This is a genomic window from Listeria rocourtiae FSL F6-920, assembly GCF_000525975.1.
In the GTDB taxonomy this organism is placed as follows: Bacteria; Bacillota; Bacilli; order Lactobacillales; family Listeriaceae; genus Listeria_A; species Listeria_A rocourtiae.
This window is the reverse complement of sequence record NZ_AODK01000005.1, coordinates 57,121-114,791: the sequence shown is the minus strand read 5'-3', so window position 1 is coordinate 114,791 and position 57,671 is coordinate 57,121. Positions and strand designations below refer to the sequence as shown.

The window sequence follows — 57,671 nt, the reverse complement described above, 5'->3', positions numbered from 1 at the left end:
TATAGTTTTATTGCTATAAAGGGATATCTTTTGAATCTGGATGTATACTAAATTATAGGAGCTGTGAGGTGAGGGTAAGTTGAAAAAATATGTCCGAATAAAAGGGACGAAAGACGGTATTAGCATTTTTTTAAGTGATACAGCAAGTATTGTCGAACTGGAAGAAGGGTTAACGCAACACCTTAAGGATCAGCAAAAAATAGTATCTCGGGATCAGAAGTTGGCTGTTCAAGTACATATAGGGAATCGCCTTTTTACAGAAGATGAGGAAAGAAGTATTATGGCTATTATTGAGGAAAATAGCGCCATGGAAGTTAGCGGATTTACTAGTAATGTGATGAGTAAGCAAGACGCGAAAAAATGGAAAGAGGAGGAACAGATTTTTTCACTCGCAACAGTCGTTCGTTCTGGTCAAATAATTAATGTTCCTGGCGATTTATTACTTGTTGGTGATGTTAATCCGGGTGGTTCTATCCGTGCGACAGGTAATATTTTCATTCTCGGAAATGTAAAGGGAATTATTCACGCCGGTTTTGATGGCAATTCTAAGGCAGTAGTGACTGGGAAATTTCAGTATCCATCGCAAATTAGAATTGCTGGTGAAATTCATGGTTTTGACAGTGAAGAGAACAAAGATCGAGTGGAAGAGAATATTCTTACCGCATATATTGATGATAAAGGTGAGCTGGCGATTGATAGCTTGCATATTTTAAGAAAAATTAGACCAGAAATCTCTAATTTTCAAGGAGGACAATAATCATGGGTGAGGCTATAGTTATAACTTCGGGCAAAGGCGGCGTTGGTAAGACGACTACGACAGCTAACCTTGGTACAGCGCTTGCATTACAGGGCAAGAAAGTGTGCTTAGTCGATATGGATATCGGACTTCGAAATCTAGATGTTGTTTTAGGGTTGGAAAACCGGATTATTTATGATCTTGTAGATGTAGTGGAAGGGCGTTGCAAATTACACCAAGCAGTCATTAAAGATAAGCGATTTGAGGATTTGCTATTTCTTTTACCAGCAGCACAAACCACAGATAAAAGTGCGGTAACTGGTCAACAAATGAAAGAGCTGATTGCTCAGATGAAGCCAGATTATGACTTTATTCTTATTGATTGTCCAGCGGGGATTGAACAAGGGTATAAGAATGCTGTTGCAGGTGCGGATCGAGCAATAGTAGTAACGACACCAGAGATATCAGCGGTGCGTGATGCAGATAGAATCATTGGTTTGTTAGAGCAAGAGGATATTGAAGCTCCTAAATTGATTATTAATCGTATCAGAACACAGATGATGCGAAATGGTGATGTGATGGATATTGATGAGATTACCACGCATTTATCTATTGAGTTAATTGGGATTATCATAGACGATGATGAGGTTATTCGCTCTTCTAACAGTGGTGAACCTGTGTCAATGCAGGCAAGTAATAAGGCGAGTATTGGATATCGGAATATTGCACGTAGATTATTGGGTGAGTCTATTCCATTGATGTCCATTGATGAGCAAAGACAAGGCTTTTTCAGTCGGTTAAAGACTTTATTTGGAAATAATTGATGAGGCATAAATAAAAGTTGGATTTATTAATGAAGGTGCTAACGTATCTCACTTAATAACCAGCTTTTTTTCTACAGGAGGAAGTTTTATGGATAAACGGAAAGCTGCGAATGTGAATTATATTATGGAAAAGTATAGTGGTAGTAATCCGCTGCCGGTTGAAAAACAAGAGAAACAGGCAAGTCTTGAAATTATTAGCCATGTATTAACCTATGCTGAATCGTTATCAGAGGATGAGATAAGGGCTGTTGTTGCAACGACCAATTACATGTTTCTAACACCGTTGGATAGGCAAAAATTCATAGAGATTTTGGCGATTTCCTATCGCGTTAAGAAAAATGAAATATTAGCTTGGGAGAAAGCAATTAGTACTTCGATGGAAGAACCTATGCTAAATAGTAAACCAATGACATTTGATGAGACAGAGGTTTTGGCATACACCCGATTAGCAATGGGGGGCTATGGGACTAAAATTGCTACCGAAATACAGGCTTTATTACAAAACCTTTTTGCAACATACCCAAATACATTCAAAAGAAATATCAATTATAAATCAATTGTTGGTGCTGCGGAATATGCAATTATTGTAAATAAATATGTAGAGCTAAAGAATTTTGATCAACAGACGCTAGCAGACAAATATGACGTATCTAGGACATCTATAGCAGTATGGTATCGGAACATAAAAAAAATATTGCGCCTGGGAGGCATGGCATTGAAAATTATTATAAACGCTGTGGGCAAAGAAAAAAGAATCGCCTTTTTGGAGGAGAAGTTGTTGGTAGGATTAGATATTATAAGACCATCTGCTGAGCCTCAAGTTTCGGATATCTATTTAGGCACGATTACGAAAATAAATAGGAAAATTAATGCTGCATTTGTGAATATTGGTATCAAGGAAAATGCTTTTATTCATCTTCAAGATATTCCAGATAGTTACCAAATACATGAGGGGCTAAAATTGATGGTTCAGGTGAAGCGAGAAGGAAATACAACAAAAGCCCCGCTATTGACTGGAGTGATTGAGATATCGTCTGGATCAGTCGTATACAGCTATGGACGAGCTTTTTTAGCCATTTCTAGAAAGATAGAAGAAAGTGATAAAGTCAGACTTCAACAACATATATCACCCTTGTTACTAGATAATGAGGGAGTAATTCTGCGTTCAGTTGCGGTTGATACGAAGATTGATCAAATTAAAGAGGATATTTTGAAAGCTAGGCGTGAAATGGAAGCAATCATAGCACAAGCTAAGGGAACAAGCCGTAAAATTCATGAAGTTACGGTCAGTATTCCTTCGATATTGCGAAACAAGCCGTTTGTGGATGCAGATACAGAAATTATTTGCGACGATGTAAGGCTTTATCAAGAATTAGGAGAAACTTTTACTAACGTAGCCTATTTTCGCGGAAAAGGAGGAATTTTCTCGGAGTATAATTTAGAGGTTGCTGTTAATCGATTGTTTCGTCCAACAGTTTTTTTAAAGAATGGTGCTTCTATTGTGATTGAAAAGACAGAAGCTATGTGGGTAGTCGACGTTAATTCTGCTAATTACAAATCGAAAAAAAGCATGAATGAGGTGGCATTTGAAATAAATTCATCTGTGATTGAAGAAATTGGTCGCCAAATGAAATTGCGAAATATGAGCGGTTTTATTTTAATTGATTTTATTGGGGGCATGAACCGAGAGCAGTTGGATAAGCTACGAGAACAAATGCTGGAAGTAGCAAAGAAGGATACGACGACTGTTCGGGTAGAAGGACTTTCAGAGAATGGTTTGATGCAGTTGACACGACGCAAACGGCAGAAATCGCTTCTTGAGGAGATGCAATGTGCTTGCCCAACATGTAATGGAAACGGATATGTTTCTTCTGCTCAGACACTTATTTATCAAATGGAACGGGAACTTAGGGGGGTTTTTGCAAGTGATCCATCTTATGTGGCTGTGACTGTAACAATGGATGTGATGGATGCCTTTTTGGATGAAATTAGGTTTGATGGTGATATCGATTGGATGATTACGGATGAAGTACGCCCGTTTTATCGAATTTCACAAGTCGAACATGAATGATAGTTATTGACATAGGCTTTCTTTATATGGTATTATTCTAATGTTATGTTTGTAGCGCACCATGCTACAACCGCTCAGAATAGGGCTAAGTATTGTTTTTGACAATCCCCTCATGATGGCGAGTCTAAGTATATGAGGAGGTGCAAGTATGTACGCAATTATTGAAACAGGTGGAAAACAAGTTAAAGTTGAAGCAGGCCAAGAGATCTATGTTGAGAAATTAGCAGGTGAAGTTGGTGATGTGGTGACATTTGACAAGGTTATTTTTGTTGGTGGTGACGCTGTTAAAGTTGGAGCTCCATTCGTGGACGGTGCAACAGTTACAGCAAAAGTTGAAAAACAAGGTCGCGCTAAGAAATTGACTGTTTTCAAATATAAGCCTAAAAAGAACTATCACAAAAAACAAGGTCATCGTCAACCTTATACGAAATTAACGATTGATGCAATCAACGCTTAATTTGTAAAGGGGATGATACGTATGATTCATGTAGATTTTATTCGGCATGAGGAACGAGTCGTTGCTTTTGAGATGGATGGACATGCTAATTTTGCCGAACAAGGTGCAGATTTGGTATGTGCAGGAGCTACATCGATTGCTTTTGGTATGGTAAATGCGATTAGTGAAAGAATGGGAGTCGAACCTGTGATGGAAGAAGATGATGGTTATCTTTACTATTCCGTTCCTGAGAACATAGAAGCTGATGATGCTGTTCAAATATTGCTGGAAGGCATGGAGCATCAATTGATATCTTTAGCGTATAGCTATCCTGATTATATTATGATTAACTCCAAAAAGTAGGAGGTGGAATTTTCATGTTAAAATTTGATATTCAACATTTTGCCCATAAAAAAGGCGGTGGTTCTACATCCAATGGACGTGACTCCGAGTCGAAACGCTTAGGTGCTAAACGCGCTGATGGCCAATTCGTGACTGGTGGGTCTATCCTTTACCGTCAACGTGGAACAAAGATTTATCCTGGAACTAACGTTGGACGCGGTGGCGATGATACTCTTTTCGCTAAAGCGGACGGCATTGTACGTTTTGAGCGTATGGGTCGCGACAAGAAAAAAAGTTAGTGTCTATCCAGTAGCACAAGAAGCATAAGAATTTTAAGAGCTCCCTTTTTTGAGGGAGTTTTTTATTTGTAGTTATTGGCATAAAGAGTTGACTTAGCTGTCAAAACGATATTTTTACTATCTTTTTTGAAAAACTATGTTTACGTGTCCAATTTCTTAGGGTATAGTCCATAGACAAGTGCAATAAAGCACAAACAATCTTACGGGGCGAATGTGTTGACAGCGTTTTCTTGATATGGTTTAATGGCTTTAAGTTAATATTTTGTCAGGAGAAGAGATGACAATCAAAACGTCTATAAGTCTGCTTTTATGCGGTGCTTAGTTTTGGTTGTCATTCTTTTTTTGAAATAAATGAAGACAGGTTTGCGGTCGATAAGTAACAAGGGGCGCGTTATGTTGTGGCGTCTAGACCAAAAAACCAAAAGGAGTGGGAATAAATGGACACGAGTATTGGGACACAGTTTTTAGGAGAGTTATTGGGTACAATGATCCTAGTTTTATTTGGTGGAGGCGTAGTTGCTGGCGTTTCACTGAAAGGATCAAAAGCTGAGGCTGGTGGTTGGGTTGTCATCACTTTAGCTTGGGGATTAGCGGTTACAATGGGTGTCTATGTGTCTGGTTACATGAGTTTGGCGCATTTGAATCCAGCGGTTACAGTTGCAATGGCTCTAGCAGGTAAATTTCCTTGGGCAGATGTCATTCCATACATATCTGCGCAATTTATTGGTGCATTTATTGGTGCGACGCTTGTTTGGCTTCATTATTATCCACATTGGGCAAAAACAGAGGATAAACCTACAAAATTAGGGGTGTTCTCCACGGCACCAGCGATACGTCATTATACATCAAATTTTTTCGGTGAGGCGTTAGGGACGTTCATTTTAATTTTTGGATTGCTTTCGATTGGTGCCAATAGTTTCTCTGATGGCTTGAATCCACTAGTTGTTGGTGGACTTATCGTGGTGATTGGGATGTCGCTTGGTGGGACAACGGGGTATGCGATTAATCCAGCCCGTGACCTCGGACCTCGGATTGCGCATTTTGTTTGGCCTATTGCTGGGAAAGGTGATTCTGATTGGAAATATTCTTGGGTTCCTGTGTTAGGGCCGGTTGTTGGCGGTGCGCTTGGTGGACTTGGTTATAATGCGATTGTTAATGAAGACTTCGGGATTTGGCTGTGGGTATTTGTAGCAGTTTTCCTTGTTATTTTACTTTTCACTATGCAACTTGATAAAAAGCAAAAAGCGTGACAAAATTAGAAAAAATGACATACTTATTTTGAAGGGGGAATTTTAGATGGAGAAGAAATATATTTTAGCATTAGATCAAGGTACTACGAGTTCAAGAGCGATGATAGTGGATGAAACGGGCGAAATTATCGGTGTGGAGCAGAAAGAATTTGAGCAGATATTTCCAAAGCCAGGTTGGGTGGAGCATAATGCGAATGAAATCTGGGCATCGATTTTAGCGGTTATCGCGGGTGTGTTACTGAAAACGAATATTTCATCGAAGGAAATCGCTGGTATCGGGATTACGAATCAGCGTGAAACAACGGTTGTCTGGGATAAGGAAACAGGAAATCCGGTTTATAATGCGATTGTTTGGCAGTCTCGTCAAACGGCCGATATTTGTAATCAACTAAAAGAGGACGGTTACAATGATATCGTTCGTGACAAAACAGGATTGTTGATTGATGCCTATTTTGCAGGGACGAAAGCTCGTTGGATTTTAGATCATGTGGATGGTGCGCAAGAACGTGCAGAGAATGGTGAGCTGTTATTCGGAACGATTGATACGTGGTTGGTTTGGAAATTAACTGGTGGTAATGCGCATGTGACGGATTATTCGAATGCTTCGCGGACTTTGCTGTATAATATTTATGATTTGCAGTGGGACGATGAGTTGCTTAAGATGTTGAATATTCCAAAAGCTATGCTCCCAGAAGTTCGTCAATCTTCGGAAGTTTATGGCACAACGGTACCATATCACTTCTTTGGCGAAGAGGTTCCGGTTGCTGGAATTGCTGGTGACCAACAAGCGGCATTATTTGGACAAGGTTGCTTTGAAAAAGGCGAGGCTAAAAATACGTATGGTACAGGTTGCTTCTTGTTAATGAACACGGGTGACAAGGCAGTTAAGTCGGATACGGGGTTGTTGACAACGCTGGCGTGGGGGCTTGATGGGAAAGTAGAATATGCATTAGAAGGCAGTATTTTCGTTGCGGGTTCGGCGATTCAATGGCTGCGTGATGGCATGCGGATGCTACGTCATTCAGGTGATTCGGAAAATTACGCATCTCGAATTGAGTCGTCTGACGGTGTTTATGTAGTGCCTGCATTCGTTGGTTTGGGTGCGCCATATTGGGATTCTGATGTTCGTGGTGCGGTATTTGGCTTGACCCGTGGAACAGAAAAAGAGCAATTCATTCGCGCGACATTAGAATCATTGGCGTACCAAACAAAAGATGTGCTAGATGCGATGGAAAAAGATTCTGGTATTGAGCTGAAAGTACTGCACGTGGATGGCGGAGCTTGTGCTAATGATTTCTTGATGCAATTCCAAGCAGATATTTTGGATGTACCAGTTGAGCGTCCAGAAAATCGTGAAACAACTGTACTCGGTGCCGCGTTCTTAGCAGGCCTCGCTGTGGGCGTTTGGAAAGACAAGACTGAGATTAAAAAACATTGGAAGCTAGATAAGGAATTTGAAGTGAAGATGAAAGAAGAAGAGCGCACTACATTATACGGCGGTTGGAAGAAAGCTGTAAAAGCAGCACAAGCGTTTAAATAAGAAAAGCTGTAAGTGTTAGATAGCGCTTTACATGATGTAACGCATGGATTACATGCTCACTTTGTTCTCATGCATATTGAGGTTCTAAATCAGCGAACTACGCTTCTTAAGAACCACAACAAAGCTGAAAAAGAGTTTAAACCAGTTAGTTCTAAGGTTTAGACTCTTTTTAGCATTTGAAAACCCCTCCAATGTAAAATTTTTTCGAAAAAGGATGACTATACAAGTAAAGTTAGTTATAATGAAGAGATGATATAAAATTGGACGGGAGAATGATTATGTTTATAGATCAGGTTAAGATATATGTAAGAGCCGGTGACGGAGGCGATGGAATGGTTGCATTTCGTCGGGAAAAGTTTGTTCCAAATGGCGGGCCAGCTGGTGGCGATGGTGGTAATGGTGGCGATGTTGTTTTTGAGGTAGACGAGGGTTTACGTACGTTGATTGACTTTCGTTATCAGCGCCGTTTTAAAGCGGAGCGTGGTGAGCATGGCATGAGCAAAAGTATGCATGGACGTGGCGCGGATGATTTAATTATTAAAGTCCCACAAGGAACAGTCGTATCCGATATTGATACTGGTGAGGTTATCGCCGATTTAGTTGCACACGGTCAACAAGCTGTTATTGCAAAAGCTGGGCGTGGCGGGCGTGGGAATAAACGTTTTGCGACTTCGGCTAACCCAGCGCCGGAGTTATCGGAAAATGGTGAACCAGGGCAAGAACGATCGATTCAGTTGGAATTGAAAGTGTTGGCAGATGTTGGTTTAGTTGGCTTCCCAAGTGTAGGTAAATCGACGTTGCTATCTGTCGTTTCTGCGGCTCGTCCGAAAATAGCGGCATATCATTTTACAACAATTGTGCCGAATTTAGGAATGGTGGATACTGGCGATGGTCGTAGTTTTGTTATGGCGGATTTACCAGGTTTAATTGAGGGGGCTAGCCAAGGTGTTGGACTCGGACACCAGTTCTTACGCCACATTGAGCGAACGCGTGTTATTGTTCATGTGATTGATATGTCAGCTTCTGAAGGTCGTGATCCATACGAAGATTATTTGGCGATTAATAGCGAATTAGAGCAATATAATTTGCGTTTGATGGAGCGCCCACAAATCATTGTTGCGAATAAGATGGATGTGGAAGGCGCTGACGAGCAGTTAGAAATTTTTAAAGGAAAATTGAAGGAAGAGGTTCCAATTTTCCCGATTTCTGCGGTGACAAAATCTGGTTTGAATCCGTTATTGCTTACAATTGCAGATAAACTGGAAACGACAGCCGAATTTCCACTTGATGAGTTGCTTGAGAAGGAAGAAGAGGAAACAGTGCTTTATAAATATCAAGCGGAGGCGCCTGATTTTGAAATTACACGTGATCCAGACGGGGTTTATGTGCTAAGTGGTGAGAAGCTAGAGCGGTTATTTGCCATGACTAATTTTGAGCGCGATGCTTCAATCCAACGATTCTCTCGTCAGCTACGTGCGATGGGTGTCGATGATGCGCTTCGTAAACGTGGTGCGAAAGACGGCGAAACGGTTCGTCTGTTTGACTTCGAATTTGAATTCATCGATTAATAAAGGGAGGCATTTTTATGAAGGTTGGTTATTTGGGGCCGGTTGCGACGTTTACGCATTCTGCTGCGGTTAGTGCTTTCCCGAATGGAGAGGCAATCGCTTATGCAACGATTCCGGACTGTATCATGGCGATTGAAAAAGGAAATGTGGATGTAGCAGTCGTTCCGATTGAAAATACGCTTGAGGGAACGGTTAATATTACGCTAGATTACCTATTCCATATTTCGAGCGTGCCAATTGTAGCGGAGATTGTCGTTCCGATTGCGCAACATCTCATGGTCCACCCAAATAATAAAGAAACTTGGCATTCTGTGCAAAAGGTGATGTCACATCCTCAGGCAATTGCGCAATGTCATACGTTTTTACAAACCGAGTTGTACGGAGTGGAGCGAGAGACGACTCCTTCTACGGCTTACGCGGCAGAATGGGTGAGCAAGCATCCGGATGAGCTTGTAGCGGCTATCGCGCCTTATATGGCTGCTAATCAATATGGACTTACAATCGTTCAGGAAAATGCGCAGGATATCGAGTTGAATCAAACGCGATTCGTTGTTTTAAGTCGAAATCCTGTGAGTATTGCCTTACCGGATCGTGAAGAAGAGAAAACTTCGGTCAGTGTTATTCTACCAAATAATATGCCGGGAGCGCTTCATAAAGTGTTAGCAACATTCGCTTGGCGTAACATTGATATGAGTAAAATTGAATCCCGACCATTAAAAACGTCACTTGGTGAGTATTTCTTCTTAATTGATTTGCTTTCTGATGGTGAGGCGAAATTAGTCCAAAATGCTTTGGAGGAAATTGCTTTACTTGGTGGAAAGACCCGGACATTGGGAACATATCATGTATATAGGCTACCTGTAAAAGTAAAATAAAAATTAGAATCACGTCGAACCGCACAAATGGGCTTGGTGTGATTTTTGTGTATATCGTTTTCATTGAAGTTTCATGCGAACTAGGCTAGATTTTTAAGCAAAATCTTTAAGTGAGTGTAATAGTTCATGGCGATTCAAAGTGGAAAAATATTCAGGGCGAAAAAATACACAAGATTCCAAACGAGCCAAAGTTTTTCAGAAGTTGGTAAAGGAAATTTTTGTGGCGACGAATGGTGGCACAGATGTAGATACGAATGCGTCGTTGTGGCTTGTAGTCTATAGGGCTAAGGCTGTTAATATGCCAAATGATAACATTAAACGAGCGATTGATAAAGCAGCTGGGAATAAAAGTGGCGGGCATTATGATGAGATTACGTACGAGAGTTACGGACCTGGTGGTATTGCGGTGTTGGTACATGTGTTAACGGATAACCGGAATCGTATCTGGGCGAATGTGCGTGTGGCATTTAATAAGAATGGTGGTAACTTTGGTGAGACGGGAAGTGTTGCCTATATGTTTGATTGCAAAGGGTATATTGTGATTGAGCGTGAAGGTTTGGAGGTAGACGAAGACACGTTTATGCTGGAGGCAATAGAGGCTGGTACGGATGGCGTGATTGTCAGTGACGAAGCTTGAGATTTATACGGAACCTGCGGCTTTTACGGGTGTCAAAGATGCGCTCAGTATCGTGGGCTATGAGTTTGTGACGGCTGAGTTGTCGATGATTCCTCAAGTAGTGAATTGAGTTGTCGGATGATAAAAAAGAGCAGGTTGAGCGAATGATTGATGCGTTAGAGGGATGATGTGCAGGAAGTTTACACAAATGCTGATTTACTTTGAGTGGCTTTACAGAGTCAGGATATTAGTGTAACCTTATTTTATAGTTATGACGTTTTAAATTTGTAAATAAGAAGGAGAACTTAATGAATAGAACAGCAGAATTTGTGTTAGGATTAGTTGGTGGGATTACTGGTGTGATTGCATCGATTACAGCAACTATATTTGGTTTTTTTTATAATCGGAGTTGCGGCTATTGTGCCAGAAGACACTTTTCAAGGGCTTTTCAGTGTTGGTATGATGGCAGCTGGTGTGCTCGTGTTTTTCATGTCTGTATTTGCGATTGTTGCAGCGTGTTTGATTAAAGCTAACCCTAAGCTTTGGGGTATTATGTTAATTATTGTTGGTGGCGTGGGCTTTATCCTCATTCAATTGCTGTGGATTGTTCCAGGCGTGTTACTGCTAATTTCAGGTATTATGTGCGTATCGCGTAAACCACCATATGAAGATTTTTAATTGGATGGAAGGCGGAACAAAACATATTTCTAACCAAAAATAAGCAAGATATCACGACTCCCTTTTTTTTCGGGTAAGACGTAAATCTTGCTTGGCACAAATCGAGCGAAAGCGTTTGTATTCAAGGGGATTTAAAAAGGGATTGCATGTTCGCTTTGCTCACAGGCATATTGGGGCTGTAACTCATTTTATTCGAACAGTCCCAACAAAGCGGAGCATACTGGTGTATGTGATGACTGAAAACAGGGAGAGGGTCTCATCCTCGACCATGTAAGAAGTTATGCGTAGCGCCAGCGTAGAAGAACCGTAGAAAAGAACAGCATTCTTGTTCACAAATCTGGAAGGACCGCCTATGAGCATTGCTCATAGGCATATTGGGGCTGTAACTCATCACCTATTCGAACAATCCCAACAATGCGAGCGCTTGAGAGCCGATTTATTTGGGTTATGGTCTAGCCCCCTTTTTGTGTCAAAATTGTAAGGTAGATGTCATCTGAATCGCAGGAAAATCCTTTATTTTGTTGGTAGAATAGTTTTATAAATTAGATGAATGGAGGGAATGAAGATGAAAAAATTAGTTGTTACGGGTGCAGTATTAGGATCATTATTATTAGGTTTGAGTGGGTATTTTGTATATCAATTGCAGGATGTAGTTATCGGAGCGGGAGCAACGCAAGTGGATATGTTGCAAGCTGTACAAAAATAGTGGAATTGATTACTTTCATTTCATCTTGTTTCTGTGTAAAATGGGAACAAGAATTGTGTTAGGAAGGAATGATTGGGATGAAGCCAAGAAAAGTGATGATTATTGGTGCTGGGAATGTTGGATCAGCTGCGGCACACGCTTTTGTGAATCAAAATATTTGTGAGGAATTGGTGCTTGTTGATTTAAATACGGAGCGTGTAGAAGGCCATCGCAAGGATTTAGCAGATGCGGCGGCTTTTACGCATGGTATGATGAAGATTAGTGTCCGTGAGGCAAAAGAGTGTCAGGACATTGATATCGCAGTGATAACAGTGACAGCTGGGGCGCTGAAAGAAGGTCAAACGCGTCTGGATGAGCTAAAAAGTACCTCACGGATTATCGCGAATATCATTCCAGAAATGATGGCGAACGGTTTTGAGGGGATTTTCTTAGTAGCAGCGAATCCAGTTGATATTATTACGTATCAGGTGTGGCAACTTTCTGGATTGCCGCGTCATCGGGTGATTGGTACAGGTGTTTGGCTTGATACGACAAGGTTGCGTCGGTTGCTATCAGAGCAGCTAGATGTAGCACCGCAAAGTATTGATGCTTTTGTACTTGGAGAACATGGCGATTCGCAGTTTCCGGTTTGGTCACATTCGTCGGTTTATGGCAAGTCAATTAACGCCTATAGTAAAGAGAAATTTGGCACGGAATTCAATTTGAAAGAAATTGGTGATCGGGCAAGAGATACTGGTTTTGAGATATATCATCAAAAAGGATGCACGGAATATGGCATTGCAGGAACCATTGTGGAGATTTGTCGCAATATTTTTAGCGGAAGTCATCGCGCTTTAGCGGTTTCTTGCGTTTTAGATGGGGAATATGGTAAACATGGTATCGCAATCGGTGTTCCCGCTGTTTTGGCGCAGGATGGCGTGAAGGAAATTATTGAATTGTCATTAAATGAGCTGGAACAAGGGCAATTTGACGCATCCGCTACGTTGATTGCAGAGAATATTACGCATTTAGGATAAAAATAGCTTATATGTATCTTTCTCTAAAACTTAGGAGAGATCATATAAGCTTTTTCATTTATTTTAATTACTCTAGCTTTTGGGGAACTCAAAAATCAGGAAAGCTGTTTTTTATAGTACAAATGTTCTTTTTTATGCTATCATGGAGGGAGTGAATTTATTTTTAGATGGAGGGGCATTTTCTTTGTATGAATATATTAAAGGTACAGTGACGGATATTTCTCCGGAGTATATTGTGATTGAGACGGGTCATATTGGCTATCAAATTATTACTGGGAATCCTTTTTCTTTCTCAAGTTTGGAAGGGAAGGAAACCAAGGTTTATTTATATCAGCATGTGCGTGAGGATAATATTTCGTTGTTTGGTTTTCAGACGTCAGAAGAGCGCTATTTATTTAAAAAAATTGCTTGGCGTGTCTGGAATTGGACCGAAAAGTGCATTGGCGATTATTGCTGCGGGTGACCCTGTGCCGCTTATTTCAGCGATTGAGGCGGAAGATGATGTTTATTTGACCAAGTTCCCTAGTGTTGGGAAGAAGACGGCGCGTCAGATTATTCTGGACTTAAAAGGAAAACTTGCCGATGTAGCAGCAGATCAAATTACGGTTCAGAAGGCGACGAAGGATATTTCTGATGGATTGCCGCCAGCGCTTGAGGAGGCTGTTTTGGCACTTGAAGCGCTTGGTTACAGTACGAGGGAGCTGAAAAAAGTGTTGCCGAAATTGGAAAAAGAAGTGTTGACGAGCAATGATTACATTAAATTGGCGCTACAGCTCATGACGAAGTAAGGAAGGGGAATGTGATATGGAAGACCGCATCATTTCTGGTGAGAATGTAAGTCAAGAGGAAATTTCCTTCGAGAAAAGTCTTCGCCCACAGACCTTGGCGCAATATATTGGGCAAGAAAAAGTGAAGCATAATTTAGCAGTTTTTATTGAGGCGGCGAAACAGCGGGAAGAGGCGCTGGATCATGTCCTTTTGTACGGACCACCAGGGCTTGGCAAGACGACGTTGGCAATGGTGATTGCAAATGAAATGGGGACGGCAATGCGGACGACGAGTGGCCCCGCGATTGAGCGCCCTGGGGACTTAGCGACGATTTTGACAACGCTTGAGCCAGGAGATGTGTTATTTATTGATGAGATTCATCGATTGAACCGTTCGATTGAAGAAATTTTGTACCCGGCGATGGAAGATTATTGTTTGGATATTGTGATTGGAACTGGTCCTACGGCACGTTCGGTGCGGCTGGATTTACCACCTTTTACGTTGATTGGAGCGACGACGCGTGCGGGGCAATTATCGGCACCTTTACGTGATCGCTTTGGCGTGATTGATCATTTGGAATTTTATTCGGAAGAGCAGTTGACGGAGATTGTGACACGGACGGCGGATATTCTGGACACGGAAGTGGAGAAGTATGGAGCAGTTGAGATTGCAAGACGTTCACGGGGGACCCCTCGGATTGCGAATCGGCTATTGAAACGGGTGCGTGATTTTGCACAAGTTCGTAGTGATGGTTTGGTGACGGAGAGTTTGGCGCGCGAAGCATTGACGCTTTTGCAAGTAGATCCGCGAGGCTTAGATACAATTGATCAGCGGTTGCTTGCAACTATTATTGGCTCGTTTCGTGGTGGGCCAGTTGGTTTGGATACGATTGCAGCGAGCATTGGTGAAGAGCGTGAAACAATTGAGGATATGCAGGAGCCATATTTGTTACAGATTGGCTTTTTGCAGCGTACACCACGGGGAAGACTGGTGACGGACGCTGCTTACGAGCATTTAGGTTTAACGAAAAGTGAATGAAAAGGTGTGTCGGAATGAGAGTAGAGGATTTTGATTTTGAATTACCAGAGGAATTAATCGCGCAGACGCCATTGCTTGATCGGACGTCAAGTCGCTTGATGCTATTGAATAAGGAAACAGGGGCTATAGAGGACAAACATTTTCCAGCTATTTTGGAGCATTTGCATGCGGGTGATGCGCTAGTTTTGAACGATACGCGTGTATTACCAGCAAGACTTCATGGGGAAAAGGCGGAAACGGGTGCACATATTGAAGTTTTGTTGTTAAAACAGACAGAAGGCGATGCGTGGGAAACGCTTGTGAAGCCAGCAAAGCGGATTCGAAAAGGGATGCGTATTCAGTTTGGTGATGGTGAACTTTCAGCGGTCTGCTTGGAAGAACTAGAGCATGGCGGTCGCATTTTGCAGTTTGAATATAGCGGTATTTTTTATGAGATATTGGAGCGTTTAGGCGAAATGCCTTTGCCACCATATATTAAAGAGCAGTTAGCGGATCAGGACAGGTATCAAACTGTTTTTGCGCGTGAAAATGGTTCGGCAGCAGCGCCAACAGCTGGATTACACTTCACACAAGATTTGCTGGAACAGGTTCGCAAAAAAGGCGTGAAAGTTGTGTTTTTGACGCTTCACGTTGGGCTGGGAACGTTTCGACCTGTAGATGCTGAGGATACAGCGAATCATAAAATGCACTCGGAATTTTACCGTCTGACAGCGGAGGCAGCACACGAATTACAAGACGTCAAAGCATCTGGTGGCAAAATTGTTGCGGTTGGGACGACTTCCATTCGAACGCTGGAAACGATTGCGACGAAATTTGATGGGAAACTGCAAGAAGATAGTGGCTGGACGGAAATATTTATATCGCCGGGCTACACATTTAAAGCGGTCGATGCGCTGATTACGAATTTTCATTTGCCGAAATCAACACTGATTATGCTTGTAAGTGCACTTTCGGATCGAGAAAAAATTATGGTTGCCTATGAACATGCGGTTGCGCAGGAATATCGCTTCTTTAGTTTTGGTGATGCGATGTTTATTTATGCTTAATTTAACTTTTTGCTAGAAAAGGCTTGTTTTTCGGTGCTTTTTTAGATATGCTAAGGTTTGGATATAACAAATAGAAAGAGGTAGAAAATGGCTGCGATTACCTATGAACTAATAAAAACAGATAAGCAAACTGGTGCCCGTCTAGGCAAAATTCATACGCCGCACGGTTCTTTTGACACGCCTATGTTTATGCCAGTGGGGACGCTCGCAACGGTTAAAACAATGTCTCCAGAAGAACTAAAAGCGATGGGTTCGGGTATTATTTTGAGCAATACGTATCATTTGTGGTTACGCCCGGGTGAGGATTTGATTGAAGAAGCTGGTGGTCTTCATAAATTTATGAACTGGAATCAGGCGATTTTGACGGACTCAGGTGGTTATCAAGTGTTTAGCTTGAGCGATATGCGTGATATCAAGGAAGAAGGCGTTCACTTTCGCAATCATTTAAATGGTGATAAATTGTTCCTTTCTCCTGAAAAAGCAATTCAAGTTCAAAACTCGCTTGGAGCAGATATTATGATGTCGTTTGATGAGTGCCCACCGTATCCAGCGACGCATGACTATATGAAGAAATCAATCGAACGAACGTCTCGTTGGGCTGAACGTGGTTTAAAAGCGCATGCGCGACCTCATGACCAAGGTCTTTTTGGAATTGTGCAAGGTGGTTCGTACAAAGATTTACGTGAGCAAAGTGCACGTGATTTGGTTTCGATGGATTTTCCAGGTTATTCAATAGGTGGGTTGTCGGTTGGTGAGCCAAAAGATATTATGAATGAAGTATTGGAGTACACAACGCCTCTTTTACCATCGGATAAACCACGTTATTTGATGGGAGTTGGTTCACCTGATGCACTCATTGATGGGGTCATTCGTGGTGTTGACATGTTTGATTGCGTACTTCCAACGCGCATAGCGAGAAATGGGACATGCATGACAAGTAAAGGTCGTTTGGTCGTTCGAAATGCCAAGTTTGCGCGAGATTTTCGCCCAATTGATGAGAATTGTGATTGTTACACATGTCAAAATTACTCGCGTGCCTATATTCGTCACTTAATTCGTTGTGATGAAACGTTTGGAATTCGACTAACTACTTATCATAATCTACATTTTCTGTTACACTTAATGGAGCAAGTTCGTGGCGCTATTATGAATGATCGGCTTGCTGATTTCCGGGAAGAATTTTTTGAGCAGTATGGCCTCAATGGTCCGAATGCGAAAAATTTCTAATATAGAATACAAATGAAAGGAGCTGAATAAAGACATGGCAATGTTAATACCGTTACTACTAATGATCGTATTGTTCTACTTCTTGCTTATTCGTCCGCAACAAAAGCGTCAAAAAGAAGTAAACGCGATGCAAAGCGGTCTATCTAAAGGTGATAAAATCATTACTATCGGAGGATTGCACGGAACAGTTGTAGCAATTGAAGATGGGAATGTTGTACTTGATTGTGCGGGTAGCCAACTAACATTTGATCGTAATGCAGTTCGTACTGTTTTAGCGAAATCAGATGCAGTTGAGGAAGAAGTAGTGGAAGCAGAAGTTGAAGAAGTAACAACGGACGTAGAAGCTGAGAAAAAATAAGTTTTCTTTTTTTGAAAAAAACAAGCCGTGGATGAGAGTCCTTGAAGTGGCTTGTTTTTTCTTTTAGATAAGTGGGTATATAGGAATATCGCCAAGTGCAAAAATGATTTTTCACTAAAATACGTGCTTTTTTTGAACCGGTTGTAAAGAAAGATTATCTTTTTCGAAGATTATGCTTCCCATTTACTTCATAATTAGATAAAATGAATCTATGTTGTTTGAAAAAGAAGGTGTGAGAATGAGAATGGGATCCGACAAAGAATGGTACGACCAGTTGGAAACGGCAATTTTAATTCGTGTGGAAGACTTTAGACTTATGGGTTACCGCGAAATTGAAGCAGAACATATTTGGTCTTTTTTGGTTGAAGTTGTTTGGAAGGATCAAGGCGACCCGCGTTTGCATCAACGCATTCACGACATTTTACAAATGAAGATAGCATCATTAATGGACTTTATAACATTGGGGCCACCAGAGGAAGTGGCGAAGGAAGAGGTTTTGCCACAACCAACAGATGGTCAAGAGTAGCATTCTACATAGCGTAATGGCGCCTACAAAGGTGTCTGTTGTTAGTAGATGAGGGAGGAATTAGAAAGAAATGATAAAGAAAAGTAAGATAATTACATTTTTCCTGATCGTAGCAATTATTTTTGGAACAGTTATTTTCACTATGAAACCTGTTCTTGATAAAATTAATCTCGGTCTAGATTTGCAAGGTGGCTTCGAGGTTTTATATCAAGTTAAACCTGCTGACGGGAAAAGCAAAGTAACAGATGACGTGATGAAAGAGACTGTGGCAACACTTGATCAGCGTATTAACGCGTTAGGTGTTAATGAGCCAATAATTACTATCGAAAGTGGTCACCGTATTCGTGTTCAACTCGCGGGTGTCACTGATCAAAATGAGGCACGTAAAATCCTTTCCACACAAGCAGTTTTATCGTTCCGTGATGCTAACGATAAGCTGATGATGGATGGTAGTGACCTTGTACCAGGTAGCGCTAAAGCTGTCACAAATGATAAAAATCAAGCAATTGTTACGCTAGAACTTAAGAGTAAGGATAAATTTGCTAACGTAACAAAAACAATTGCTGCTAAAGCTCCAGACAATCAATTAGTTATTTGGTTGGATTGGAAAGAGGGCTTGAAGTATAAGACAGAACGTGTGAAAGAAAATCCTGCATTTTTATCTGCTCCGAACGTAGATCGTGAGTTGGATACGAAGAAAGTCGAAATCTCTGGTAGCTTTACAATGGAGTCTGCGAAAGAATTAGCAAATCTATTGAACTCTGGTGCTCTTCCAGTTAAGCTAACAGAAGTTTATTCTACATCTGTTGGGGCGCAGTTTGGTCAAGATGCACTAGCAGAAACAATCTTAGCTGGTATAATAGGTGTTGCGGCAATCTTTATCTTCATGATGGCTGTATACCGTTTACCAGGTATTATCGCTTCTATTACGCTTGTAGCTTATACGTATATTGTATTGCTAGTTTTAGGATTATTGAATGCAACACTTACTTTACCAGGTATCGCTGGGTTAATTCTCGGTATCGGTATGGCAGTGGATGCGAATGTTATTACCTACGAGCGGATAAAGGAAGAACTCAAGGTTGGTAAATCTACAAAAACAGCATTCGATACAGGTGGGAAAGAGTCCTTCCGAGCGATTTTTGACGGGAATATTTCAACATTGATTGTTGCTGGAGTTCTTTTCTACTTTGGAACAAGCTCGATTAAAGGTTTTGCGACAGTTTTGATTATTAGTATCTTGGTAAGTTTCTTGACTGCTGTTTGGGGTTCAAGAGCACTTATGGGACTTCTAGTAAGTAGCAACGCGTTGAATAATAAACCAGGCTTATTTTCAGTTCGTCGTAAAGATATTCATGATTTACATGAAGGTAAACAAACATTCGACTTGAAAACGCATTTTGATAGATATGATTTTGTGAAACATCATCGTGCTTTCTTGACGACTTTTGCTGTTATTGTTGTTGCTGGTATTGTCATTTTATCAGTATTCAAGATGAATCTAGGTATTGATTTTGCAAGTGGTACGCGCGCAGAGGTAAGTTCGACAAGTGCGCTAACGGAGCAGCAAATTAGTAAAGACTTGAAAGAAATTAATATGCCTTCTGATGATATTACGTTCCAGAATAATAATAAGACGGCGGTTATTAGCTATAAAGGTGCGCTAACGCAAGATGAGGTTGCTAAGTTTAAAACGCACTTCACGAAAGCGTACGGTGAAGAGCCTAATATTAGTACGGTAACGCCAACTGTCGGGCAAGAACTTGCGAAAGACGGCCTGTGGGCGCTTGCTATTGCATCCTTGCTAATCGTTGTTTATATTGCCTTCCGATTCGAATTATCGATGGGTGTCGCGACAATTCTTTCGTTACTGTTTGACGCTTTTATGATTTTCATCTTCTTTAGTATTTTCCGACTTGAAGTTGATTTGACTTTTATTGCGGCAGTGTTGACTGTTATTGGTTATTCCATCAATGATACAATCGTTACAGCAGACAGGATTCGGGATGTTTCTTACAAAATGGGCCGTTTCAAAAAACCAGAGGATATTGCATTTGCAGTTAATCATGGTTTACGTCAAACGTTTATCCGTTCAATCAATACTATTTTGACAGTATTGTTCACGGTTATTGCTTTGATTATCTTTGGTAATGAATCTATCTTGAATTTCTCGATTGCGCTATTAGTTGGATTAGTATCCAGTGTGTTCTCATCCATCTTTATGGCTATGCAATTGTGGTATGTATTCAAGAAGCGTGAATTGAAGAAAAAAGGTGTTATCCAAACACAGAAGAAGAAAAAACGTTCAAGAACGGACCAGCCAGTCGTATAATCTGTGATAAGCGGATTTTCGGCAAGACTTACAACAATGTCTAATGCCGAATGTGTATCTTATCTGAGAAGTAAATTTCAGGTGAGGTAAGCATTCGGTTTTTTATGGAATATAAGGAGTACGATGGGAACATGATTTGGCAGATAGTTGTAATAGCGATCGGTGTCGGGCTTGTTGTGCTGGGGCTATTTTATTCGAAAGATTGGCATAACGGGTGGTTAGACGGTGGTGGGCCAAGCTTTGATGGATGGGATTCGTTTTTCTTTTCCATCATTGTTGGTGCGGTTATGCTGATATTGATGATTTTACCTTGGTATGTCATGAAATCGATTTTTATTACTGGTGGTTTGACGCTGATTTACTGCGCGATTTGGGTGTTTTCATTTTAGGAGGATTTTTTATGCATACAAAAAGGCATGTGAAGAAATAGGAAGATCGCTCGTCCTCAGATGATTTGAAAGAAATGAGGAGATTTTGATGGACAGAGAGATTTTATGCCGGGTATTGAAAAACGCAATGAAAGCACAGACGATTTTGTATATTTATAATGATACGACGAGTAAAGATGAGCGCTATGGTGGATTTGTGCAGTTGGTGACGAAGGATTATGTCGTTATGCGACTTGTTTCTTTGCAGGCTAGAGCTTCGGGGTATTTGATTGCTAGGCTTGATTTGATTTTTCGTGTCGATAACGGTGGACAGAGTGCTAGTCGAGCGGAGCAACTATATCAACTAAATCAGGAGCAGCACGGGGATTTTGCGGTAAGTACGTTTGGAAATTTGCTGGTAAATGTGCTGACGTTAGCGATGCATCAAAAATTGACGATTTCGGTGTACTTGGATCAGGATGATGAGCGTGAGTCATTGAATGGCTATGTGCGCCATATTGCGAATGAGCATATCGTAATGGATGATTTGGATGATAACGCGGAGTCTTATGGTGAGGTTCATTTTGAGCTGTCGGCGGTGATAGATATTAAGTTTGATTCGCGTGATTTGAAGAACTTGGCACTGCTTTATGAACAGCCTAAATGGGGTTAAACTCGTTATTATGCGGGTATTTTGATAGAGAATGAAGGAGGTTTTTAGGATGAAAGGACAATGGCAAGTGATTGTTGGAATCGTATTGGCAATTATTATTGCAATTTTTGCGATTGTGAATGTAGATTCTGTACAGGTAAGTTTCTTGTTTGCAAAAGTGGAGTGGCCACTTATTTTAGTGATTTTAGGCTCTGTATTGTTTGGCGGACTGATTTTCTTCTGCTTAAATATCGTTCGAGTGAATGCGATGAAAAAGCAGATTAAAACGCTAGAGAATGATAAAAAAGAATTAGAGCGTAAACTGGCTGCGGAAAAATCGCGTAAAGTGAAAGTTTCGGAAGTTGAAGTTCCAGAGAGCGCGCCAAAACCGACTGTTTGATGTATATTAAGAAGACCACCTAATCTTGGGTGGTTTTTTTTTATGTTTTTTGGGTATAATGAGTTAGGTTGAGGGGTGGTAAATCATGATTCATTCTAAATATAAATGGCAGATGGAAGCAGCGGATAATGTGGCGATGCAACAAGTGGCTGATGAACTGAAATGTTCGTTACCGATGGCGGAGTTATTTGCGCGCCGCAAAGTCACGACTGCTGGTCAATTAGATAAATTTTTAAATCCGGATAAGTACGAGGCATATGATCCGTTTCTGTTTGCGGAGATGGGCCTTGCTGTAGACCGTATTAAACAGGCAATCGATGCGAAGGAACAGATTCTTATTTATGGGGACTATGATGCGGATGGCGTGACGAGTGTGACTGTTTTGTTGAAAACGCTACGTCGACTTGGCGGGAATGTGGATTTCTATATTCCAAATAGGTTCTCGGAAGGCTATGGTCCGAATAAGGCTGCTTTTACGCAGGCAAAAGATTCAGGTGTTGATTTGCTGATTACGGTGGATAATGGGATTTCGGCACTGGATGTGATGGCGCATGCGAAGGCAATTGGACTGGATGTAATTGTGACCGATCACCATGAAGCAAAAGAAACGATGCCTGAGGCGGTTGCTGTGATTCATCCGCGCCATCCGGAGTCCAATTATCCCTTCCCTGATTTAGCGGGGGTTGGGGTCGCTTATAAGCTGGCTCATGCGTTGTTAGGTGAGGAGCCAGCAGAATTGCTAGATTTAGTAGCGATTGGGACGGTTGCAGATTTAGTTTCGTTGACGGATGAAAACCGATTATTTGTGCAAAAAGGACTGCGTATTTTGCGTGAAAATGCGAATTTGGGTGTGGCTGCTTTAGCAAAGTTGGCTAATGTGAAACTTTCTGAGGCGAATGAGGAGACTATTGGTTTCATAATTGCACCACGTCTGAATGCAGTCGGACGTTTGGGACCTGCTGATCCGGCAGCGGATTTGTTGTTAACCGAAGATCCCGAAGAGGCCGCATTTCTAGCAGAGGAAATCGATGATGCCAATAAGGAACGGCAGGCGATTGTAGCAAAGATTTCAGAAGAAGCGATTGCGATGATTGAGGCAGAATTTCTTGGTGAAGGAAATGAAGTGCTCGTTATTGGGAAGAATGGCTGGAATCCTGGCGTTGTTGGGATTGTGGCTTCGCGATTAGTGGATCGTTATGCACGACCGGTGATTGTACTGGGTATTGATGATGTGACTGGCGTTGCAAAAGGCTCGGGGAGGAGTATTGAGGCGTTTCATTTATATCAAGCGTTAGATGGGAATCAGGAGCTTTTAAAAGCGTTTGGCGGTCATCCTATGGCAGCTGGTATGACGCTCGATGTCGCGGATGTCGCGGCTTTGCGCTCGAATTTATCGCGTTTGGCTCGTGAAACGTTGTCGCCAGATGATTTTGTATCTATTTTGCGTGTGGAAGAAGCGATTCCAGTGGAGATGGTAACGATTGATTTCATCGCGCAGTTGAACAAATTGGCGCCGTTTGGTACGGATAATCCAAAACCAGTGTTTGCGCTAGAAGGCGTTCATTTGAGTGGCACGAAGCGGATTGGCGCGGACAAGAATCATCTGAAAACGGCTATTACGTCGGATTCTGGTGCTTCGATTGATGCGGTTGGATTTGGAACTGGCGAGCTTGTTGAGAAAATTTCTCCAATGGCAAAAGTGGATGTGGTTGGCGAATTATCAATTAATGAATGGAATAACATGCGTAAACCGCAACTTCGGATTGTTGATTTAAAAATAGGACATTGGCAGTTGTTCGATGTCAGAGGCCGCGCAGAATGGGACAAATTATTACAAACGGATGGTATGACGGACAAGGTGTTTGTGTGCTTTCAAAACGGAACGCGTGAGAAATTACTGGCGACAAATGCGAATCTTATTTGTACGCAAATTCAGTCGGTGGATGATTGTCTTGATGCGACGACAAAGGATTTGATTTTTGCAGATATGCCGGATGATGTAGGGTTATTGGAAAACTTAGTCATGAAAACGGAGGCAGATCGAATTTACTTACACGTGGAGGCTAAAAATGGGAATGCAATTGTCTCGATGCCTAGCCGTCAACATTTTGCACAACTGTATGCGGTGCTCAAGAAACATCAGCCTTTCCCGCTTGCTCAAAACATGTCACGTCTTTGTAAGCAGTTTAGTTGGACGGACGATCAAGTTGATTTTATGTCGCGCGTGTTTTTTGATCTAAATTTTGCTACAATGGAAGATGGCGTGATTAGATTGACAGAAGTTGGGGAAAAACGTAATTTGGAGGACTCGGAAGTTTATAAAGCTCGGGTATCCCAAATGGCGATGGAACAGAAATTACTCTACTCCAATTATAACGAACTGTATGATTGGATAGAGAAGCTGATGAATTCGAAGGGGAATTCAATTTTGGAGGAAACAATAAAATGAACTTAGAAGAATTAAGAAGTTATGTAGCGATTGTAAACGATTGGCCAAAAGAAGGTATTGTTTTTAAAGATATCACGCCGTTGATGAGTCATGGTGAGGCGTATAAATTTGCGACGGATCAAATTGTTGCATACGCAAAAAAAATGAATGTGGATGTTATTGTTGGACCAGAAGCGCGTGGTTTTATTATCGGATGTCCCGTTGCGTATTCATTGGGAATTGGCTTTGCGCCAGTTCGTAAACCGAATAAGCTACCTCGTGAAACGGTTGATATGGAGTACGATTTGGAGTATGGCACGAATAAACTGTCGATGCATAAAGATGCAATCAAGCCTGGACAACGCGTTCTTATCACAGATGATTTGTTAGCGACAGGTGGTACGATTGAAGCAACAATTAAGCTTGTTGAAGAACTTGGTGGCATTGTAGCTGGTTGTGCCTTTCTCATTGAATTAACAGAGCTTGAAGGTCATAAAAAATTAGAAGGTTACGACCGTCTGATTTTGATGAATTTCTAAAATGTTTGTCGGAAAACGTTTTTTCTGATTCTAGCAACAAAATTACTTTATGAGTCGTGTAAAACATGCTATAATATCAAATAAGAATAATTTTAAAAAGCACTCATTCGTGAGTGCTTTTACATACTTATAGCTAGCGTGGATGAAAAGGGTGTGGGGACTATGGCTAAAGAACAAAAATTTAACAGCGGATCAAGTAATTGAAATGGCTTCTCATTATATGAATGAGGAGCATCTTGCGCTTGTCAAAAAAGCTTGTGACTATGCGCGTGAGGCGCACAAGGATCAATTCCGCAAATCGGGAGAACCTTATTTTATTCATCCTATTCAGGTCGCAGGAATATTAGTGGAGCTAGAGATGGATCCAGCTACCGTTGCTTCTGGTTTTTTGCATGATGTTGTTGAAGACACGTCGATTACTTTGCAAGATTTAGAAGAGGCGTTTAGCCCAGAAGTTGCAATGATTGTGGATGGTGTAACGAAGCTCGGGAAAATTAAATATAAATCGCATGAGGAGCAACAGGCAGAGAATCACCGCAAAATGTTTATCGCTATGGCACAAGATATTCGCGTGATGCTCGTGAAATTGGCAGATCGATTGCATAATATGCGCACGTTAAAGCATCTTCCTGTCGAGAAACAGCGCCGTATTGCTAATGAGACGTTAGAAATTTTTGCGCCGATTGCTCATCGTTTGGGGATTTCTCGCGTAAAATGGGAATTAGAGGATACCGCTTTACGTTATTTGAATCCGCAACAATATTATCGTATTGTACATTTGATGAAGCAGAAGCGGGAAGAGCGTGAGCGTTATTTGCGTGATGTGATTGATGGTGTGAATGAGAATCTGGATGAATTGCATATTAAGGCAGATATCACTGGTCGTCCGAAACATATTTATTCCATTTATCGCAAAATGTCAGAGCAACACAAGCAATTTAACGAAATTTACGATTTACTAGCGGTTCGTATTTTGGTTGATAGCATAAAGGATTGTTATGCTGTTTTGGGTGTTATTCATACACGTTGGAAACCAATGCCGGGACGCTTTAAAGATTATATTGCGATGCCGAAGTCCAATATGTATCAGTCGCTTCATACGACGGTGATTGGCCCGCAAGGTGAACCGTTAGAAGTGCAAATTAGGACACTTGAAATGCACCAAATCGCGGAATATGGGGTTGCGGCACATTGGGCTTACAAAGAAGGAAAAGTCATCAATTCGAAAACGTCCTTTGACAATAAAATGAGCTGGTTCCGTGAAATCATTGAATACCAGAATGAGTCAGAGAACGCTGAAGAATTTATGGAATCGTTAAAACTTGATTTATTTACCGATGTTGTCTATGTCTTTACTCCAAAAGGAGATGTTTTCGAGCTACCAAATGGTTCTGTACCACTTGATTTTGCTTACCGGATTCATACCGAGATTGGTAACAAGACGATTGGTGCCAAAATCAACGGCAAGATTGTTACGCTTGATTATAAATTAAAAACAGGCGATATCATTGAAATTTTGACATCAAAACATTCGTATGGACCAAGTCGTGATTGGTTGAAACTGGTGCAGACATCGCAAGCGAAAAACAAGATTCGTCAGTTCTTCAAACGTCAAGCGAAGGAAGAAAACGTTGAAAAAGGTCGCGATATGGTAGAGAAGGAATTGCGTCAGCTTGATTTTGAGCCTAAGAAAGTGATGACGACAGAGAATATTAATAAACTTGCCGAACGTTTGAATTTTAGTCATGAAGATGATTTATTTGCAGCGGTTGGTTATAACGGAATTACGGCGCTTCAGGTGGCGAACCGTTTAACAGAGAAGGAACGCCGTGAGCGGGAACTTGAGGAGCAAACAGAGAAGTTATTAAATAAAGTGGAGGCAAAAGCGAAAAACCCGGCGGATAGTAATAATGAGAGACTTAAAATCAAACATAACGCTGGTGTTGTCGTGCAAGGTGTTGGCAACCTGCTCATTCGTTTATCGCGCTGTTGTAATCCGGTACCAGGAGATGAAATTGTTGGTTACATTACGAAGGGGCGTGGCATTTCGATTCATCGCAAAGATTGCCCGAATGTGACAGGTCCAGATACTGAACGATTGATTGATGTTGAGTGGGAAGACGCGGATATGACTGCTAAAACCGATTACAACGTTGATATCGAGGTGTTTGGCTATAATCGCAATGGTATGCTAAATGATATTTTACAAGTCGTAAACAGTCTGACAAGCAATATTAATGGTGTTAACGCAAAAGTAGATAATAACAAAATGGCGACGCTCGTATTAACGCTTCAAATTCATAATATTAATCATCTGCAACGGGTTGTCGACAAAATCAAGCAAGTTCCTGATGTCTATACAGTTAGACGTTTAATGAATTAAGACTGACTGGGGGATTTTAGAATGCGGGTTGTGGCGCAACGTTGCTATGAAGCAAGTGTGACGATTGATAATGAAATTGTAGGGGAAATTGCTGGCGGGCTTTGCCTGCTGGTTGGTTTCACACATGATGATACGGAAGAAGACGTGAAGTATATTGTGAAGAAGATTCTTGGACTGCGTATTTTTGAAGATGATACAGACAAAATGAATTTATCGATTCAAGATTTTGGCGGTGCAATTCTTAGTGTTTCGCAATTCACGCTATATGCAGATGTGAAGAAGGGGAGGCGACCTAGTTTTACGAATTCAGCGTCTCCTGATGTAGCGTCAGATTTGTATGACTTGTTTAATAAATTGCTTGGGGCTGAGGGAATCGTTGTTGAGACTGGGGTTTTTGGGGCAATGATGGATGTTAGTATTGTGAATCATGGTCCGGTGACGATTATTTTAGATTCGCTGGAGTTACTAGGAAAATAGTAAGTATTAAAAAATGCTAAGGCAAAGCTTGGAAGCTTGTCTTAGCATTTTTTAGTACCTAGTTTTTAAAATATCCGCTTAGTCCGTCGAATATTGCGTTGGCCACGTCGTCTCGGAAGCTACTGGAGTTCATTTTCTGTTCGTCAATGCTTGAGCTTAAATATCCTAGCTCCAGTAATACGGATGGCTGTGTGTTTTCGCGTAGTACGTAGAAATCACCTGAGCGTGTACCTCGGTTCTTGCTTGTTAAGTTACTTGCTAGGCTTTCGTTAATACTTTCTGCCAAGCTTTGGTCTTTGTTTTTGTAGTAATAAGTTGTTTGTCCATTGACACTTGCGTCGCTTGCATCTTCTACGGAGTCAAAATGAAGTGAAATGAAGGCATCGGCATTATGTTTCTCTGCTTTTCTGGCGCGATCTTTTAGAGATACATATTCATCACTATCTCTCGTTAAAATCACTTTCGCACCGCTTTGTTCTAGACGTGCGGCTACGGCTTTGGCTGTTTTCAAGGTTGCTTTCTTTTCAACGGTACCGTTCTGTCCTTGAGCGCCAGGATCGTTACCTCCGTGACCAGGGTCAATAACAATTGTTGCTTCGGCCAGTGATGTTGTTTTAGATTTTGGCGCACTCTTGGTTTTGGAAGTAGAGACATCGACAACCCAGTTGGCTACGTAACCTTGCTTACCTGATGATGTTGTGATTTGATACCAATCGCCTTGAACACCATCGATATTATAGACGGTTCCAGCGTCGGCGGTTTCAATCGTATCGTTATTTCGACCAGGTCCAGAACGGATATTTGTGCCATTAGACCGTATTGTAACGGTTTGTAGATGATTTTTGGATTCTTTTGTCGCAGATTCCTGCATCTTAATATACGATGAATTAACCCATGCGGTTTGACCTTGATATTGAATTTGTGTCCAGCCATTTGATTGACTTGTGACAGTAATTTGATCGCCACCTTTTAGAGTTCCAAGGACAGTGGCATTGGTGGAAGGTTTACTCCGCACATTTAAGCCACCATCGCTTGTGACGGTAGCGAGACTGTTACTAGATGCACTGACATCGACATTTTGCACGAGCCAACTTGCAACGTAACCGCTCTGCCCGTTTTCAAGGCGAACTTTATACCACTTATTTTCTTCATCAATAACATTTAGAATTTCGTTTTTTCTTACTTGAGATGTGACGTCGAATGCGAGTCCTGGTCCGCTTCTGACGTTTAAAACTTCCGCTTTTACTTGTACCGTGTTCGCATTTGCCATCGCAATTGTAGACAAAATGCCGGCTCCGATAAGCAAGAACGAGAGCACGGTTATAAACAGGAACTTATTTTTCATCAATGTGCACCACCTATACCCCTAAAAAATATCTACCTATAAAAAGATTATCATAAAACAAGCCATTATGAAACATTAAACCTATATTTTCGCGATTATTTTTCAAAACATTATTGACTTTTGAGGCAAATTCTAGTAGTCTTAAGGGTAATTAATAGATGACCGATGACGGAGAAAAGTACGACATGCATTTGCTGGTAAAGAGAGATGGGTCCTTAGGCTGGGAGACCGATTGCAGTTAAAATGTCGAAAAGACACTCCAGAGGCTTCTTGCTAAACGGCGTTGAGGCGCTTAGTAAGTAAGAACGTTGACAGGCGTTAACTGTTTTGAGTGGAGGAATATTATTGTCCTCAATTTAGGGTGGTACCACGGGTTAACTCTCGTCCCTTGTTTTATTTAGTTAAGACGAGGGATGGGGTTTTTTTGTTGTTGAGGCTCTTACGAAGTGTCCTATGCTGAATTAGAGCCTCAATATGCATGCGAAAAAAGTGAGCATGTAATCCACCAGTGGCTCTTACGCCGGAAAACAAAGAAGAACCGAGGAACCACAAAGAAGAGTTAGAGATGCAAGAGCCACAATGTGCAGGCAAACGCAGTTGAGCATGTAATCCCCAGTGTCGCTTAATGGGAATAACTACTATACAAACCAACCGAAGATACACACTGACTGTTCACTCAAACTCAGTTCAACCCCAACGCAACTATTCGCAAATTTTAGGAGGGATAAGGCATGCAAATGAAATTGCCAAGAGGAACACGCGATATTTTACCGGGAGAAGTAGAAAAGTGGCATTATGTAGAACGCGTTTTCCAATCGATATGTGAGAAATTTCAATATGAAGAAATTCGGACACCAATTTTTGAGCATACAGAATTATTCCAACGAGGCGTGGGAGATACAACGGATATCGTTTCGAAAGAGATGTACACGTTTCAAGATAAGAAAAACAGAAGTTTGACATTGCGTCCAGAAGGTACAGCATCCGTAGTTCGTGCATTTGTAGAGCATAAACTATTTGGCCAAGTGAACCAACCCGTGAAACTCTATTATTCAGGTCCGATGTTTCGCTATGAACGTCCACAAGGTGCGAGACAGCGCCAGTTTACGCAAATGGGACTCGAGGCGCTTGGAAGTAATGACCCGGCAATCGATGCAGAAATTATTTCCTTGGCGATGTCGTTCTATAAAGAGCTAGGTTTGCGAAATATTGAACTAGTTATCAACAGTCTAGGCGATAAAGAAAGTCGCTTAAAACATAAAGATGCTCTCGTGGCGCATTTCGAGCCACAAATCGATGAATTTTGCGCAGATTGTCAAGTACGTTTGCATAAAAATCCATTGCGTATTTTAGATTGTAAAGTGGATCATGCACATCCGCTTATCGCGAAAGCACCGTCGATTTTGGAATTTTTAAACGAAGAATCGACTGCATATTTCACGAAGGTGAAAACGTATTTGGATGCGTTAGGTATAGTTTATACGGTTGATCCGACGCTAGTTCGTGGTTTGGATTATTACAATCATACTACATTTGAAATTATGAGTACGGCAGAAGGCTTTGGTGCGAAATCCACACTTTGCGGTGGTGGTCGTTATCATGGCTTAGTGCAGGAATTTGATGGACCAGAAACGCCGGGTGTTGGCTTTGGACTAGGTGTGGAGCGCTTATTTGCGGCACTTGATGTTGAAGGGATTGAGCTTCCTGCTGCACGCGATTTGGATTGTTATGTGATTACAGCGACGGAAAGTGCTGAAATCAAAGCTGTAACAATGGTCAATGAGTTGCGATTAAGTGGTTTTAGTGCAGAAAAAGATTATATGGGTCGCAAAGTGAAAGGTCAGTTAAAAGATGCTGATCGTAAAAAAGCGAGGTTCACGATAGTTTTAGGAGACACAGAGCTTGAGAATGGTAAGGGCAAGCTGAAAAATATGCAAACAGGCGAGCAAACAGAAATTGAATTAGTAGCTGTTGTGGCTGGTTTACAAGCAGCGCGTGAATTAGAGGGGGAAAACAAATGAAGAAAAGAACATTATATTGTGGCGATGTAACGGAGAAACATATCGGAGAAAAAGTAATATTACATGGTTGGGTACAAAAACGTCGTGACTTGGGAGGGCTTATTTTTATCGATTTGCGTGATCGTGAAGGAATAGTCCAGGTTGTTTTCAATCCAGATTTTTCAGCGGATGCTTTAGCAATTGCGGAAACAGTTCGTAATGAGTTTGTGGTGACGGTTGTCGGGACGGTTGCGGCGAGAAGTGAAGGCGCGATAAATGATAAATTGGTGACGGGCCGAATTGAGGTTTTAGCTGAGGAATTGGAAGTATTGAATGCTTCGAAAACACCGCCGTTTTATATTGAAGATGGTGTGAATGTATCGGATGAACTGCGTTTGAAGTATCGCTATTTAGATTTGCGTCGCCCAGAAATGAACCAGATTTTTCAGATGCGTCATACAGCAACGAAAACATTCCGGCAAAAATTAGATCAAATGGGCTTTTTTGATATTGAAACACCGTATTTGACTAAGAGTACACCAGAAGGTGCCCGTGATTATTTGGTACCAAGTCGTGTATATCCGGGTAATTTTTATGCATTACCGCAATCACCACAAATTTTGAAGCAGTTATTGATGTCTTCTGGTTTTGATAAATATTACCAAATTGTACGTTGCTTCCGCGATGAAGATTTGCGCGGGGATCGTCAACCAGAATTTACACAAATCGATTTAGAGACAAGTTTTTTGACGAAAGAAGAGATTCAAGCGATTACCGAAGAAATGCTAGTTGCGGTAGTTGAAGCAACAAAAGGCATTAAAATCGATAAACCATTCCCGCACATGACGTATGCAGAGGCGATGGATCGTTTTGGTAGTGACAAACCCGACGTTCGTTTCGGTTTAGAACTGAAAAACATGGCAGAAGCAGTAGCGAATGTTGATTTCAAAGTGTTTACGAGTGCGATTGAAAACGGCGGTGAAGTAAAGGCTATCAATGCAAAAGCGGCGGCAGCGAACTACTCGCGTAAAGATATTGATGCGCTTGGAGAGTTTGTCGGGAGATATGGTGCGAAAGGTCTTGCATGGATGAAAGTAGAAGAGGATGGTTTCAAAGGACCGATTGCTAAATTCTTCACACCAGAAAATCAAGCAGCGGTTGCTAATGTTTTAGATGCAGAAGTTGGTGATTTGTTACTATTTGTTGCTGATAAAGCAGAAGTAGTTGCGGCATCTCTGGGTGCATTGCGTTCGAAGCTTGGCCAAGACCTCGATTTAATCGACCAGAGCGAGCTAGCATTTTTATGGGTGACGGATTGGCCGTTGTTTGAATATGACGAAGAAGCAGGACGTTTTGTTTCTGCCCATCATCCATTCACAATGCCGCAAGATGCATCATTGCTTGAAACAGCGCCAGAAAAAGCGATGGCAGAAGCGTATGATATCGTTCTAAATGGCTATGAAATTGGTGGAGGTTCTCTACGTATTTATAAAAAAGAAATGCAGCAACAAATGTTCCGAGCGCTCGGATTCACAGATGAAGAAGCGACAGAGCAATTCGGTTTCTTACTAGAAGCATTGGAATTTGGAACGCCGCCACATGGTGGAATTGCACTTGGCTTGGATCGAATTATCATGATTCTTGCAGGCAGAAATAACTTGCGCGATACGATTGCTTTCCCTAAAACAGGAAGCGCGGCAGATCCATTGACGAACGCTCCAAGTGAGGTAAGCCAGGCGCAGCTGGCTGAGTTGGCACTTGCGGTTGAAGCGAAGAAAGCAGAATAAGAAAATAGGATTTCTCACTTTGATTTTGTGTGTGAAATCCTATTTTTTTCATACAAAAAACCGTAGGCATCACTATTTTAGTGTGTTACCTACAGTTTTGAGATGTTGTCTAACATCTTTTTTAATTTGAGGATGTGTCAATCATCGTGACTTCAACATCGTTTGCTAATATTCCAGTATTGGCTTCATTCGACCAAAATGGACCTTCTAATGTTTTCTTTTCCTTGTTACTCACTTCATGCTTGTCGTAAAATCTAGCTTCTACAGCATAGCGATTGCCGACTTTCACCGAATCCCATTGTGATTCGTCAAGTTCTAGCGTTATTTGTTTGCTACCGGCTCCTTCAATATTTCCTGAAACAGAATTGTCCTTGTTCTTCTGCGTAACTAGAAAATTAAAAGAAACATCTATCGGGGAAGCGGAGTTTTGCAGAAAATAGTAACCTCCTGCTAAAAAAACAATCGCGATAATTGTAAAAAAGGGGACCTTTCGCATCTTTGTCTATCTCTCCTTCATATATAAAAAAACATCCAATTTAGCTACTTCTTCATTATAAGCTCTGTTTTTCATTTCGGGAAGGGGAAAATGCGATTTCTCATTGTATTTTTAGAATTAGTTCCTATTTCTTTATTCTTATCTCATCTAAATAACTAGTTTTCTTTTGGATGATCTTGTAAAGCATCGACGCCGCGTTCACCAGTGCTTATTTTGATGACCTCTGCAACGGGATAAATAAAAACTTTGCCATCGCCTGGTTCGCCGGTTCGCAGAGTATTTTTCACGACTTCTAGCACAGCTTCTACAGGCACGGTACTAACGACAATCTCGATTTTCATGCGTTCGTGGACATTATTCTCCTTCTTTTTCCCGCGGTACAACTCGATTAAGCCTTTTTCAAGGCCGGTTCCCAGTGCTTTTGTGACAGTCAAGCCACTAACACCGATTTCTGCGAGCGCTTTTTGGAATTCGTAAAAACGATTTGGACGTGTAATAATTTCGATTTTTGTTAAGTTTGACAATAGAACCACCCCTTAATCATGATAGGCTTTTTCGCCGTGAAGCGTTAAATCCAGCCCTTTGTATTCTTGGTCTTCATCTACTCTGACAGGTAAGAATATTTTGATAACATAGATAATAATGATAGTGGCAACTGCGACAAAAACGATCGTTGAACCGATAGCGATGAGTTGTTTTCCAAGCAAGTTGGCATTTCCATAAAAAAGACCATCCGCGCCGAGTTCGTTAATTTTAGTAGTGGCAAAAAGCCCTGTAGCAATACCGCCCCAAATACCACCAATGCCATGTAAACCGAAAGCGTCAAGTGCATCATCGTATTTCAATTTACCTTTCAACCAAAAGACTGCCCAAAAACAAATTGCGCCGCCAAGGAAACCGATCAATAAGGCGCTACCGACTGTCACAAAACCAGCAGCGGGCGTGATGGAGACGAGACCAGCAATCGCGCCAGAAATTGTGCCAAGCATCGTCGGTTTTTTGTTAATCATCCATTCGACAGCGACCCACCCAATAATCCCGGCAGCAGCTGCTGAATTGGTGTTAACGAACGCAGCCATCGCAACATTATCAATCGTCAGTGCGCTACCAACATTAAATCCATACCAACCGAACCAAACTAATATACCACCAATTAACGCGAGTGGCAAATTATGTGGGGAGGAGTTCTCAGCTTCTTTGCGGCGTCCAAGTATGATTGCGAGTACGAGTCCAGTAATACCAGAACTAATATGAACGACATTTCCACCGGCAAAATCAAGCGCACCAAGTTCACGCAACCAGCCGCCATCGCCCCAAACCCAATGGGCAACAGGAGAATAAACAAGTAATGACCATAATATAATGAAGATTAAGTATGCCGCAAAATTCATTCGTTCTGCAAAAGCGCCAGAAATAATAGCGACAGTCAAAATAGCGAATGTCATTTGGAACATCATGAATAAAGTATGTGGAATCGTTTCGGAATACGTCGCATTAGCCTCAAAACCAACGCTGTGTAAGAAAGTCCAATCAAAACTCCCGATAAAAGTGTTTCCTGGTGCGAACGCAAGAGAATAACCAACAAAAACCCATAATATAGAAATGATGGCCATCGAACTAAAACTATACATTGCTGTACTAAGTACATTTTTACGACGAACCATTCCTCCATAGAATAAAGCGATTCCTGGTGTCATCAGCCAAACTAACAAGGTACAAAAAAACATAAATATTGCTTCCATATGGCATTCTCCTTTTGTTAGATAATCTAACATTTAAATTTTTTATTATGTGATAATAATACTTCAAACTGAAAATAATGCAAGAGATTTTATTTGAAAACTCAAATTTTGTTAGATAATATAACATCAATCATTTTTTTTATTATTATTTAGAGTTTTAATTGCAATTTTCTTTTTATTTGAGGTACATTTTTTGCAAGAAAAGAATTGACATAAAGATGTAAAAATAGTTTTGCGCAGTGAAGAGGTGGATAAACAAAAAAGCCGCTCACATTTTGATGTGAACCGCTTTATTTTTAGATATAAAACATGTAGCCATCTAATAGAGGATCATCACCATGGCTGGCTAAATCTTCTAATGTGGTGCTGTCTAGAACTTCTTTGACAGCATTACGAATGCGCAACCAGAGTTCGCGCTGGGCTGCCTCTTCGTCTTCGATACTTTCTACGAGCACGATGGGACCTTCTAACGTACGGATAATGTCTCCAGCTGTAATTTTTGCAGGCTCATCACCTAGGATATAGCCTCCATGTGCGCCGCGGATACTTTTTACAATACCTGCGTTGCGCAATGGGCCGATTAGTTGTTCTAAGTAATGTTCTGATAAGCCTTTTTTTTTTCGGCGATGGAACGTAATGAAATGGGACCTTGTCCAAAACATCGCGTTAATTCCAATACAATAGTTAAGCCATAGCGACCTTTTGTTGTGATTTTCATAATAACCTCCAAATGAATGTTGCGATTTTCTGTTATAATTGAGAAGAATCTTCTATGTATCATTAGCTAATTGTGATATTAGGATAATTATATAGTAAAAAGCGCCAAGAAGCTAATGAAATAGATGAAAAACGATAACAGAACATACGCTCTTCTGTTATAATTAGGATAAATGATTGGAGGGGGAAATATGGCTATTCAACCGCTTGCTTATCGCATGAGGCCGAAGTCGCTGGATGATATTGTTGGACAGAAGCATCTCGTTGGTAAGGATAAAGTGATTTATCGGATGGTAAAGGCAAAACAGCTGTCTTCCATGATTTTGTATGGACCGCCTGGAATTGGCAAAACATCGATTGCAAGTGCGATTGCTGGCAGTACAAAATACGCATTTCGAATGTTAAACGCCGTGACGAATAATAAGAAGGATTTAGAAATTGTTGCTGCAGAAGCGAAGATGAGCGGTACGGTTATTTTACTTTTGGATGAGGTACACCGTTTGGACAAGCCGAAACAGGATTTTCTGTTACCCCATTTGGAGAGCGGTCAGATTATTTTGATTGGGGCAACGACTAGTAATCCGTACATTGCGATTAATCCGGCGATTCGGAGCCGGACGCAAATTTTTGAATTGAAGCCTTTGTCAGTAGCGGATATTGAGGTGACGATGGACCGAGCGCTCGTGGATTTGGAGCGTGGTTTAGGAGCGTATGAGGTGGTTTTAGATGGGGATGCTAAGACACACTTGGCGACGGCGAGTAATGGTGATGTTCGGAGTGCGCTGAATGCATTGGAGTTGGCAGTTATTTCTTCGGAACCCGATGATGTGGGACAAGTGCATGTGACGCTAGAAGTCGCTGAGGAGTGTTTGCAACGTAAGAGCTTGGCGCATGATAAAGATGGCGATGCGCATTACGATGTTTTGAGCGCATTTCAGAAATCGGTGCGAGGTAGTGATGTGAATGCGGCGCTTCATTACATGGGAAGATTGATTGAGGCGGGGGATTTAGTAAGTATAAGTCGGCGATTGCTCGTAATGGCATATGAGGATATTGGACTTGCGAACCCACAGGCTGCGACACATACTTTATCCGCGATACAGACCGCTGAGAAAATTGGCTTTCCTGAGGCTCGGATTCCGCTTGCGAATGCTGTTATTGAACTTTGCTTATCTCCAAAATCGAATTCTGCTATTATGGCGATTGACAGCGCCCTCGCAGATATTCGGGCTGGAAAAAGCGGTGAGGTACCAGATCATTTACGTGATGGGCATTATTCTGGAGCGCAGGAACTTGGCCGGGCGCTGGATTATAAATATCCGCATAGTTATGAGAATGCTTGGGTTGATCAGCAGTATTTACCAGATCGACTTTTAAAAGCGAAGTACTATGAACCGAAATTGACCTCAAAGTATGAGCAGATGATTGCTGGGGTTTATGAGAAAATAAATCAGAATAAGAAATAACGGAACGGGTGTAACGATTAGCGCTTACATTCTAGATGTTAATTTAGTACAAAAAAATACATCTTTTTTGTTGAAATAAGTGTTCCAAATTGAAATATCCATACTTATGTGGTATTCTTAGTTCAATAAAGAAAACCCTAATGTATTCGTTATGGTGCCTATATTATTGAACCGAACAATTTGATCTACCTAGGGAGCCCAAGTTCGGGCGCAGCGCACATGCCTTTTCACGAGGACTTGTAAACCGTCAGACAGAGCACCCACCTGCTGTTAATAGCGGGTTCAAACAATGGTATTAAGACGGTACGATTGGGGTTTCTTTATTATTAAAATACAATTTGAGCACTCCATTTTTGAACGGGCTTCTAACGTTTCATAAGTGGGGTGATTTTGCTGTGGCTCTTATGAAGCATCTCTTGCTGAATTAGAGCCCTCAATATGCATGCGAACAAAGTGAGCAGGTAATCCACCAGCGGCTCTTAGAACGCAAAATCAGGAATAAATTCAAAACAAAAATGAGCCCTCGCTCAAATATCGAATAATACTAGAACAATGGATGAGTAAGCAATATTAGAGGGTGCAGTAATTAACTTTTAAGTGCAATATAAATTACAATATTTTTGACCTTAATAATCCCAAATTTACTTAAACAAAATTCTTATTGTATTTTAGATAGGGGATATCTTGGTTTTTTGCTTTTGGCATCGTTTCTTGCTAAAATAGGATAGATTATAAAAAAATATCTTTTAAAGGCTAGTTGATAGTTTTTAATATAGAAAGAAGCGATTTTATGATAGGACGTGTGTATTTAGATCATGCAGCGACTAGTCCGATTCATCCTGAGGTTGTGCAGGCGATGCTGGCTAGTTTTACGAATAACTATGGCAATCCTTCTAGTATTCACTATGCAGGGAGAGATGCTAGGAAGGCGCTTGATGAGGCACGCGCGATTGTGGCAGGGAGTATTGGAGCAGATGAGCGTGAGGTTGTGTTTACGAGTGGCGGTACCGAGGGAGATAATGTCGCGTTAATTGGATCGGCGTATGCGAATCGTGATCGTGGTAGACATATTATTACAACTGCAATCGAGCATCCAGCGGTTTTGGAGGCGTGTCGCTTTTTGGAGACGCAAGGATTTGATGTGACGTATTTACCAGTGGATAAGGATGGTATTATTTCTCTTGCGGATTTTGATGCGGCGCTTACAAGTGAGACGATTCTGGTTTCTGTGATGTATGGGAATAACGAGATTGGTTCGGTTCAGCCGATTCGGGCGATTGGTGAGCGGTTGGAGAAACATCAGGCGCTATTTCATACGGATGCGGTGCAGGCTTTTGGGATGTTTGACATGGATGTTGCGGAGCTTGGCGTGGATATGTTGACAGTGACGGCGCACAAGATTAATGGTCCGCGCGGCATTGGTTTTTTGTATGTTAAAAATGGGACGAATTTAGTGTACCCTTTTCATGGCGGGGAGCAGGAGCGCAAGCGTCGAGCTGGTACGGAAAATTTGCCGGGGATTTGTGGCATGGCTGAGGCTGTACGCATTTCTTTGGAATCGAGGAAGCAGAAACGCTCTGATTTTAAGGATTATAAGCAGGTGTTTGTGGATACTTTTGCGGAGAGTGGGATTCTTTTTGAAGTGAATGGTTTGCTTGAGAAGGGATTGCCGCAAGTTCTGAATGTGCGTTTCCCAGGCGTTTCGGTGGAGCAGTTGTTGATGAATTTGGATATGGCTGGAATCGCGGTTTCTAGTGGTTCAGCTTGTACGGCTGGTACGGTGGACCCGTCGCACGTCTTGGTGGCGCTTTTTGGCGCGGATCATGCAGGTGTGCGCGAGTCGATTCGGATTAGTTTTGGCCTTGGTAATTCTTACGAGGAAATGGAGAAGGCGGCAAGCGAGATTGTAAAAGTGGTACAGCGACTTTGTAAGTGAAGAGGAGTAGTTAAAATGGATAATAGTAAGACGCGAGTAGTTGTTGGCATGTCTGGCGGCGTGGACTCGTCGGTGACAGCTTATTTGCTAAAAAAGCAAGGCTACGATGTCATCGGAATCTTTATGAAAAATTGGGATGATACGGATGAATTTGGAATGTGCACAGCAACGGAGGATTACGAGGATGTCATTCGTGTGGCGAACCAAATTGGGATTCCATATTATGCTGTTAATTTTGAAAAGGAATATTGGGACAAAGTATTCACATATTTCTTGGATGAGTATAAATTGGGTCGAACGCCAAATCCAGACGTCATGTGTAATAAAGAGATTAAATTTAAGGCATTTTTGGAGCACGCGGAGAGTTTGGGTGCTGATTTTGTGGCGACGGGACATTATGCGCGTGTGGAAACAATTGATAATGAGGTTAAAATGTTGCGCGGTGTGGACCGGAATAAAGATCAGACATACTTCTTGAACCAGCTATCGCAAGCGCAAATTTCAAAAGTGATGTTCCCGCTTGGTGGAATGGAAAAACCGGAAGTGCGTCGGATTGCGGAAGAGGCAGAGCTTGCAACAGCTGGCAAGAAGGATAGCACAGGGATTTGTTTCATTGGAGAACGTAATTTCAAGCAATTTTTGAGTGAGTATTTGCCGGCACAACCTGGTGATATGAAGACGCTTGATGGGAAATTAATGGGTAAACATGATGGATTGATGTATCATACGATTGGGCAACGTCATGGCTTGGGCATTGGTGGAGACGGTGATCCGTGGTTTGTAGTTGGGAAGGATTTAGCGAATAATGTGTTATTCGTGGAACAAGGTTTTCATCATGATAGCCTATATTCAGATTCGCTTGTAGCAACGGATATGAGCTTCGTTTCGGATCGACCTGTGGATGCAGTGTTCCATTGTACGGCAAAATTCCGTTATCGTCAGGAAGATGTTGGTGTAACGGTGCATTTGTTGGATGGTAATAAGGCGCACGTTGTATTTGATGAGCCAGCTCGTGCGGTGACGCCAGGTCAAGCGCTCGTTCTTTACGATGGAGATGTTTGTTTAGGCGGGGGAACGATTGATGAAATTTATAAACAAGATGTGCAATTGCAATATGTTGGATAAGAAACTTGAAAAAGGGTTTGGGATGGGATTATTTCCTGAACTCTTTTTTTGATAAAGGATGAAAAGAGGATTCGGATGAAAAAGACGTTATGGATTGTATTGGCTGTTCTCGTTTTGATTATTGGTGGTGCTTATTTTTACTTCAATACATCGCCGAATCAGTTTGCAGAAGATGCTGGGAATTCCACGAAAAAAATAGATGTCGTGGATGACAGTGGCTTTTTGATGTTTACTCCAATGAATCAGGATGTGAAGGAAAGCGTGATTTTTTATCCTGGTGCGTTCATTGATGCGCTCAGTTATGCTCCAATGGCAAAAGGGCTTGCGAATGCAGGTTATAAGGTGTACATTGCCGAAATGCCACTTGATTTAGCTGTTTTTGGGAAAAATAAGGCAGCAGATATTATTGATAGTCATGAAGATGAGCATTTTGTGATTGGTGGTCATTCGCTAGGCGGTGCGATGGCGGCGCGGTTTGCTCATGACAATATGGATGAATTGGATGGTATTTTCTTTTTAGCAAGCTATCCAGATGAGAAGGGAACGCTTGTAAAAGCTCCGTTTTCGGCGTTGTCGATTACTGCGACGAAGGATGGTGTGCTTAATTGGGATACATACGAAAAAAATAAGCAATATTTGCCGGAGAACACAACTTTTGTGTCAATAAAAGGCGGAAACCATGCGCAATTTGGGGCTTATGGAAAACAGCATGGTGATGGTAATGCCTCAATTAGTGTCGAGGAGCAGACAAACGAAACAGTAGCGGCGCTAAAAACATGGCTGGCTGTTGCGGTAAAATAGGAGGAGAAAAGCATGATGGATAAAAATGCACAAGGTATTGAAGCGATGCAAAAGAATGATTTAGAGACGGCAGTACGCCTTTTTACGGAGGTTATTGAGGAACACCCGAACGATCCGGTTGGCTTTATTAATTTCGGTAATGTGTTGCTTTCGATGGATGATTTCGAGCGGGCAGAACGCTTTTTTGAGCGAGGAATTGAGCTGGATAGCAAGGCTTCAGCGGCTTATTATAGTTTAGGAAATTTGTATTACGTGCTGGAACGCTACCAGGACGCAGCAAAGCAATTTGAACAAGCGATTGCGAATGGACTGGATTCAGCGGATGTTTATTTCATGATTGGGATGAGTTTTGTGCAGATGGATGAGAATTTGTTGGCGATTCCTTATTTGATGCGCTCGGTAGAATTGGCGCCTGATGACGTGGAGGCTGCTTTCCAGTATGGGATTGCTTTGGCGAAATCGGACTTGTTTGAGGATGCGATTGGAGCGCTTGAGCGTGTGTTGATGTTGAAACCAGATGATGCCGATGCGCTTTACAATATCGGTGCCGCGTACTTAGCTTGGCAAGGCGATTTAGTGATTGGGAAAAATTATTTTGAGAAAGCTGTGGCGAGCGATGAGAACCATGAATTGGCAGCGAATGCGCTGGCGGCTATTCAAGATTTAGAGGCTAGCGGCGAGTAAGGGACGACATACAAGATGAGGAGGTGGGAAAATGGACATGCAAGAAACGTTGGGATTGCTCGGTGAGAACGAGGAACTGTACATGAAAGGACTCGTGATGTCGACAATCTTTCATAATAGCGACAACTTGTTTTCGGTGATAAGGATTCAGGTGCAGGATACGAATACGACATGGGACGAGAAGGATATTGTTGTGACGGGCTTTTTTCCTGCCCTTCATGAGCAAGAGGTGTACATATTTCATGGTAAATTAATGGATCATGCCAAATTTGGTCAGCAGTTTAAAGCGGATCGATTTAGAAAAGAGATGCCGCAGACGAAGCAAGGGCTGGTGCAGTATTTATCGGGAGAACTTTTTAAAGGTATTGGGAAGAAGACAGCGGAACGTGTCGTGGAGACGCTTGGCGAGGATGCCATTAGCCGGATTTTGTCTGATCCGTCTCTGCTTCAAGAAGTGCCGCGTTTGCCGCTTGCGACGGCAGAGAGTTTGCTAGAATCGTTGCGCGAGAATCAGGGTTTGGAACACATTATGGTGAGTTTGAATGAATACGGATTTGGCCCGCAACTCTCGATGAAAATTTTTCAGGCGTATAAGCAAGATACGTTACATGTATTGGAAAATAATCCTTATAAGCTAATTGAAGATGTAAAGGGGATTGGATTTAATCGTGCGGATGAGCTAGGACGCAAACTTGGACTTGGTGGAAATCATTATTCGCGTTTACAGGCGGCGATTTTGTACATGTTGGAGCAGGAGTCACTGCAGCAAGGTAACGTATTTATGGAGCGGGAAGTTTTGCTGGAGACGGTAACGCAACTACTTGAGAATAGTGAACCAGTTCGGATTGAGCAAGAACAATTGACGAAGCAGTTGCTGGCTCTTGAGGAAGATATGAAGGTGATGACGGAGAACACGCGGGTGTATGTGCCATCGCTTTATTTTGCGGAGGCTGGGTTTGCGGCGCACGTGAAACGAATGATGCGACAAAAGGAGTACGAGGAACTTTTTCCAAAATCGGAGTTTTATATCGCGCTCGGTGAATTGGAGGATCGGATTGGTGTTTCTTATGGGGAAACCCAGAAGGTGGCGCTTGAGCAAGCATTGATGTCGCCGATGCTTATTTTGACTGGTGGACCCGGTACTGGGAAAACGACGGTTATTAAAGGGATTGTGGAGCTTTATGCCGAGTTAAATGGTGTTAATTTGGACCCGATGTCGTATAAGGATGGTGAGAAATTGCCGATTTTGTTGGCAGCACCGACGGGACGTGCGGCGAAACGAATGACGGAATCAACGGGATTGCCTGCGATGACGATTCACCGACTGCTAGGAATGAACGGGCAGGAGCAGTTGGACGATGATAATGAGCGTTCGATTGAAGGGAAATTGCTGATTATTGATGAGATGTCAATGGTTGATATTTGGCTTGCCAATCAGCTTTTTCGGGCTTTGCCAGCACACATGCAAGTGATTTTAGTGGGAGATCAGGATCAGTTGCCATCTGTTGGGCCGGGGCAAGTTTTGAAAGATATGTTGCGGTCAAACGAGATTCCGACCGTGGAGTTGACAGATATTTATCGGCAGGAAGACGGTTCATCGATTATTGAACTTGCGCATGATATTCGCCAAGGATTTTTGCCAGCAACATTTACGAAAAATAGTACGGACCGGTCGTTTTTCCACTGTACGGTGAATCAGATTGCTGAGGTTGTGGAAAAAGTTGTGGAGAATGCGAAGAAAAAAGGATTTCGCGCGAAAGATATCCAAGTTTTGGCGCCGATGTACCGTGGACCTGCGGGAATCGATATTTTAAATCGCAAAATGCAGGAGATTTTCAATGCGAACCCAGAAGGCAAGCGCAAAGAAGTGAAATTCGGCGATATTGTTTTTCGGATTGGAGATCGGGTATTGCAACTAGTGAATCAGCCGGAGAAGAACGTTTTTAATGGCGATTTTGGCGAGATTGTCTCGATTATTTATGCGAAGGAAAACACGGAGAAGCAGGATATGGTCGTTGTGCAGTTTGATCAGACGGAGGTTGAGTATTTTAGGCAGGAGTTTGGCCAATTGACGCACGCGTATTGCTGTTCGATTCATAAGGCGCAGGGGAGTGAGTTTCCGATTGTGATCATGCCGGTGGTGCGTAGTTATTACCGGATGTTGCGACGTGATATTTTGTATACAGCGGTGACTCGGAGCAAGCAGTTTTTGATTATTTGCGGAGAAGAAGATGCGTTTCGGATGGGTGTCGAGCGGATCGATGAGGAGAAACGGAATACGACGCTGTATGAGCGGTTGCAGAGTGAGGAAGATATATTGGCAACGGTGAGTAATCGGAAGTTGCTGACGGAGGAGAATTGGATGAACATTGATCCAATGATTGGGATGAGTGATATTACGCCATATCAATTTATGCGCGCTTAGGAAGGGCTTGGAGATGGAGATTCAGAAATTGGAAAGTGACGGCATTGCTCGGATTAAGAGCGATGAGGTTATAATAAAAGATGCGGCGTCAATGTTGGACTTTGTGATGAGTGTGCAGTATGAGACAACGTATCGTAAAATTCTTATTGATAAGGCAATAATTTTGGAGGACTTTTTTGACCTCAAAACGAGATTATTAGGTGATGCTTTTCAAAAGTTAGTGACATACCAGCTGAAAATGGCGATAGTTGGTGATTTTTCGATGTATAGTGAGAATTTTAAGGATTATATGTATGAGAGTAATAAGGGGAGTCATGTTTATTTTGTTGCTACCGAGGAAGAAGCGGTTGATAAATTGAGATGAGAAATAGTGGAATGACGTCTTGCCTGAAAAATGGGTGAGGCGTTTTGTTGTTGACGCTTTCAGGAATAATTTGTAATATAATATTTTTTTGTAAATGCCAATAAGGGAGTATAAAATACTAATTAAAAACAACCAAACCTAACTAGATTTTGCGCTGCTAGGTTTGGTTTGTTTTCTTTCAATTATCCACAAAAAACGGCAATTTAATCGTAAATGAGGTTCCTTCACCAGCCGCGCTATGAACGCTAACTTCACCATCATGATAGCTAATCAACTGCTTCACAATTGACAGCCCGATGCCAGATTCACCGAACTTCGTGCTCGTCCGTGACATATCGGCTTTATAGAAGCGGTCCCAGATCTGCTCAATTTCGGATTCATCCATGCCAATTCCTGTGTCGCTAATCTCAAAAATCGTTTCTTTATACTCCTGCCTCGCTGATAGAGTAATCGTGCCGTTTTCGGTAAATTGGATGCTGTTTTTCACGATATTAATGAAAACTTGCATCAATCGGTCGTAATCTGCAAAAACTTGGACGGACTCTCGTGTATCCACTACAATCTGATTACCTTTATTTTCAGCGGTTAGTTGTAGTTGGTCCTTGATAATTGCTAAAAATTCATGTGCTGCAAATGTCGTTTTTTGAAGTTGAATTTGATTGGAACGAATTCGCTCGTAATCAAGGTTTTCATTCACAAGTCGCGCTAGACGCCTGGCTTCGGTATCAATCAATGCGATACAGCGGTCCGTCTCACTTTTCGGGATAATGTCGTTTACCAAGCCTTCTGTTAAACCACTAATCGTTGTGAGTGGTGTACGCATTTCATGAGAAACATCGGCGATAAACTGACGGCGACGCTTTTCTTGGCGCTCAATTTCAGTCGCAGATTCTTCTAGTGTCTGTGTCATCTTATTAAAATCACCAGCCAGTGTGCCGATTTCATCAATGGAACTTTCTTTCAAGCGCACACTATAATTCCCTTTAATGACTTCTTTCGTCGCAGAGCTTAGTTTACGGAAACGATTCACTTGTAGTTTCGCAATAATCGCGCTCAAAATAAGAGCAATCGTAATCGAGATAAGAATCGTATAGAAAACGTACCAATTAATTTTGCCAATGACTTTCTCAGTGCCGCTAATTGGCGAGGTAAGCATGACTCCACCAGCAAATACGCCATTTTGCTCAATTGGAATGCTCACGCGCGTCAATTGGTCGGTGAAGCGTGTGTCTACTAATGTCGAAACCGTCTTGCCTTCTTGCAATTCCTTCCATTCATCGGCTTTCAAATGAAAATCAGCCGGAAGCGGGCGATTTGTTTGCGGGTAGATAATCGCAGCAGTATTATCAAAAATCACATAATGAATGTTTTTCACGCCTAAAATTTGCTGATACGTCTGTAAAATCGGACTTCCAGTTTCCCGATCCGACATATTCTGCACACCGTTCGCAATTTCTTCTCCATACGCCGTCAAATCAGCCACTTGTGTCTCATACAAATAATCCTTCATAAAATGTGAAATGAGCAGGCCAATCATCAAGCAGGCGGCGAACAAAATAATAAACTGTGTCAAAAAAAGCTGATAAAAGTATTTAAATTTCATGCCAATCATTCCGTTTCATCGAATTTATAACCAACGCCCCATATTGTATGAAGAAACGGATGCGTATCTGTCGCGATTTTCTGCCGCAATCGTTTAATGTGAACATCCACTGTACGCTCATCCCCATAAAACTGGTAACCCCAGACTTGTTCTAACAGTTGTTCCCGAGAGAAGACTTGGCGTGGGTGTTGCAGCAAAAAGTATAACAAGTCAAATTCTTTTGGTGTCAGCGCGTCCAGTAATCGCCCCTCAAAATAAATTTCCCGCGTCTTTTTACTAATCTTGAAATATTTCGTTTCTAAAATATCATTATCTGCAGGTCTTGCTGATGTATCCAGGGTTTGACCTTTACGACGCGTCACAGCTTTAATTCGTGCCATCAATGTTAGTGGGCTAAACGGCTTTGTCACGTAGTCATCTGCTCCAATTTCCAGGCCTAACACTTGATCTGACTCGGACTCTTTCGCTGTCAAAATAATAATTGGAACATCACTTGTCTCGCGAATTTTGTGACAAATCGTCATTCCGTCCATCCCTGGCAGCATCAAATCAATAATGACGATGTCCCAATTTTCCTTGCCAAACGTTTCGAAACCGTCTAAACCATCGTGCACAAATGTAGCGTCTATCTTTTCCTTCATAAAAAACATTTCAATCATCGTACAAACACTGACATTATCTTCAATCATTAATAATTTCATCGGTTTTTGCCTCTCTCTCATTAAAGCTCTCCCTTAAAATTAGACTATATTCACCATGAAATCAAGCTAAATAATGTTTTTCGCAAAAGTTTAAAACCCCGCACACAATTTGTTCATATTATTTTCATACCTAACGTCTAATCTGTAGAAAGAGCAAGACGAAATGGAGGAAATGATATGAATTTTATCAAACGGGCATTACTCAGCATGAAAGCAAGAAAAGGAAGAACAATTTTGCAATTATTCATTTTTACAATCGTATGTGTACTGATTCTATCTGGGTTCACGATTCAGTCCGCAGCCAATAAAGCAAGCGAGCTAGCAAGACAGGAATTGGGTGGAGACGTAACGCTTAGTGTTGACCGTGAAAAACAAATGGAGGCACAGCAAAAAGAATCCTCATCTAGTTCAGGTGGTACTCCTGAGCGCCGTATGTTCCAATCTACGCCTGTAGCTGTTTTGGCAGCGAAGAAGCTAGCAGAACTTGACCATGTGGCGGGTTATAATCTTTATTCCAATACACAAGCTTTAGCATCCGGATTTGAGCCAATTGCATCATCAAGTGACACATCACAATCCGATGAGTCTTCAACGGAACAAGGTCCAGGAGGCAATGATTCCAATCGGCCGCAAATGGTGCAAGCCGATTTAAGCGTATCGGGTATTTTGGATTCTGAAACGGCCACCAAATTCAAAGCTGGAACGGATAAACTTGTATCCGGAAAAGCAATCACAGCAAGTGATGTTGGCAAGAACGTTGTCATGATTGAAAAGACGCTAGCCGAAGAAAATGATCTCAAAGTTGGTGATACAATTAAAATTCAATCTAGCGATGAGTCCACAACTGTTACATTAACTATTAAAGGTATTTATGAAACAACTGATTCAGGAAGTGATGCAGCAGCTAACTTCTCTTTCTTAAATCCATACAACACGATTTACGTCCCATATACGGTTGCTAATACGATTAAAGGCAACGATGCAAAGGATACCGTTGATTCCGCGATTTATTTCATGGATGATGCCGCAAACATCAGCGCTTTCGAAAAAGCCGCTAAGAAAGTAAACGCAGTAGATTGGGACACATTCAAATTAGATGCCAATGATGCGACATATCAACAAATGATTGGTCCAATCAATAATGTAGCTGCTTTTTCTAAAAATGTTGTCTACATCGTATCAATTGCTGGTGCACTAATCTTGGGACTACTTGTAATGATGCAAATTCGCGAGCGCAAATACGAAATGGGAGTGCTACTCGCTATCGGGGAAAAACGCTCCAAACTTGTAGGTCAGTTCCTCGTTGAAATTTTAGTAGTAGCCATTCTATCATTCGGAATTGCTGCGGTAAGTAGTCACTATGTAGCGCAAGTTGTTGGTAACCAGCTACTGACGCAACAAAACGAAACTGCATCTGAATCAGCATCAACAACAAACCAGAGGGGACCAGGTGGGAATTTTGGTGGCCCGGGTCCAGGCTTTGGTTCATCACTCACAGCGAATACTGCTGAAATAAAAGCGCTCGACATTCAAGTAAGCCTAGAAGACATGTTGAAAATGGGCGGAATTGGTGTTGGCATAGCCTTTATTTCTGTATTATTACCGTCCATTCTAGTTCTTCGCATGAATCCAAAAACAATCTTAACAAAACAAGAATAGGAGCGTGATTTTTATGACAAAAATTTTAGAATTTCAAGATGTAAGCTATGCGTATAAACAGAATGACAACCCGATTTTGGATAAAATAAACTACACTTTCGCTACAGGTGTTTTCTATACGGTTGTTGGTAGCTCTGGGTCAGGGAAAACCACATTTCTATCTTTAGCTGGTGGCCTCGATACCCCACAAGATGGCGATATTTTCTATAAAGGACTATCTTTGAAAAAAATCGGACTCAACAAATATCGCAATCAATACGTCTCAATCGTATTCCAAAGTTATAATTTGTTAACCTATATGACTGCACTTCAAAACGTGACGACTGCAATGGAAATCACGCATGTAAATCAACAAGATCAGAAACGATTCGCACTGGATATGTTAGCGAAAGTTGGTATTGACGAGAAAATGGCGCGACAAAAAGTGCTAACATTGAGTGGGGGACAGCAACAACGCGTTTCCATTGCTCGTGCACTATGTTGCGAAACCGATTTAATTGTAGCGGATGAACCGACCGGAAATTTGGATGAGCGCACCAGTAAAGAAGTTGTGACGCTATTCCAAGATTTGGCTCACAAAGAAGGAAAATGTATCATCATGGTAACACATGACCCAGAAATCGCTAAAGTATCTGATGTTAAAATCACGATGAAAAATGGAAGTTTTGATGTAAAAGAGCAAGTAGTAATTACAGCATAAATAAATGAGCCGAATCAGCGTTTTTAGCTACTAGTCTGATTCGGCTCATTTTAATCTATAGGAATGTTAAGAAGCGTAGATGCCAAAGCGACTCATGATGCGCCATGATCGTTTTGGCATCTATCAAATCGCTATTTGTTGTTGTGTGCAGGCCTTGCATCATGTAACAATCATATCCCAAGCCATGCGCAAATCGAATCGTTGTGTCCACGCAGTATTCCGTTTGAGCCCCACAAAACTCGATTTTGGATACATCTAAGTCATCAAGAATATCCTGTAAACCTGTCTTATAAAAGGAGTTTGCATGTGTCTTGTTTACATAAATATCATCAGGCAGGTTATCTAACGCCGCCATCAGTGACCACGAATCACTGCCAATAACCAATTCCTCATCCACATGTTGCACAAAAATCACAGGTTTTCCTTCATCTCGATAACTTGCAACTCTCTGATTTACCCCGTCCAACACATTATCCAAATTAGCTAGCGGGAAATCCACTGAATTTACACCATTTTGCAAATCAATCACAACTAAAACATCACTTTTCATATTAAAACATCCCTTCAAGATTCATATTTCATAGGCAATCCCATTCTCTCAGCAAGTACCAAAAAGAAATCCTTGTCAATCTCAAAATGCCCATAACGCAAGGAAGAGCGATATTTCTGCCAAGCTTCCAATTGCGAAATCGTATGCAAGGGCACTTGTTTTGCATCAGGAAAAAAGTCAATATCTTTACGATAAGGCACAAATGTCTCGCTCATCGCAAACGGATAAATTTCAGAACCTTTCACCCGCCCAATTGCCGTAAAACTTTGACATTTCTCATCCGTGTTAAGCGTCTGTTTTGGGCTGTAATAAACCAACCAATCACCTGGTTTCATTTTTTTCAGAGGCGCCTCCTTGCCGTGGCATAACTGCGAAAAACCACCTGCAACACCTAATGCGACATGATTTAATGAAGCTACGCCAATCCAATATTTTGTCATCCGAATCACCTTCCTGCGTTCGTTTTTTTCCATAAAATTATTATAATGCGCAAACTTGCATAAGTCTATTCAATAAAGTTTGACAATACCTAGCCGTATCCTTTATAATTTCAAGTATCATACATTTAAAAATAGTGTGAGACTAAAGAGATATGCCCGTTTGCAAGAGAAATGTTCCTTGGCTGGAAGAACATAAACGAAACAGCTATTTCTGTGCTACCTCACGTTACGACTATTTTTCGTCTTATTCCGCGTTAAGGATACTAAAGAGGTAATGATCAAGTCTTATATCATTGCAAACAGGGTGGTACCGCGAACATATTCGTCCCTGTATTGCGAGATGATATGAGGCTTTTTGTTTTGTATTCATACTCGCGCGCCAATTAAAAAGGAGGAAATAAAATGAAACAATTAACTAGTGCTGAAGTGAGACAAATGTTTCTAGACTTTTTCAAGGAAAAGGGGCATAAAGTGGAGCCAAGTGCGCCACTTGTACCGATTAACGATGCATCTCTATTATGGATTAATAGCGGGGTCGCAACGCTAAAAAAAATACTTCGATGGTAGCGTGATTCCAGATAACCCGCGGATTACAAACGCACAAAAATCCATCCGTACAAACGATATTGAGAATGTTGGTAAAACAGCGCGCCATCACACGTTTTTCGAAATGTTAGGTAACTTTTCAATTGGTGAATATTTCAAGGAGGAAGCAATTGTTTGGGCATGGGAATTTTTGACGAGCCCGCAATGGATTGGCTTTGATCCTGATAAATTATACGTGACGGTCTATCCAGAAGACGAAGAAGCAAAAGCCATTTGGAAAGAAAAAAGTTGGCTTAACAGACGATCATATTGTGCCAATCGAAGACAATTTCTGGGATATCGGCGAAGGTCCAAGTGGTCCAGATAGTGAGATTTTTTACGATCGTGGTGAGACATACGGAAACGATATGACAGATCCAGAACTATATCCAGGTGGCGAAAATGAGCGCTATTTGGAAATCTGGAACTTAGTATTTTCCCAATTCAATCACAATGCAGATGGCACATATACACCGCTTCCAAAGAAAAACATCGATACCGGGATGGGCTTAGAACGTATGGTTTCGATTATTCAAGACGCACCAACAAACTTTGAAACAGACCTATTCATGCCAATTATTCGTGAAGTCGAAGCAATTTCTGGTGAAAAATATGGGCAAGATCCAGCAATAGATACAGCGTTCAAAGTGATTGCTGACCATGTGCGTACCGTAGCTTTTGCGATTGGTGATAGTGCTTTGCCATCTAACGAAGGACGTGGCTACGTTTTGCGTCGCTTGCTACGCCGTGCCGTTCGTTACGCTAAAAATCTGAACATAAACGAGCCGTTTATGTATAAATTAGTACCAGTAGTAGGCAAAATCATGAATAGCTACTATCCAGAAGTAGAAAAACAAACCGATTTTATCCAAAAAATTGTACGTACGGAAGAAGAACGTTTCCATGAGACGCTAAATGAAGGTTTGGCTATTTTAGAAGAAATGATGGCAGCTGCAAAAGATTCCGGTCAAATGAATGGTGCTGACATTTTCAAATTATACGATACATTTGGATTCCCAGTCGAGTTGACAGAGGAATATGCAGAAGATAACGGTCTAACAGTTGATCACGCAGGTTTTGAAGCAGAGATGGACAAACAACGAGATCGTGCACGTAACGCCCGAGCTGATGTCAAATCAATGAGCGTGCAAACGGAACTTTTGACAAGTCTAACAGAAAAAAGCGCATTTGTTGGCTATGAAACAACGTCAGTTACAACAGAAGTACTCTACATTATCAAATCTGGTAGTTTAGCAGAAAGCGCATCACGTGGCGACAAAGTCCAAATTATTTTTAAAGAAACACCATTTTATGCAGAAAGTGGTGGTCAAATTGCGGATCAAGGAACAATTAAGAAATCCGGATTTACTGCGGCCGTTCTAAACGTCCAAAAAACACCAAACAAGCAAAACATCCATGAAGTACGCGTTGAAGAAGGCATTTTGAACAAAGGTGACCATGTGACATTGGAAGTAGATATAGCTTCTCGTCACGGCATCGTGAAAAATCATACAGCAACTCACTTATTGCATCGCGCGCTAAAAGATGTTTTAGGAGACCATGTCAACCAAGCTGGCTCACTTGTAGAGCCAAACCGCCTACGTTTTGACTTTTCCCATTTTGGTCAAATCACAGACGAGGAATTACAAAAAATGGAACACATCGTCAATCGCAAAATTTGGGAACAGCTCGCAGTTGATATTAAAGAAATGCCAATCAATGAAGCAAAAGAACTTGGAGCAATGGCACTGTTTGGCGAAAAATATGGTGATGTTGTTCGCGTTGTCCGCATCGGTGATTACAGCATCGAGCTTTGCGGCGGTTTACATGTGAAAAACACATCCGAAATCGGGCTTTTCAACATTATCTCTGAGAGTGGAATCGGAGCAGGAACTCGCAGAATAGAAGCGGTCACTGGTGAATCTGCATATCGTTTCTTAAACCAACAAGAACATTATTTAAAAGAAACGGCGCACCTACTTAAAACAACACCAAAAGAAGCACCGCAAAAAGTAGAACAATTATATCAAGAAATGCGCGAATTAAAACGCGAAAATGAATCGCTTCTAGCCAAACTTGCACATGCAGCAAGTGCAGATATTTTCAGCAATCCAGAAGATGTTGGTGGTGTGGCGGTCATTGCAAAACAAGTAAACGCGAAGGACATGAATCAGTTGCGTCAATATATGGATAACTGGAAAGAAACGAAAGCGAGTGGAATCCTCGTTCTTGGTGCAGCTCATGACGATAAAGTAAGTCTTATTTCCGCAGTTTCCGAAGACCTTATTAAAGAAGGCTATCATGCAGGTAAACTATTAAAAGAAATTGCGACTCGTTGTGGTGGGAATGGTGGCGGACGACCAGACACAGCACAAGCAGGTGGTAAAGACCCAGAAAAATTAGCTGGTGCATTAGCTTATGTCTCAGAGTGGGTATCTTCCCAGCAGTAATTAAGTCGCGAATTAGGCTCTGCAATCTTTTTTGCTAGCATCTTCTTTGTTATTTATTGCGACTTAGTGTAAAATGAAATGTGGACAATAGCGATAACAATAGAAAGAGGTGCTGATCAAAATGGCTTCTGATAAAACAATGTTCTATAGTTTTGGCGATGATTCGATTGAGGAAGATGTCAAAATTCTGATGGGTAAAGTGTATGTTGCCCTAGAAGAAAAAGGATATAATCCGATTAATCAAATTGTTGGTTATTTGCTTTCTGGTGATCCAGCTTATATTCCGCGCCATAATGATGCTCGTAATTTGATCCGCCGTCTAGAGCGTGATGAGATTATCGAAGAATTAGTAAAGTCTTACCTAAAAAACAATAAGATTGGTGAAAAATGAGAATAATGGGGTTAGATGTTGGATCAGTGACTGTTGGCGTAGCTATCAGTGATGAGCTAGGCTGGACTGCACAAGGCATTGAGACAATCACAATAAATGAACGCGCAAAGCAATTTGGCTATGATCGCGTAAAAGAACTTGTAGCTGAGTACAATGTCAAAAAAAATTGTAGTAGGCTGGCCCAAAAATATGAATAATACGGTTGGTGAACGAGCAGAAGCATCCGAAAAGTATGCGGAAGTATTGGAGAGTCGCACTGGAATCCCTGTTATTCTATGGGATGAACGACTAACTACCGCGGCCGCAGAACGCACATTGCTAGAAGCAGATGTTAGCCGCAAAAAACGTAAAAAAGTCATTGATAAGCTTGCAGCGGTAATGATATTGCAGTCTTATCTAGACGCAAATAATTAATTAAAAGAGGTGTCAATTATGACAGAAAATCATGAACATGATCACGAGCATATCACAGTAGTAGACGAAAATGGTAACGAGGAGCTATACGCGGTTCTTTTCTCGTTCAATTCCGATGAGTTTGAGAAATCCTACGTTCTGTATTATCCAGAAAGTGCAGAGGACGAAGAAGAAATCGAATTACAAGCATCTTCTTTCATTGAAAATGAAGATGGTACTCAAGGTGAGTTAAAACCTGTAGAAACAGAAGAAGAATGGGATATGATTGAAGAAGTCTTAGCAACGTTCTTGGAAGACGAAGACGCCGAATAAGTCATTCGAAAGGGACGGCAAACGCGTATCTGTGTCGTTAAAGTCTGTGCTCCGATGCTCACGTATAGATATACGCTCCGCTTCGGTGCTCGACTTTGCCTAGTATCTACGCATTTGTCGTCCCTCTAAGGTTTGGCGATTTCATAGAGTGTTTTAAGTTCAAAATATGATTTTTTCGGGTACACGAAAGAAGCTGGGGAGTTAGCGCAATTTAAGTGCTAACTCCCCAGCTTCTTCTTTTTTATGCGTTTATTTTACGTTTCTTCATAATCTTCACGATTAAGTACACTACAATCACGACTAATAATGCTAGCATCGTATAGCTGATTGGACGAATGTATTGCCCGACTACGCTCCAATTGGCGCCCAGTTTGTAACCTAAGTAAGTTAGAAAAATGTTCCAAGGTATGCAACCTAAAATGGTGTAAATGACAAATTTCCAAATGTTCATATTTGCAATTCCTGCTGGGAGTGATATAAAAGTTCGAATGACTGGTAGAATACGTCCGAAAAACACTGCTGACGTGCCATATTTTTGAAACCAGTGTTCGGCAAGGCTCAGGTGCCCAACGTTTAGAAAGATGTATTTTCCGAATTTTAAAACGAGAGCTCGACCGCCGAATTTTCCGATGTAATAGGCGATTAGTGAACCAACGAGGTTTCCTGTGATGCCAGCAAAGACGACAAGCCAGAAATTCAAATCACCTGTTTCAGCCATAAAACCGCCAAATAGCATGACAACTTCGCTTGGGAGTGGGATGCAGACGCTCTCGATGACCATTGCCCAGAAAATACCCCAGTGGCCAAATAAGTCAATTAAGCTCATGACGAAATTTTGCAGTGCTTCAATAATAGAATGTAACATGGAAAGCCTTCTTTCATTTTGATTGAACCGTTGAATGATGCTTCCTTATTATACCTAAATTTGTCGGAAACGTCACGAATTTATATTTTTTATTGAATGTAGTTGAACTCTTGTAGTGATTACCGTTATAATAGATGGAGAACAGTTTTGCATAGAAGAATGAAAGAGGTTTAGAGATGAAAAAATCTAAGAGCAAAATGATCACGATTATTATTTCGAGTATTGCTTTGGTTTTGGTTGCGTTAACTGTTGGCGGCTATTTTTACGTTGATTCGCAACTTCAAGCTGTTAATGCATCGAGCAAGGAAACAATTATTGTAGACATTCCGAAAGGCTCCAAAGTGTCGGAAATTGGTGATATTTTGCAAGAAAATAATGTGATTAATAGCAGTGTGATTTTTACGTACTATGTGAAATATAAAAATGAAACGAACTTAAAAGCTGGAAAATATAAACTGAGCCCATCGATGACTGTCGAACAAGTGGTTAATGAACTGAAGAGAGGGGAAGTAATTGCGCCATCTAAACTTGTAATACCAGAAGGATATTCGTTGGATCAAATCGCGGATCGCATGGTTGTTTACAAACCGGAGCTTCAGAAGGCGGATATTTTGAGCGTGATGGACGATAAAGCATTTGTGAATGAATTGATGACGGCATATCCTGATACGGTGACAAAAGATGTTCTGGCACCGAAAATTAAGCACCCGTTAGAAGGTTACTTGTACCCTGCAACATACGAATTTACTGGGAAAACGGATATTAAAGCGATGATAAGTGACATGGTCAAGGCAACAGATGCTAATATCGCGAAATACAAGCCAGAACTCACAAAACAAAAAAATGTCCGTGCACCATTTCTTAACGATGTCATCGCTGATTGAAAAGGAAGCCACGGCAAATGTGGATCGTAGTAAAATTTCGAGTGTTTTTTATAATCGTTTGAAAGAAGGCATGCCATTACAGACAGATCCAACAGTCCTTTACGCGCTTGGCAAGCATAAATCACGCACGATGTATGAAGATTTACAAGTGGATTCGCCATACAACACATACAAATACAAAGGTTTGCCACCTGGTCCGATTTCCAACAGCGGAAAGACATCAATGGAAGCAACATTGAACCCGGAAAAAACGGATTATCTATACTTTTTAGCGAATACGAAAACAGGTCAAGTTTATTTTTCTAAAACACTAGAAGAGCATAATAGATTAAAAGAAGAACACATTACAAATAATCAATAAATGGACACGATAAGCGTTTGTTTTGCTCTTTAAAGGGCAGAAACAAGCGCTTATCATTGGTCTTTAAAGGGGATTTAGAACAGTGAACGATACATTAATTCATAGTTATTTGCTTTCACACATTCCGGAACGCAAGCCGTTTTTTATGGATTTGGAAGCTTATGCAGCAGAACACGAAGTACCAATTATGGAAGTAGATTCGATGCATTTTATGTTACAAATTATGCAAATTCAACAGCCGAAGCGAATCTTGGAAATCGGAACAGCAATTGGTTACTCGGCGCTACGGATGGCGGATGCGTTGCCAGATGTACATATTGTCACGATGGAGCGTGATCAAACGCGTTATGACCGCGCTTGGCATAATGTCCATGCTTTTGGTGTGGAAGATCGGGTGGAAGTATTGCTGATGGACGCTTTAGAAGATAGCTCCATTGTGCTTGAAAAAGAGAATTTTGATGCTATTTTCATTGATGCTGCAAAAGCACAGTATGCCAAATTTTTCGATGTGTATATTGATAAATTGGCTCCAGGTGGCGTTATTTACAGTGATAATGTCCTTTTCAAAGGATTGGCATTACATGATACGCCGCGCGCGCAACAAAAACAACGTGTTTCTAGAAAAATGCGGGAATTCAATGATTGGCTTTTGCAAAATCCAAATTTCACTACGACGACTGTTCCTTTAGGGGATGGCCTTGCGATTAGTCGCAGAAAGGAAGGCGCAAAGTGATGAAGAAAAAGCCGATAGTAGTAGGCGTGACAGGCGGTAGTGGTTCTGGGAAAACAAGTGTGAGCAAAGCAATTTATGAACATTTTACAGGACATTCAATTTTGATGTTAGAGCAAGATTTCTATTATAAAGATCAAGCTGAGATGGCCTTTGAGGAACGGCTAAAAACGAATTATGATCATCCTTTGGCGTTTGATACGGAGCTATTGATTCGTCATCTTAAGCAATTACTGCGTTACGAGCCAATTGATAAGCCGGTTTATGATTACGAGCTTTACACGCGTTCAACCGAGATTATTCATCAAGAACCGAGAGAGGTCATTATATTAGAAGGAATTTTAATCTTAGAAGATTCGAAGTTGCGCGATCTTATGGATATTAAGGTATATGTCGATACAGACGATGATATTCGAATTTTACGGCGGATGGTTCGTGATGTGAATGAACGCGGGCGGACGATGGAGTCGGTAATTGATCAGTATTTGAACGTGGTGAAGCCGATGTATCAGAAATTTATTGAACCAACGAAAAAATATGCCGATATTATCATTCCAGAAGGTGGCGAAAACAAGGTTGCAATCGATTTAATGACGACAAAAGTAGCGACAATACTCGAAATGAAACGATAAGGTAACG

General features: G+C 41.4%; 51 protein-coding genes, 1 other RNA gene, 6 pseudogenes and 2 other annotated features. Of the genes and pseudogenes, 48 read left to right on the top strand and 10 right to left on the bottom strand.

All coding sequences use genetic code 11. The features are described from left to right. The first annotated feature begins 79 nt into the window (after positions 1-79). The 29 genes and pseudogenes from minC (at position 80) to dtd (ending at position 27,499) form a co-directional block, all read left to right on the top strand. Positions 80-757: a septum site-determining protein MinC gene (gene minC / locus PROCOU_RS02020; protein WP_036069336.1), complete on the top strand. Its 678-nt coding sequence runs from the start codon at positions 80-82 to the stop codon at positions 755-757. 2 nt (positions 758-759) lie between these two features. Beyond that, positions 760-1,560, top strand: a complete 801-nt coding sequence (gene minD, locus PROCOU_RS02015) for a septum site-determining protein MinD (protein ID WP_036069334.1) — start codon at positions 760-762, stop codon at positions 1,558-1,560. Between the two features lie 88 nt (positions 1,561-1,648). Beyond that, positions 1,649-3,631, top strand: a complete 1,983-nt coding sequence (locus PROCOU_RS02010) for a ribonuclease E/G (protein WP_051994097.1) — start codon at positions 1,649-1,651, stop codon at positions 3,629-3,631. Positions 3,632-3,689: 58 nt separating this feature from the next. Then, positions 3,690-3,767 (top strand) — a sequence feature (ribosomal protein L21 leader region). 12 nt (positions 3,768-3,779) lie between these two features. Beyond that, on the top strand, positions 3,780-4,088 hold the full coding sequence (gene rplU / locus PROCOU_RS02005) for a 50S ribosomal protein L21 (RefSeq protein WP_036069332.1): 309 nt from the start codon (positions 3,780-3,782) through the stop codon (positions 4,086-4,088). A 21-nt stretch (positions 4,089-4,109) separates the two neighbouring features. Continuing rightward, positions 4,110-4,430, top strand: coding sequence for a ribosomal-processing cysteine protease Prp (locus tag PROCOU_RS02000; RefSeq protein WP_036069330.1), 321 nt, complete (start codon positions 4,110-4,112; stop codon positions 4,428-4,430). A gap of 14 nt (positions 4,431-4,444) precedes the next feature. Beyond that, positions 4,445-4,736, top strand: a pseudogene (rpmA, locus tag PROCOU_RS01995) (50S ribosomal protein L27). Positions 4,737-5,145: 409 nt separating this feature from the next. Continuing rightward, positions 5,146-5,958, top strand: coding sequence for an MIP/aquaporin family protein (locus tag PROCOU_RS01990; RefSeq protein WP_036069329.1), 813 nt, complete (start codon positions 5,146-5,148; stop codon positions 5,956-5,958). Positions 5,959-6,004: 46 nt separating this feature from the next. Then, on the top strand, positions 6,005-7,498 hold the full coding sequence (gene glpK, locus PROCOU_RS01985; RefSeq protein WP_036069328.1) for a glycerol kinase GlpK: 1,494 nt from the start codon (positions 6,005-6,007) through the stop codon (positions 7,496-7,498). Between the two features lie 278 nt (positions 7,499-7,776). Beyond that, positions 7,777-9,066: a GTPase ObgE gene (gene obgE, locus PROCOU_RS01980; RefSeq protein WP_036069327.1), complete on the top strand. Its 1,290-nt coding sequence runs from the start codon at positions 7,777-7,779 to the stop codon at positions 9,064-9,066. A gap of 17 nt (positions 9,067-9,083) precedes the next feature. Then, positions 9,084-9,941, top strand: coding sequence for a prephenate dehydratase (gene pheA / locus PROCOU_RS01975; RefSeq protein WP_036069326.1), 858 nt, complete (start codon positions 9,084-9,086; stop codon positions 9,939-9,941). Between the two features lie 119 nt (positions 9,942-10,060). Next, a pseudogene (locus PROCOU_RS01970) lies at positions 10,061-10,782 on the top strand (YebC/PmpR family DNA-binding transcriptional regulator). 195 nt (positions 10,783-10,977) lie between these two features. Next, the gene (locus PROCOU_RS01965; RefSeq protein ID WP_159101172.1) at positions 10,978-11,235 is read left to right on the top strand and encodes a DUF4064 domain-containing protein; all 258 of its coding nucleotides are present in this window, start codon (positions 10,978-10,980) and stop codon (positions 11,233-11,235) included. A gap of 565 nt (positions 11,236-11,800) precedes the next feature. Beyond that, a complete protein-coding gene (locus PROCOU_RS17665; protein WP_159101171.1) occupies positions 11,801-11,941 on the top strand; it encodes a hypothetical protein in 141 nt (46 codons plus the stop codon). Between the two features lie 77 nt (positions 11,942-12,018). Next, positions 12,019-12,957 carry an L-lactate dehydrogenase gene (locus tag PROCOU_RS01960; RefSeq protein ID WP_036069325.1) on the top strand — a complete coding sequence of 313 codons (939 nt, stop codon included), beginning with the start codon at positions 12,019-12,021 and terminating at the stop codon, positions 12,955-12,957. Positions 12,958-13,108: 151 nt separating this feature from the next. Continuing rightward, entirely contained in the window at positions 13,109-13,420 is a 312-nt protein-coding gene (locus PROCOU_RS19010) for an OB-fold domain-containing protein (RefSeq protein ID WP_341871240.1), read from the top strand. After that, a complete protein-coding gene (ruvA, locus tag PROCOU_RS01955; RefSeq protein WP_341871239.1) occupies positions 13,320-13,745 on the top strand; it encodes a Holliday junction branch migration protein RuvA in 426 nt (141 codons plus the stop codon). Before PROCOU_RS19010 ends, ruvA begins: the two co-directional genes overlap by 101 nt. Positions 13,746-13,761: 16 nt before the next feature. Further along, complete coding sequence (ruvB, locus tag PROCOU_RS01950; protein ID WP_036069324.1) at positions 13,762-14,763, top strand: Holliday junction branch migration DNA helicase RuvB; 1,002 nt, start codon at positions 13,762-13,764, stop codon at positions 14,761-14,763. 14 nt (positions 14,764-14,777) lie between these two features. Further along, positions 14,778-15,809, top strand: coding sequence for a tRNA preQ1(34) S-adenosylmethionine ribosyltransferase-isomerase QueA (queA, locus tag PROCOU_RS01945; RefSeq protein ID WP_036069323.1), 1,032 nt, complete (start codon positions 14,778-14,780; stop codon positions 15,807-15,809). Positions 15,810-15,896: 87 nt separating this feature from the next. Further along, entirely contained in the window at positions 15,897-17,036 is a 1,140-nt protein-coding gene (gene tgt / locus PROCOU_RS01940) for a tRNA guanosine(34) transglycosylase Tgt (RefSeq protein ID WP_036069322.1), read from the top strand. A 34-nt stretch (positions 17,037-17,070) separates the two neighbouring features. Beyond that, the gene (gene yajC / locus PROCOU_RS01935) at positions 17,071-17,394 is read left to right on the top strand and encodes a preprotein translocase subunit YajC (protein ID WP_036069321.1); all 324 of its coding nucleotides are present in this window, start codon (positions 17,071-17,073) and stop codon (positions 17,392-17,394) included. Between the two features lie 238 nt (positions 17,395-17,632). Further along, positions 17,633-17,920 (top strand): post-transcriptional regulator, encoded by a 288-nt coding sequence (locus PROCOU_RS01930; RefSeq protein ID WP_051994093.1) that lies wholly within the window; start codon positions 17,633-17,635, stop codon positions 17,918-17,920. A 70-nt stretch (positions 17,921-17,990) separates the two neighbouring features. Beyond that, entirely contained in the window at positions 17,991-20,252 is a 2,262-nt protein-coding gene (secDF, locus tag PROCOU_RS01925; RefSeq protein WP_036069320.1) for a protein translocase subunit SecDF, read from the top strand. A gap of 131 nt (positions 20,253-20,383) precedes the next feature. After that, the gene (locus PROCOU_RS01920) at positions 20,384-20,641 is read left to right on the top strand and encodes a hypothetical protein (RefSeq protein WP_036069317.1); all 258 of its coding nucleotides are present in this window, start codon (positions 20,384-20,386) and stop codon (positions 20,639-20,641) included. An 88-nt stretch (positions 20,642-20,729) separates the two neighbouring features. Continuing rightward, positions 20,730-21,293, top strand: coding sequence for a hypothetical protein (locus PROCOU_RS01915; RefSeq protein ID WP_036069315.1), 564 nt, complete (start codon positions 20,730-20,732; stop codon positions 21,291-21,293). 49 nt (positions 21,294-21,342) lie between these two features. Continuing rightward, positions 21,343-21,672, top strand: coding sequence for a LapA family protein (locus PROCOU_RS01910; protein ID WP_036069313.1), 330 nt, complete (start codon positions 21,343-21,345; stop codon positions 21,670-21,672). An 85-nt stretch (positions 21,673-21,757) separates the two neighbouring features. Next, complete coding sequence (recJ, locus tag PROCOU_RS01905; RefSeq protein WP_036069310.1) at positions 21,758-24,121, top strand: single-stranded-DNA-specific exonuclease RecJ; 2,364 nt, start codon at positions 21,758-21,760, stop codon at positions 24,119-24,121. Continuing rightward, the gene (locus PROCOU_RS01900; protein WP_036069309.1) at positions 24,118-24,639 is read left to right on the top strand and encodes an adenine phosphoribosyltransferase; all 522 of its coding nucleotides are present in this window, start codon (positions 24,118-24,120) and stop codon (positions 24,637-24,639) included. Before recJ ends, PROCOU_RS01900 begins: the two co-directional genes overlap by 4 nt. Before the next feature lie 205 nt (positions 24,640-24,844). Next, on the top strand, positions 24,845-27,022 hold the full coding sequence (locus PROCOU_RS01895) for a RelA/SpoT family protein (RefSeq protein ID WP_244266207.1): 2,178 nt from the start codon (positions 24,845-24,847) through the stop codon (positions 27,020-27,022). A 21-nt stretch (positions 27,023-27,043) separates the two neighbouring features. Next, positions 27,044-27,499 carry a D-aminoacyl-tRNA deacylase gene (dtd, locus tag PROCOU_RS01890; protein ID WP_036069306.1) on the top strand — a complete coding sequence of 152 codons (456 nt, stop codon included), beginning with the start codon at positions 27,044-27,046 and terminating at the stop codon, positions 27,497-27,499. A 58-nt stretch (positions 27,500-27,557) separates the two neighbouring features. Here the strand turns inward: dtd and PROCOU_RS01885 are convergent, their stop codons facing one another. Continuing rightward, a complete protein-coding gene (locus PROCOU_RS01885; protein ID WP_036069305.1) occupies positions 27,558-28,844 on the bottom strand; it encodes an N-acetylmuramoyl-L-alanine amidase family protein in 1,287 nt (428 codons plus the stop codon). A gap of 156 nt (positions 28,845-29,000) precedes the next feature. Continuing rightward, positions 29,001-29,236: a binding site (T-box leader), on the top strand. A 339-nt stretch (positions 29,237-29,575) separates the two neighbouring features. On the opposite strand from PROCOU_RS01885, the gene hisS reads away from it, so the two are divergent. Together hisS and aspS are read left to right on the top strand one after the other, a co-directional pair. Then, entirely contained in the window at positions 29,576-30,865 is a 1,290-nt protein-coding gene (gene hisS / locus PROCOU_RS01880) for a histidine--tRNA ligase (RefSeq protein ID WP_036069304.1), read from the top strand. Then, a complete protein-coding gene (gene aspS, locus PROCOU_RS01875; RefSeq protein WP_036069303.1) occupies positions 30,862-32,631 on the top strand; it encodes an aspartate--tRNA ligase in 1,770 nt (589 codons plus the stop codon). Before hisS ends, aspS begins: the two co-directional genes overlap by 4 nt. Positions 32,632-32,752: 121 nt before the next feature. Here the strand turns inward: aspS and PROCOU_RS01870 are convergent, their stop codons facing one another. From PROCOU_RS01870 to cymR, 4 genes and pseudogenes are all read right to left on the bottom strand, one after another. Further along, the gene (locus PROCOU_RS01870; protein WP_036069301.1) at positions 32,753-33,127 is read right to left on the bottom strand and encodes a hypothetical protein; all 375 of its coding nucleotides are present in this window, start codon (positions 33,125-33,127) and stop codon (positions 32,753-32,755) included. Between the two features lie 155 nt (positions 33,128-33,282). Next, the gene (locus PROCOU_RS01865; RefSeq protein ID WP_036069299.1) at positions 33,283-33,651 is read right to left on the bottom strand and encodes a P-II family nitrogen regulator; all 369 of its coding nucleotides are present in this window, start codon (positions 33,649-33,651) and stop codon (positions 33,283-33,285) included. Between the two features lie 12 nt (positions 33,652-33,663). Then, on the bottom strand, positions 33,664-34,869 hold the full coding sequence (locus PROCOU_RS01860) for an ammonium transporter (RefSeq protein ID WP_036069298.1): 1,206 nt from the start codon (positions 34,867-34,869) through the stop codon (positions 33,664-33,666). A 296-nt stretch (positions 34,870-35,165) separates the two neighbouring features. Then, positions 35,166-35,587: pseudogene (gene cymR / locus PROCOU_RS01855) on the bottom strand (cysteine metabolism transcriptional regulator CymR). 190 nt (positions 35,588-35,777) lie between these two features. Between cymR and PROCOU_RS01850 the strand changes: the two are divergent. The 8 genes from PROCOU_RS01850 to PROCOU_RS01820 all read left to right on the top strand — a co-directional run bounded on the left by PROCOU_RS01850 (position 35,778) and on the right by PROCOU_RS01820 (position 44,387). After that, positions 35,778-37,052, top strand: coding sequence for a replication-associated recombination protein A (locus PROCOU_RS01850; protein WP_036069295.1), 1,275 nt, complete (start codon positions 35,778-35,780; stop codon positions 37,050-37,052). 131 nt (positions 37,053-37,183) lie between these two features. Continuing rightward, positions 37,184-37,372, top strand: a non-coding RNA gene (gene ssrS / locus PROCOU_RS16975) — 6S RNA. A 470-nt stretch (positions 37,373-37,842) separates the two neighbouring features. After that, the gene (locus PROCOU_RS01845; RefSeq protein ID WP_036069292.1) at positions 37,843-38,988 is read left to right on the top strand and encodes a cysteine desulfurase family protein; all 1,146 of its coding nucleotides are present in this window, start codon (positions 37,843-37,845) and stop codon (positions 38,986-38,988) included. Positions 38,989-39,003: 15 nt separating this feature from the next. After that, positions 39,004-40,113 carry a tRNA 2-thiouridine(34) synthase MnmA gene (gene mnmA, locus PROCOU_RS01840; RefSeq protein WP_036069289.1) on the top strand — a complete coding sequence of 370 codons (1,110 nt, stop codon included), beginning with the start codon at positions 39,004-39,006 and terminating at the stop codon, positions 40,111-40,113. A 75-nt stretch (positions 40,114-40,188) separates the two neighbouring features. Continuing rightward, positions 40,189-40,914 (top strand): alpha/beta hydrolase, encoded by a 726-nt coding sequence (locus PROCOU_RS01835; RefSeq protein ID WP_036069287.1) that lies wholly within the window; start codon positions 40,189-40,191, stop codon positions 40,912-40,914. A gap of 15 nt (positions 40,915-40,929) precedes the next feature. Continuing rightward, positions 40,930-41,598 (top strand): tetratricopeptide repeat protein, encoded by a 669-nt coding sequence (locus tag PROCOU_RS01830; protein WP_036069366.1) that lies wholly within the window; start codon positions 40,930-40,932, stop codon positions 41,596-41,598. 31 nt (positions 41,599-41,629) lie between these two features. Beyond that, the gene (recD2, locus tag PROCOU_RS01825) at positions 41,630-44,023 is read left to right on the top strand and encodes an SF1B family DNA helicase RecD2 (RefSeq protein WP_036069285.1); all 2,394 of its coding nucleotides are present in this window, start codon (positions 41,630-41,632) and stop codon (positions 44,021-44,023) included. Positions 44,024-44,036: 13 nt separating this feature from the next. Beyond that, a complete protein-coding gene (locus tag PROCOU_RS01820) occupies positions 44,037-44,387 on the top strand; it encodes a DUF4180 domain-containing protein (RefSeq protein ID WP_036069283.1) in 351 nt (116 codons plus the stop codon). Between the two features lie 178 nt (positions 44,388-44,565). Here the strand turns inward: PROCOU_RS01820 and pieS are convergent, their stop codons facing one another. Then, the gene (pieS, locus tag PROCOU_RS01815) at positions 44,566-45,990 is read right to left on the bottom strand and encodes a two component system sensor histidine kinase PieS (protein WP_036069365.1); all 1,425 of its coding nucleotides are present in this window, start codon (positions 45,988-45,990) and stop codon (positions 44,566-44,568) included. Between the two features lie 5 nt (positions 45,991-45,995). Next, positions 45,996-46,691, bottom strand: coding sequence for a two component system response regulator PieR (gene pieR, locus PROCOU_RS01810; RefSeq protein WP_036069364.1), 696 nt, complete (start codon positions 46,689-46,691; stop codon positions 45,996-45,998). A 177-nt stretch (positions 46,692-46,868) separates the two neighbouring features. On the opposite strand from pieR, the gene PROCOU_RS01805 reads away from it, so the two are divergent. After that, positions 46,869-48,350 carry an ABC transporter permease gene (locus tag PROCOU_RS01805; protein WP_036069280.1) on the top strand — a complete coding sequence of 494 codons (1,482 nt, stop codon included), beginning with the start codon at positions 46,869-46,871 and terminating at the stop codon, positions 48,348-48,350. Between the two features lie 13 nt (positions 48,351-48,363). Continuing rightward, positions 48,364-49,050, top strand: coding sequence for an ABC transporter ATP-binding protein (locus PROCOU_RS01800; RefSeq protein ID WP_036069278.1), 687 nt, complete (start codon positions 48,364-48,366; stop codon positions 49,048-49,050). Positions 49,051-49,105: 55 nt separating this feature from the next. Here PROCOU_RS01800 and PROCOU_RS01795 read toward each other — a convergent pair whose 3' ends face one another. Together PROCOU_RS01795 and PROCOU_RS01790 are read right to left on the bottom strand one after the other, a co-directional pair. Then, positions 49,106-49,600, bottom strand: coding sequence for a cysteine hydrolase family protein (locus PROCOU_RS01795; protein WP_036069276.1), 495 nt, complete (start codon positions 49,598-49,600; stop codon positions 49,106-49,108). Positions 49,601-49,614: 14 nt separating this feature from the next. Next, positions 49,615-50,040 (bottom strand): EVE domain-containing protein, encoded by a 426-nt coding sequence (locus PROCOU_RS01790; RefSeq protein WP_036069275.1) that lies wholly within the window; start codon positions 50,038-50,040, stop codon positions 49,615-49,617. Between the two features lie 402 nt (positions 50,041-50,442). Here PROCOU_RS01790 and alaS point away from each other — a divergent pair. From alaS to PROCOU_RS01770, 4 genes and pseudogenes are all read left to right on the top strand, one after another. Continuing rightward, a pseudogene (gene alaS / locus PROCOU_RS01785) lies at positions 50,443-53,075 on the top strand (alanine--tRNA ligase). A gap of 121 nt (positions 53,076-53,196) precedes the next feature. Next, entirely contained in the window at positions 53,197-53,466 is a 270-nt protein-coding gene (locus PROCOU_RS01780; RefSeq protein WP_036069273.1) for an IreB family regulatory phosphoprotein, read from the top strand. Beyond that, positions 53,463-53,880: pseudogene (gene ruvX, locus PROCOU_RS01775) on the top strand (Holliday junction resolvase RuvX). Before PROCOU_RS01780 ends, ruvX begins: the two are co-directional and overlap by 4 nt. An 18-nt stretch (positions 53,881-53,898) precedes the next feature. Beyond that, the gene (locus PROCOU_RS01770) at positions 53,899-54,192 is read left to right on the top strand and encodes a DUF1292 domain-containing protein (RefSeq protein WP_036069272.1); all 294 of its coding nucleotides are present in this window, start codon (positions 53,899-53,901) and stop codon (positions 54,190-54,192) included. A 241-nt stretch (positions 54,193-54,433) separates the two neighbouring features. Here PROCOU_RS01770 and PROCOU_RS01765 read toward each other — a convergent pair whose 3' ends face one another. Next, complete coding sequence (locus PROCOU_RS01765; protein ID WP_036069271.1) at positions 54,434-55,057, bottom strand: DedA family protein; 624 nt, start codon at positions 55,055-55,057, stop codon at positions 54,434-54,436. Positions 55,058-55,233: 176 nt separating this feature from the next. Here PROCOU_RS01765 and mltG point away from each other — a divergent pair. The 3 genes and pseudogenes from mltG (at position 55,234) to udk (ending at position 57,664) form a co-directional block, all read left to right on the top strand. Then, positions 55,234-56,302, top strand: a pseudogene (gene mltG / locus PROCOU_RS01760) (endolytic transglycosylase MltG). A gap of 82 nt (positions 56,303-56,384) precedes the next feature. Continuing rightward, positions 56,385-57,035, top strand: coding sequence for an O-methyltransferase (locus PROCOU_RS01755; RefSeq protein ID WP_036069270.1), 651 nt, complete (start codon positions 56,385-56,387; stop codon positions 57,033-57,035). Beyond that, entirely contained in the window at positions 57,035-57,664 is a 630-nt protein-coding gene (gene udk, locus PROCOU_RS01750; RefSeq protein ID WP_036069268.1) for a uridine kinase, read from the top strand. The genes PROCOU_RS01755 and udk overlap by 1 nt, the downstream gene beginning before the upstream one ends. The last annotated feature ends 7 nt before the right edge of the window (positions 57,665-57,671 follow it).

Bases quoted from the DNA above. Each gene is read 5' to 3' on its own strand.
- PROCOU_RS02010 (WP_051994097.1), top strand. From the start codon at position 1,649: ATGGATAAACGGAAAGCTGCGAATGTGAATTATATTATGGAAAAGTAT.
- PROCOU_RS02000 (WP_036069330.1), top strand. From the start codon at position 4,110: ATGATTCATGTAGATTTTATTCGGCATGAGGAACGAGTCGTTGCTTTT.
- dtd (WP_036069306.1), top strand. From the start codon at position 27,044: ATGCGGGTTGTGGCGCAACGTTGCTATGAAGCAAGTGTGACGATTGAT.
- yajC (WP_036069321.1), top strand. From the start codon at position 17,071: ATGGCAATGTTAATACCGTTACTACTAATGATCGTATTGTTCTACTTC.
- recJ (WP_036069310.1), top strand. From the start codon at position 21,758: ATGATTCATTCTAAATATAAATGGCAGATGGAAGCAGCGGATAATGTG.
- PROCOU_RS01900 (WP_036069309.1), top strand. From the start codon at position 24,118: ATGAACTTAGAAGAATTAAGAAGTTATGTAGCGATTGTAAACGATTGG.
- pieR (WP_036069364.1), bottom strand. From the start codon at position 46,691: ATGAAATTATTAATGATTGAAGATAATGTCAGTGTTTGTACGATGATT.
- PROCOU_RS01860 (WP_036069298.1), bottom strand. From the start codon at position 34,869: ATGGAAGCAATATTTATGTTTTTTTGTACCTTGTTAGTTTGGCTGATG.
- hisS (WP_036069304.1), top strand. From the start codon at position 29,576: ATGCAAATGAAATTGCCAAGAGGAACACGCGATATTTTACCGGGAGAA.
- PROCOU_RS01920 (WP_036069317.1), top strand. From the start codon at position 20,384: ATGATTTGGCAGATAGTTGTAATAGCGATCGGTGTCGGGCTTGTTGTG.
- PROCOU_RS01990 (WP_036069329.1), top strand. From the start codon at position 5,146: ATGGACACGAGTATTGGGACACAGTTTTTAGGAGAGTTATTGGGTACA.
- PROCOU_RS01795 (WP_036069276.1), bottom strand. From the start codon at position 49,600: ATGAAAAGTGATGTTTTAGTTGTGATTGATTTGCAAAATGGTGTAAAT.
- PROCOU_RS01835 (WP_036069287.1), top strand. From the start codon at position 40,189: ATGAAAAAGACGTTATGGATTGTATTGGCTGTTCTCGTTTTGATTATT.
- pheA (WP_036069326.1), top strand. From the start codon at position 9,084: ATGAAGGTTGGTTATTTGGGGCCGGTTGCGACGTTTACGCATTCTGCT.
- queA (WP_036069323.1), top strand. From the start codon at position 14,778: ATGAGAGTAGAGGATTTTGATTTTGAATTACCAGAGGAATTAATCGCG.
- glpK (WP_036069328.1), top strand. From the start codon at position 6,005: ATGGAGAAGAAATATATTTTAGCATTAGATCAAGGTACTACGAGTTCA.
- PROCOU_RS01885 (WP_036069305.1), bottom strand. From the start codon at position 28,844: ATGAAAAATAAGTTCCTGTTTATAACCGTGCTCTCGTTCTTGCTTATC.
- tgt (WP_036069322.1), top strand. From the start codon at position 15,897: ATGGCTGCGATTACCTATGAACTAATAAAAACAGATAAGCAAACTGGT.
- rplU (WP_036069332.1), top strand. From the start codon at position 3,780: ATGTACGCAATTATTGAAACAGGTGGAAAACAAGTTAAAGTTGAAGCA.
- PROCOU_RS01800 (WP_036069278.1), top strand. From the start codon at position 48,364: ATGACAAAAATTTTAGAATTTCAAGATGTAAGCTATGCGTATAAACAG.
- secDF (WP_036069320.1), top strand. From the start codon at position 17,991: ATGATAAAGAAAAGTAAGATAATTACATTTTTCCTGATCGTAGCAATT.
- PROCOU_RS01960 (WP_036069325.1), top strand. From the start codon at position 12,019: ATGAAGCCAAGAAAAGTGATGATTATTGGTGCTGGGAATGTTGGATCA.
- udk (WP_036069268.1), top strand. From the start codon at position 57,035: ATGAAGAAAAAGCCGATAGTAGTAGGCGTGACAGGCGGTAGTGGTTCT.
- PROCOU_RS17665 (WP_159101171.1), top strand. From the start codon at position 11,801: ATGAAAAAATTAGTTGTTACGGGTGCAGTATTAGGATCATTATTATTA.
- mnmA (WP_036069289.1), top strand. From the start codon at position 39,004: ATGGATAATAGTAAGACGCGAGTAGTTGTTGGCATGTCTGGCGGCGTG.
- PROCOU_RS01915 (WP_036069315.1), top strand. From the start codon at position 20,730: ATGGACAGAGAGATTTTATGCCGGGTATTGAAAAACGCAATGAAAGCA.
- PROCOU_RS01895 (WP_244266207.1), top strand. From the start codon at position 24,845: ATGGCTTCTCATTATATGAATGAGGAGCATCTTGCGCTTGTCAAAAAA.
- PROCOU_RS01780 (WP_036069273.1), top strand. From the start codon at position 53,197: ATGGCTTCTGATAAAACAATGTTCTATAGTTTTGGCGATGATTCGATT.
- PROCOU_RS01850 (WP_036069295.1), top strand. From the start codon at position 35,778: ATGGCTATTCAACCGCTTGCTTATCGCATGAGGCCGAAGTCGCTGGAT.
- PROCOU_RS01805 (WP_036069280.1), top strand. From the start codon at position 46,869: ATGAATTTTATCAAACGGGCATTACTCAGCATGAAAGCAAGAAAAGGA.
- PROCOU_RS01765 (WP_036069271.1), bottom strand. From the start codon at position 55,057: ATGTTACATTCTATTATTGAAGCACTGCAAAATTTCGTCATGAGCTTA.
- ruvB (WP_036069324.1), top strand. From the start codon at position 13,762: ATGGAAGACCGCATCATTTCTGGTGAGAATGTAAGTCAAGAGGAAATT.
- recD2 (WP_036069285.1), top strand. From the start codon at position 41,630: ATGGACATGCAAGAAACGTTGGGATTGCTCGGTGAGAACGAGGAACTG.
- PROCOU_RS01910 (WP_036069313.1), top strand. From the start codon at position 21,343: ATGAAAGGACAATGGCAAGTGATTGTTGGAATCGTATTGGCAATTATT.
- PROCOU_RS01830 (WP_036069366.1), top strand. From the start codon at position 40,930: ATGGATAAAAATGCACAAGGTATTGAAGCGATGCAAAAGAATGATTTA.
- minD (WP_036069334.1), top strand. From the start codon at position 760: ATGGGTGAGGCTATAGTTATAACTTCGGGCAAAGGCGGCGTTGGTAAG.
- PROCOU_RS01790 (WP_036069275.1), bottom strand. From the start codon at position 50,040: ATGACAAAATATTGGATTGGCGTAGCTTCATTAAATCATGTCGCATTA.
- pieS (WP_036069365.1), bottom strand. From the start codon at position 45,990: ATGAAATTTAAATACTTTTATCAGCTTTTTTTGACACAGTTTATTATT.
- PROCOU_RS01870 (WP_036069301.1), bottom strand. From the start codon at position 33,127: ATGCGAAAGGTCCCCTTTTTTACAATTATCGCGATTGTTTTTTTAGCA.
- obgE (WP_036069327.1), top strand. From the start codon at position 7,777: ATGTTTATAGATCAGGTTAAGATATATGTAAGAGCCGGTGACGGAGGC.
- PROCOU_RS01820 (WP_036069283.1), top strand. From the start codon at position 44,037: ATGGAGATTCAGAAATTGGAAAGTGACGGCATTGCTCGGATTAAGAGC.
- PROCOU_RS01930 (WP_051994093.1), top strand. From the start codon at position 17,633: ATGAGAATGGGATCCGACAAAGAATGGTACGACCAGTTGGAAACGGCA.
- aspS (WP_036069303.1), top strand. From the start codon at position 30,862: ATGAAGAAAAGAACATTATATTGTGGCGATGTAACGGAGAAACATATC.
- PROCOU_RS01770 (WP_036069272.1), top strand. From the start codon at position 53,899: ATGACAGAAAATCATGAACATGATCACGAGCATATCACAGTAGTAGAC.
- PROCOU_RS01845 (WP_036069292.1), top strand. From the start codon at position 37,843: ATGATAGGACGTGTGTATTTAGATCATGCAGCGACTAGTCCGATTCAT.